Genomic DNA, 55,609 nt, shown 5'->3' on the forward strand with positions numbered 1-55,609 from the left:
TCGCTGGCCGGATTCAGTGGTGTGATCAACGTGCTGATGCTCTCTCCCGCCATTTACATGCTGCAGGTCTATGACCGGGCGCTGGTCAGCAGCAACCTGACCACACTACTGATGCTGACGATTCTGATGATCGGCCTGTACACCTTGCTGGCCATGCTGGAAGTCGTGCGTACCCGGGTGATGATCCGCGTTGGCAACCGTCTCGACATGGCCCTCAACCGCCGTGTGTTTACCGCTGCTTTCGAGCGTAACTTGCAGCGCGCCGGCGGCAATCCTGCCCAGGCACTGCAGGACCTCGCACAGGTACGTCAGTTTCTGACCGGCAATGGCTTGTTCGCGTTTTTCGATGCGCCCTGGACGCCGATTTACCTGTTTGTCGCCTATCTGATTCATCCCTTGCTGGGCATCGTCACCCTCTGTGGCTCGCTGGTATTGGTGGCGCTGACATGGCTCACCGAGATAGCCACGAAAAAGCCGTTGGGCGAAGCCAATATCGCTGCACAGATCTCGGGAACTTTCGCCAATAACAATCTGCGCAACGCTGAAGTCATTGAAGCGATGGGCATGTTGCCGGCGATCACCGGTCGCTGGTTCGGCAACCATCTGCAGATTCTGCAAATGCAGACCCTGGCCTCGGATCGAGCCGCCTATATCAGTGGTCTTGGGCGGTTCGTGCGGATTACCCTGCAATCACTGATCCTCGGCACCGGCGCCTTGCTGGCGATCGAAGGCTCGATCACGCCGGGCATGATGATCGCCTGTTCGATCCTCAGCGGCCGTGCACTGGCGCCGGTGGAGCAACTGATTGGCGCCTGGAAACAATTGCTGACCAGTCGTCGTGCGTGGGGACGGCTAAAGAACCTGCTGAAGGATTTTCCACAGCGCGCCGATGCGATGAAGCTGCAAAGACCGCTGGGCATGATCTCGGTCGAGCATTTGCATGCCGGGGCTCCAGGAATGACCCAGGCGATCATTCACGGGCCCAACTTCAATCTTTCACCCGGTGAATCACTGGGCGTCATCGGCCCCTCCGCCTCGGGCAAATCAACACTGGCGCGTTTGCTGGTCGGCATCTGGCCGGCGCTCAGCGGCAAGGTGCGTCTGGACGGCGCCGACGTCTACCTGTGGAACAAGCAGGAACTCGGCCCATGGATCGGCTATCTGCCCCAGGATGTGGAACTGTTCGAAGGCAGCATCGCCGACAACATCGCGCGTTTTGGTGACATCGACAGTGATGCGGTCATCATCGCTGCCAAGCGAGCAGGCGTCCACGACATGATCCTGCGCTTTGCTCACGGTTATGACACGACGCTGGATGTCGACGGCAATCCGTTGTCCGGCGGCCAGCGCCAGCGCATTGGCCTGGCCCGCGCGCTGTATGGCGAGCCCTCGGTGATCGTGCTTGACGAACCCAACGCCAACCTTGACGACGCCGGGGAAAAGGCCCTGATCGAAGTACTTGAGGATCTCAAACAACGGCGCTGCACCACTGTGCTGATCAGCCACCGACCAAGCATTCTCGGTACCGTCGATAAAGTTCTGATGTTGCGTGAAGGCAGCACTCAATTGTTCGGCCCTCGTGAAGAAGTGTTCGCCGCGCTGCGCCAGACCAGCGTGCTGCCAACCGTGGGTTCGCCAACCCTGTCTGCCGTGCGCGGGAGAGAATAAATGGGCACGTTGAGTGTGGATGCGCATGGCCGGGAGCTGATGCGCGCCATGGCCGACATCGATGTCGATGATCGGCGCCCGGCGCGCTGGGGTGTACTGCTGGTGATCGTCGGTTTTGGCAGTTTCCTGCTCTGGTCGTGGCTGGCGCCGCTGGACGCCGGGATCGTTGCCAGCGCAACGGTCAAGGTCACCAGTAACCGCAAGGCCATTCAGCACCAGACTGGCGGCACCATTGAAGCCATTCTGGTGCGCGAAGGCGATAACGTCAGCAAGGATCAGGAACTGGTACGGCTGGACGCCACTCAGGCGCTCTCGGAACAAGGCGTGGTGAATGCCCAGTTCATCGCTACCAAAACCATGGAGAACCGTCTGCAAGCTGAACGCGACGGTTTGCCGGACGTCGTATTCGATCCGCTCATGCTCAAGCGCTACGCCGCCAACGAACACCTGGCGGAGGCCATCCGCTTGCAGCGTCATCTGTTCGAAACGCGGCGCGCCAGTCTGGCCGGCGAACTCGACATCCTGCGTGAATCGCTTAACTCCGCCGATGCGCAGATCAAGGGACTGCAACGCGTCTACAACGCACGCGCCTCACAGATCGGTTTTCTCAATCAGGAACTGGTTGGGGTGCGCCAACTCGCCGCCGAAGGCTACGTGCCGCGCAATCGGATGCTGGAGCTGGAGCGTAGCGGGTCCGATCTGAACGCGTCCCAGGCCGACAATCTGAACAACATCGCCCGCGCCCGGGGCCAGGCCGCCGACATCAAGTTACGGATCATTCAGCGCGAGTACGACTACCGCAAGGAAGTGCAGTCGCTGTTGGCTGATGTGCAGAAAGAAAACAGTACCCTCACCGATCGCTTGCAAGCCTTGGACTATCAGGTTCGACACACCGTAATCCGTTCGCCCATCGACGGCATGGTGCAAGGGCTGGGTGTGTCGACTGTCGGCGGCGTGATTGCACCCGGTTTCAAAATCATGGAAATCGTCCCCGCCCATGAGCCGCTGCAAATCGACGCAATGATTCCGGTGCAAGCGATCGACCGCATGAACCCGGGGCTGCCGGTGACCATTTCATTTCCCGCATTCAACCATGTGCAAACGCCGAACATCCCGGGGAAGGTGCTGACCATCTCGGCTGACCGGCTGATGAGTGAGGACAACAAACAACCCTATTACCTGGCGCAGATTGAAGTTACCCAGGACGGGATGACGATGCTTGGCAGCAATCACATACGCGCGGGCATGCCTGCCTCAGTGACGATCAAGACCGGTGAGCGCAACATGCTGAGCTATCTGTTGAAACCATTGCTCGACCGCGTCAACAGCGCGTTCAAGGAGCAATGAGGTGCACCGGATCATCGGCATGACAGTGCTGTTGGTCCTGGCGCAGCCAGTGCCGGCACTGGATCTTCGCGAGTCCTGGAATCTGATGCAGTTTCAGGGCCCGACCTTCCTTTCCGCCGGTCACGAAAGAGAGGCAGCCCTGGAAAACCGCGCGATCGGCAAGGCGGGACTACTGCCGAAAATCGGTATCACCGCGTTCGACAATCACATCAATGGCACGCAGAAGCAGCCTGATTTCTACGGCAACAACCACACCAACGATCTGAACTACGCCTCTCGCGGTGCCACGCTGCAACTGCGCCAGCCATTATTCAACAAACAGAAAATGGCCGAGTACCGCCAGGGCCAGTACCAGGCCGAATACGGTAACGCAGTGTTCGATGGCAAGGCTCAGGACTCGGCAGTGCGCCTGGCCGGGCGCTACTTCGACGTGCTGCTGGCTCATGAAACCGCCAAGCTGGCGGCGGCCAAGCTCAACGCGCTGAATGAGCAGGTGGCGTCCACTCAACGCCGCCGCGAGCTGGGTGACGGTACCGTGACCGATGTCGATGAGGCCGTGGCCAGGCGCGACCTGGCTCAGGCTGAGCTGATCGAAGCTCAGGACAGCCTCGTCGTCGCCAGACGTCAACTGCAGGAATACATTGGCGAAGCACCCGAGCAGGTCGCCACACTGCAGGAAACCTTTCCCACCCCACCCCTGCAGCCCAACACTCTGCAGGAGTGGATCATCCGCGCGGGAACGGACAACCCTTCGATCCGTGCCCGACGCTTGAACGTTAATACTGCTGATGAAGAAGTCGCCAAGGCCAAGGCCGGTCACTGGCCGACCCTCGATCTGGTACTGGGTTACACCGCCGCCGACAGTGAAACCCTGTCCACCCAGAATCAACGCAACCGCTACACCTCGGCTGGAGTGGAATTGAACATTCCGTTGTACAGCGGCGGTTATGTCAGCGCCCGGGCCCGGCAGAGCGTCGCCACACGGGATCAGGCAGAAGAGGATCTGAATGCAACCCGCGAGGAAATCATCTCCGGCACCACCCGGGAATTTCGCAGTGTGCAAAGTGGAGAAGCGCGAATCCACGCGCTGGAAAAAGCCGTCATGTCCAGCGAACGCTCGCTGATGTCGTCGAAGAAAGGCTTTCTCGCCGGCAGTAGCACCAACATCGATATCCTCAATGCTCAGGAGCAGATCTTCACTGCTCGCCGAGACCTGTTTGAAGCCAAGCTGCGCTACTTGCTGGCCAGGCTGCGACTCGCTGCCGACGTTGGCGCACTGGGCGACGATGATATCGAAAACGCCAACGCCTACCTGGGCCCAAGACTGACCTTCTGAATACCTCAGATGATCCGAAGCCCTTTAACCACGGGGCTCTCAGAGCGTTGCATCAGAATTTTATCTTCACATCCCAGCTTAATAATATTTTACCGATACCCCCCTCCTGCCTAGTCTGACCGCAAGCAAAACGGACAAGCCTGAAGCGATCCGAATCCACTTGCCTTGCCAGGAAGGATGTACAAATGAGCACTGAAACAATAAAAACAGACACGCTTGTCGTGGGCGCCGGACAGGCGGGGGTGGCGATGAGCGAGCACCTGAGCAAACTCGGTGTACCGCACCTGGTGCTGGAGCGCAGCCGCATTGCCGAACGCTGGCGCAGCGGGCGCTGGGACTCGTTGGTGGCCAACGGTCCGGCGTGGCACGACCGCTTTCCGGGGCTGGAATTTGATGATGTCGACCCCGATGGTTTCGCCCCCAAGGAGCGTGTGGCGGACTACTTCGAAGCCTACGCGAAGAAATTCAACGCGCCGATCCGCACCGGCGTCGAGGTCAAAAGCGTGGTGCGCAATGTCGGGCGTCCGGGCTTCACCGTCGAGACCTCCGAGGGCGTGATCGAGGCCAGCCGGGTGGTCGCGGCGACCGGTCCTTTCCAGCGCCCGGTGATCCCGCCGATTGCACCGCACGACCCACGTCTGTTGCAGATCCACTCCGCCGACTATCGCAATCCGCAGCAACTGCCCGACGGCGCGGTGCTGGTGGTCGGTGCCGGTTCGTCCGGCGTACAGATCGCTGATGAGCTGCAGCGTTCCGGCAAACAGGTTTACCTTTCGGTCGGCGCTCACGACCGTCCGCCGCGTGCCTATCGCAACCGTGATTTCTGCTGGTGGCTGGGGGTACTCGGCGAGTGGGATCAGGCGGCGATGAAACCCGGCCGTGAGCACGTGACCATTGCGGTCAGCGGCGCGCATGGCGGACGCACCATCGACTTCCGGGGTCTGGCCCATCGCGGCATGACCCTGGTCGGCGTGACCGAGTCGTTCAATAACGGCGTGGTGACCTTCAAGCAGGACCTGGTCGACAACCTCAAACGTGGCGATGACAACTACCTCGCCTTGCTGGATGCCGCCGATGCCTACATCGAGCGCAACGGCCTCGACCTGCCGCAAGAACCTGAAGCGCGAGAGACCTATCCAGATCCGGAGTGCGTGAAAAATCCGCTGCTCGATCTGAATCTGGCCGAAGCCGGGATCACCTCGATCATCTGGGCCACCGGCTTCGCCGTGGATTATTCCTGGCTGCAAGTCGCGGCATTTGATGACAAGGGCAAACCGCAGCACCAGCGCGGCGTGTCCAGCGAGCCGGGGGTGTATTTCCTCGGCTTGCCATGGCAGTCGCGACGCGGTTCGTCGTTTATCTGGGGCGTCTGGCATGACGCCAAACACGTGGCCGACCACATCGCCACCCAGCGCAAATACCTTGATTACAAAGATGCCGAGCAGCGTGAAGCCGCCCTGCATTCGACCGCCAACACGAAAGCCGCCGACACCGTCGACGCTTGATTGCCTACTTTCGCGGCGGTGCGTCTGCGCCGCTGAATACCTAGTCTGGAGCTGTACATGAGCAAGCCAACTCACACCCGCATCCGTATGTTCAACACCAAGGACACTTACCCAAACCAGACCCTGGACAACGACCTTTGCCAGGCCGTGCGTGCCGGCAACACCGTGTATGTCCGGGGTCAGGTCGGCACTGATTTCGACGGCAATCTGGTGGGCCTCGGTGATCCGCGCGCGCAGGCCGAACAGGCAATGCGCAACGTCAAGCAACTGCTGGAAGAAGCCGGCAGCGACATGAGCCACATCGTCAAGACCACGACTTACCTGATCGACCCGCGCTACCGCGAGCCGGTGTACCAGGAAGTCGGCAAGTGGCTCAAAGGCGTGTTCCCGATTTCCACCGGGCTGGTAGTGTCGGCACTGGGGCAGCCGCAGTGGCTGATGGAGATTGATGTGGTGGCGGTGATTCCCGAGTAATCAGACGCACCGCGTCGCGGCCATCGCTGGCAAGCCAGCTCCCACAGGTTTGAGGTGCTTACAGATTTTGTGACCAACCCAATAACTGTGGGAGCTGGCTTGCCAGCGATGAGGCCCGCAAGGACAACAAATTCCTCGAAAGGAGTTAGACCATGACCTTTTCAATCGCAGCCCGTTGCCCCGAAACCGGCCAGTTCGGTGTCGCCATCAGTTCCTCCAGCATCGCCGTCGGTGCGCGTTGCCCGTGGCTGCTGCCGGGGGTTGGCGCGGTGTCGAGCCAGAACATCACCCTGCCGTCCCTTGGCCCGGAAGTCCTCGCGCTGATGGAACAAGGTCACGCGCCCGATGCGGCGCTGGACCAGGTGCTGACCCGCAACGGCTATAGCCAGTACCGGCAGATCACCGCAATCAACCACCTCGGCCAGACCGCGCATTTCAGCGGTGCGCAGACCCTCGGCGTGCACAACGCCGTCTGCGGCGAACAATGCGTGGCCGCCGGCAACATGCTCGCCGGGCGCGCGGTGATCGAAGCAATGGTCAGCGCCTTTGAAGACGGCGAAGGCCAATTGACCGACCGTTTGCTCAAGGCCCTGCACGCCGCCCAGGCCCTCGGTGGCGAAGCCGGGCCGGTGCATTCAGCAGCGGTGGTGGTGGTCGGCGAACAGACCTGGCCGATCGTCAATCTACGGGTCGACTGGGCCGACGAGAATCCGATCGGCGAGTTGCAAACACTCTGGGACGCCTATCAGCCGCAGCTGCAGGACTACATCGATCGCGCGCTCGACCCGGCCAAGGCACCGGGCTATGGCGTTGCCGGAGATGATCGATGAGCAACAGCGCCGCGTTGCTCAAGACGCTGGTGGGGTTCGACACCACCAGCCGAGAATCCAACCTGCAGTTGATCGAGTTCGTGCGTGATTACCTCGCAGGCTTCGACGTACCGTGCGAGCTGATCTACAACGCCGAGCGCAGCAAGGCCAATCTGTTCGCGACGATTGGCCCGGCCGGGCAACCGGGCATCGTGCTCTCCGGGCACACTGATGTGGTGCCGGTCGACGGCCAGCCGTGGACCGTAGCGCCTTTCGAACTCAGCGAACGTGACGGCAAGCTGTTCGGCCGTGGCACCGCCGACATGAAGGGCTACATCGCCTGCGTGCTGGCCTTGGTGCCGGCGCTGGTTCAAGCAACATTGCGCATGCCGGTGCACATTGCCCTATCTTACGACGAAGAAGTCGGTTGCCTCGGCGTGCGCTCGTTGCTCGGCGAGCTGGAACAACGTCCAGTCAAACCTTTGCTATGCATCATCGGTGAACCCACCGAACTGAAACCAGTGCTCGGCCACAAAGGCAAACTGGCGATGCGCTGCGACGTACACGGGCATCCGTGCCATTCGGCCTACGCGCCGCTGGGGGTCAACGCCATCGAGTACGCCGCCGAGCTGATCGGCGAACTGGGGCGCATCGGCCAACAACTGAAGGCGCCCGAGCAGCACGACAGCCGTTTCGATCCGCCCTACAGCACGGTGCAGACCGGCGTGATCAGCGGCGGCAAGGCCTTGAACATCGTCCCCGCCGATTGCCGTTTCGACTTCGAAATCCGCGCCCTGCCCTCACAGGATCCGGCCCAGGTCGCGCAGCAGTTGCAGGCCTACGCCGAGCAGCAAGTGCTGCCACGCATGCGGGCGGTCAGCGAACACAGCGCGATTCGTTTCAGCGAACTGTCGGCTTATCCCGGCCTGGCCACCGATGCGCAGAGTCAGGCGGCGGAGCTGATCGCCGCGTTCTGCGGTTCACGGGAATTCGGCACCGTGGCGTTCGGCACCGAGGGCGGGCTGTTCGATGCGGCGGGCATTCCCACCGTGGTCTGTGGTCCCGGCAGCATGGATCAGGGGCACAAACCGGACGAGTTTGTCAGTCGCGCGCAACTCGATGCCTGTGATGCGATGCTGCAACGGATGCTGGCTTTTATCCGCGCTTGAAACACGGCTCGACGTACGTTCAGGCGTACAGTCGAGCCAATTCCTCCCGACAGTGATCGACGAACAACTGCACCGGTTTGGTCAGTTGCACCCGGCGCAGCCAGGCCGCCGACAGGCCCGAGCCGGTTACAGTTTCCGCCAGCGGCACACACACCACTTTCTGTCCGTCGTAGGTGTATTCGCCGAACGGCCGGGTCACCAGAATCGAAAAGCCGAAACCGCGCCCGACCATGCCGCGCACCATCTCGATCGACGGTGAGCTGAAAACGATGTGCGGGGTCAGTCCGCGCTCTTCGAAGATGCTCACGAAATAGGTACGGCTCGGCACCACGTCGAGCAGGATCATCGGTTCCAGCACCAGATCGTGCAGCGAGACTTTCACCTGTTGCGCAAAGCGGTGGTCGGCCGGCAGCAAGGCGTAAGGCTGCTGCGGGGGCATCAGCGAGGTGGTTTCGATGGTGCTGTCGAGGTCGTGCTCAAAGAGCATCGCCATATCGATGCTGCCGGCGGTCAGCGCCTGTACCAGTTCCTGCTGTTCGCCATCGCGAATACGGATTTCCACCCCCGGCCAGCGCTGCTTGAACCCGGCGATCAGGCGCGGCAGGTACAACGGCGCGACGGTTTCGAAACAGCCGATATCGATCTGCCCGGAGACCACATCGTTGTCCGCCAGCGCGTTCTGCTCGAACTCATGCGCCACTCGCAGCAATTCCAGCGCCTTGCGATAGAAACGCGAACCACTGGGCGTCAGCGACACGCCTTGGGCGTGATGGCGGATGAACAGCTGCACGCCGAAGCTTTCTTCCAGATGCTTGATCGCCGTGGAAACCGACGGCTGGGCGATATAGAGCTTGCGCGAGGCTTCGGCGACGCTGCCGCAGTCGGCGGTAGTGACGAAGTATTTGAGCTGGCGCAGGTTGTAGGCGGCCATGGAAAACCTCTGCAAGTAAGGCGACGCTTTTGTGGCGAGGGAGCTTGCTCCCGCTTGAGTGCGCAGCACTCACAATATCAGGGGTATGGCGCCGTTTTTGGGGCCGCTTCGCAGCCCGGCGGGAGCAAGCTCCCTCGCCACAGGAAAGGGTTCGCCTCTGAAAGTTTTTGTTGTTGATCACGGTTGAACATACCGGACAGCCCCCAAACCCGCGGCATATATTTTTTAAGGTCTGAAGCAACAAACTTACTAATTTATCTATCCCGGGCCTTTGCACATGATCGCTTCAACAAGAAATGCGCCGTCCGTGTCGGCGCTTATCGAAGTACGTCCACGTACTCATCCTTGCCTTGGAGTTCGTCATGTCCACCTCTGCAACAACGTCCGCCCCGCTCATTGAAAAACACACGATAGGATACGTGCCCCCCGAAGATCGCCACGGAAAGGTCAGGGATCTGTTCACGCTGTGGTTCGGCGGCAACATCGCGCCGTTGCCCATCGTCACCGGCGCGCTGGGCGTGCAGTTGTTCCACTTGAATCTGGTCTGGGGCATCGTCGCGATTCTGGTCGGTCACCTGGTCGGCGGCGTGCTGATGGCACTGCACTCGGCGCAAGGCCCGCAGATGGGCATTCCGCAGATGATCCAGAGCCGCGCACAGTTCGGCTCGCTCGGCGCGCTGCTGGTGGTGCTGATTGCCGGCGTCATGTACATCGGCTTCTTCGCCTCCAACATCGTACTGGCCGGCAAGTCGTTGCACGGCGTGGTCGACAGCGTGCCGGTGCCGGTCGGCATCGTCATCGGCGCCCTCGGTTCGGGGATCATCGGCATCATCGGCTACCGCTTCATCCACGTGCTCAACCGCATCGGTACCTGGGTGCTGGGGATCGGCATCGTCGTCGGTTTCGGCTACATCTTCACCCATATCCAGACCGATGACTTCCTCACCCGCGGCAGCTTCAACCTCTCCGGCTGGCTCGCCACCGTATCGCTCGCCGCGCTGTGGCAGATCGCGTTTGCCCCGTACGTGTCCGACTACTCGCGTTACTTGCCGGCGGACGTGAAAGTCTCGTCGACATTCTGGACCACCTATCTGGGTTCGGCGCTGGGCTCAAGCCTGGCGTTCATCTTCGGTGCCGTTGCCGTGCTGGCAACGCCCGTGGGCATGGACACCATGGATGCGGTCAAACTTGCCACCGGCTCGATCGGGCCGCTGATGCTGGTGCTGTTCCTGCTCAGCGTGATCAGCCACAACGCCCTCAATCTGTACGGCGCGGTGCTGTCGCTGATTACCCTGGTGCAGACTTTCGCCTACCGCTGGATTCCGACTGCCAAGAGCCGTGCGGTGATCTCGATCATCGTGCTGCTGGCCTGCTGCTTCGCCGCCGTCGGCGCCTCGAAGGACTTCATCGGGCACTTCGTCGACATGGTGCTGGTGCTGCTGGTGGTCCTGGTGCCGTGGACCGCGATCAACCTGATCGACTTCTACGCCATCCACAAGGGCCAGTACGACATCCAGTCGATCTTTCAGGTCGACGGCGGCATCTACGGACGCTACAACCCGCAGGCGCTGCTGGCCTACGCAATCGGCATTGCGGTGCAGATCCCGTTCATGAACACCCCGCTGTACGTCGGCCCGGTGTCGGCGCATATCAACGGCGCGGATCTGTCGTGGCTGGTGGGGCTACTGGTGACCTCGCCGCTGTACTTCTGGCTGGCCAATCGTGACAGCGCCTATCGTCGGCGGATGATGGGCGGGAAACTGGTGGGCAGTCACTGAGATTGATTCGATGTAAAAAGAAGGCCCGCCATGCGCGGGCCTTCTGCGTTGTGGTGTGGTATTTCTTGATGCCCCGACAGGCACCCACGAGACAGGGAAAACTCATGCTGCGAATTCTGGGCAAGGCGTCATCGATCAACGTGCGCAAAGTGCTGTGGACCTGCGCTGAACTGCAGATCCCGTTCGAGCGTGAGGATTGGGGCTCGGGCTTCAAACCCACCGACACCCCGGAGTTTCTCGCCCTCAACCCCTGCGCCATGGTGCCGGTGATTCAGGACGGCGATTTCACCTTGTGGGAATCGAATACGATCATTCGTTATCTGGCAGGCGCCTATGGCGGCGCCGACCTCTACCCCATCGAGCCGCGAGCCCTTGCACGGGTCGATCAGTGGATCGACTGGCAAGCGTCGGAGCTGAACCGCTCGTGGTCGTATGCGTTCATGTCACTGGTGCGCCAGTCAGCGAATTATCAGGACAGCGCCGCTCTGGCCAAGGGCATCGAGCAGTGGTCGCAGACCATGGGCATCCTCGATCAACAGTTGCAGAAGACTGGCGCCTACGTCAGTGGCGACCGGTTTTCCCTCGCCGATATCCCCATCGGGCTGTCAGTCAACCGCTGGTTCGAAACACCACTGGCGCATCCGGACTATCCCGCCGTCAGCGCGTATTACGAGCGTTTGAGCCAACGCGAAGGCTTTCGCCTGTATGGCAGGAACGGTACGCCGTGACGATCAAATCAGCAGATCTTCATAAAACGCGCCGAACGGGCGCTGCGGGTGGGCAATCTGGATTTCCAGAATCCACACCCCGGCATTCGGCGCCTGCTCGAAATCACCGAGATTGCCGCCTTTGTAAATCGCGTGAGGGAAGTCGCTGACGCGGTGGCCCTTGATGTCGAGATTGAGTTTCCAGCCCATGGCTTCAGCCTGATCGCTGGCGTAGCGATACAACTCGACACCGCTCACGCCCTGGCGCCAGAGTGCCTCGACATGCTTGAACAACTCCTTGGACGCCGCCGCGCAGGCGATCATTTCCGGATCGGAGCCAGTGGTGAAGGTCTCGCCAGCATCGCCTTCGTGCCCCTGCCAGACCACGCCCATGTCGATGAAGAAAATGTCGTTTTCACCCAGCACCGGATCGCCATCGGAGCGTTGCTTGAAAGTCTTCAGGGTGTTGGCGCCAAAGCGGATCAGCAGCGGATGCCAGATGCGGTCCATGCCCAGTCCGGCGAGGATCTGCTTGCCCTGCTCCTGGGCTTCGGATTCGCGCATGCCGGGCTTGATCACCTGGGCGATGGCATCGACGGCCTGCCAGGTCAGATTCTGCGCGTGACGCATGGTTTCCAGCACAAACCGCTCACCGACTGCTTCTTTACCGCTCAGGGCTGCACTCATTTGCTTGTTCCTCATGGCTACGCTGTATAGTTTTTTATATTGCGAAACGCCGATCAAGATACAGCCATGACACAACGTGTCAATTACTCTTCTGCACGCACCACGCCGCGCTCTTCCAGCAAGCGCACAAACATGCTCAAACTGCGCGACACCGTACCCCGGCGCCACACCAGCCACGTGGTCAAGTAGCGAAAATCCGCCGCCAGCGGCCAGACACTGACCGTCGCGCTGCCGGGCATGCTCTGCAGCATTTTGCGCGGCATCAGCGCCAGCCCGGCCCCGGCGCTGACGCAGGCGAGCATGCCGTGATACGACTCCATCTCGAAAATCTTGCCCGGCACAGCGGCGTCGGTGCTGAACCATTTTTCGAAGTGGTGACGATAGGAACAGTTGGAGCGGAACGCGTAAATGTTTTCGCCATTCACGTCCGCCGCACGCTGCACCGGGGCGTGATTGAGCGGTGCGATGATGACCATTTCTTCTTCGAACGCCGGCACGCCTTCCAGCGCCGGGTGCAGCACCGGGCCATCGACGAACGCCGCCGCCAAGCGCCCGGCCAGCACGCCATCGATCATCGTTCCGGACGGGCCGGTGGACAGGTCCAGATCGACCTTGGGATGCAACTGGTTGTACGCCGCCAGCAGTTCGGGAATGCGCACTGCGGCGGTGCTTTCCAGCGAACCGAGGGGGAATGCACCCTGCGGCTCTTCACCGGCGACCGTGGCCCGCGCCTCCTGCACCAGATCGAGAATGCGCCGGGCGTATTCGAGGAAACTCCAGCCAGCCGGCGACAGGCGCAGACGGCTTTTCTCGCGAATGAACAGGTCGACGCCCAGGTCCTGCTCCAGCTGTTTGATCCGCGTGGTCAGGTTCGACGGCACGCGATGTATCTGCGCCGCCGCCGCACTGATGCTGCCGTGCTCGGCAACGGCCTTGAAGATTTCCAGCTGCACCAGATCCACAGTCATTCTCCAATCGTGAAAGAATCGATCTTTATTATTCAGTTTCCAGAAAACAAACGCCACCCTACTCTAGGCCCATCCACTGAACTCGCAGGAGCCAGCCATGAGCCAGATTTCCAGCCAGACCCACGCCATCTCGATCAACCCCGCCACCGGCGAACAGATCGGTCACTACGCCTTTGAATCCGCTGAGGCCCTCGACGCTGCGCTGACCCGCGCCGCATTCGGTTTCTCGAAATGGAAACGCAAGCCGCTGCAGGATCGCTCCCGCGCCCTGACTGCGCTGGCCGGCGCCCTGCGCGACAGCGCCGAAGCCATGGCAACCATGATTACCCAGGAAATGGGCAAGCCCATCGCCCAGGCCCGTGGCGAAATCGAAAAGTGCGCCAAGCTCTGCGAGTGGTACGCCGAAAACGGTCCGGCCATGCTCAGCGCCGAACCGACTCAGGTCGAGGGTGGCAAAGCGCGGATCGAGTACCGTCCGCTGGGCCCGATCCTCGCGGTGATGCCGTGGAACTTCCCGATCTGGCAAGTGCTGCGCGGCGCAGTACCGGCGCTGATCGCCGGCAATACTTACGTGCTCAAACATGCGCCGAACGTGATGGGCAGCGCCTACCTGCTGCGCGATGCCTTCAAGAGCGCCGGCTTCGCGGACGGCGTGTTTGAAGTGATCAACGTCACCCCCGAAGGCGTTTCCACCGCCATCGCCGACCCGCGCATCGCCGCCGTGACCCTGACCGGCAGCGTACGCGCCGGCATGGCCATCGGTGCTCAGGCCGGCGCCGCACTGAAAAAATGCGTGCTGGAACTGGGCGGTTCCGACCCGTTCATCGTGCTCAATGATGCTGATCTGGATGAGGCCGTGCAGGCTGCCGTCATCGGGCGCTATCAGAACTCCGGCCAGGTCTGCGCCGCCGCCAAGCGCCTGATCATCGAAGAAGGCGTGGTCGAAGAGTTCACCCGCAAATTCGTCGAGGCCACGCGTCAATTGAAAGTCGGCGATCCGCTGTCCGCTGACACCTATATCGGCCCGATGGCACGTTTCGATCTGCGTGACGAACTCGACCAGCAAGTGCGCGACACCCTCGAAGAAGGCGCGACCCTGCTGCTCGGCGGTGGCAAGGCCCAAGGCCCGGGCAACTACTACGAGCCGACCGTGCTGGCCGATGTCACCGACCGCATGACCTCGTTCAAACAAGAGCTGTTCGGCCCGGTCGCGTCGATCATCACCGCCCGCGATTGCGCCCACGCCGTGGCTCTGGCCAACGACAGCGACTTTGGCCTGACCGCCACGATCTACACCGCCAACGTGCAACTGGCTCAGCAACTGACCAGCGAACTGGACACCGGCGGCGTGTTCATCAACGGTTACTCCGCCAGCGACCCGCGCGTGACCTTCGGCGGCGTGAAGAAAAGCGGTTTCGGTCGCGAGCTCTCGCACTTCGGCGTGCGTGAGTTCTGCAACGCGCAGACGGTGTGGCTGGATCGAAAATAACCCGGGACATCACCGTCCCCTGCAGGAGCTGTGGCACGCTGCGATCGTTTGATTTCGATTTTTCAGATCAGGATCAAAAGATCGCAGCCTCGTTTCACTCGACAGCTCCTACAGAGTATCAAGCAGCGCAGTGGCCTTCAGGGCTTACAGATACTTCAGCCACGCGATATCGCGGCGCCGCGATTTCAACGCGGAAAACCAATGCACCGCGGGGTACAGTGCCACCGCCAACAGCACCGACACCAGCCAGATTGCCGGCACCGAGTCGAATCCGAAATGGCTGCCCTGATTCAGCCCGAACAGCGCCAGCGCCATCAGGTAAAGCACCTTCAGCACGTACAGGTGCAGCAGATAGAAGAACATCGGCGCCGAACCGAAGACCGTCAGCCAGTGAATCCAGCGGCGCGTCTGCCGCCGTTCGAACACCCGCAATAACAGCAACCCGATGCTCACCGTCAGGGTGATGAACAGCAGCGATGGCGGGTACTTGGTGATGTTGAAAAACGCCATCAGCGTTTGCACGGTCGTGTCTTCAACCGCCCAAGGCTTTTCGCCATAAGCGTTGATCAGCCGCAGCCCGACGAAGCCCAGCAGACCGGCGATACCGCCCAGCAACAGAGCCTGCTGACGGCTCCAGGCATCAGCCCCGCGGGCGAACCACGGGCCCAGTGCATAACCCAGACCGATCACGCCGATCCACGGCAACAGCGGGTACGAAGTGCGCAAGCGCAGACTGTCACCGACCTCGATCCAGCCCCGGTCATGCAGAATCGCCCATGGCACATGCAGTGCCGACTCCGGCGCGAAATGCACACCGTCGAGCAGGTTATGCCCGGCAATGATCGCCAGGCTCAGCGTCAGCAACAGCCAGCGCGGCAACCAGACCAGCAGCGACAGCGCGATCATGCTCAGGCCAATCGCCCAGATCACCTGCAGATAGATCACGCTCGGCGGCAACTGAAACGTCCACGCGAAGTTCACCAAGGTGAATTCCAGCAGCACCAGAAACAGCCCCCGCTTGAACAGGAAGGCGCTGACATCGGCCTTGCCCGCGTACTTCTCGCCGAACAACCACGCAGACAGCCCGGTCAGCAACACGAACACCGGTGCGCACAGATGCGCCAGGGTGCGACTGAAAAACAACGCCGGCTCGGTGTTGGCGATGTCCATCGGATCGGACACCTGACGGTGCAACAGGAACGTCTCGCGCACGTGATCCAGCAACATGAACAGGATCACCAGACCTCTCAAGGCATCAATGGACAGCAAGCGACCGGTCGGCGGCGGGTTGGAACGAGCACAGGTAATCGTCATGGACATTTCGCCATCGAGTCAATGAATCAGGGGTCGCAACGGCGAACCTCAGCAAAAATTCGCGTTACTCTATAACATAAAAAGTCGATTCCCAAGCCAATCGACATTTGCCCAATCACGTCAGGCTTCTATAGTGATCAGGCGCCCCCGCCCTTTGCGCCAGCTGTCGAGCGTTGCCCATGACCTCAACCGAACACCTGATCATCTGCGAGCATTGCGATTGCGTGTATGAAAAAGTCGTGCTCGGCAAACACCAGAAAACCCTCTGCGTGCGTTGTGGCGGCGTGCTGCAGCGTTATAACGGCTTGACCGTGGAACAGCGGCTGGCCTTGACGTTCACCGCCGCCATGCTGTGGCTGTTCGCCAACTTCTACCCGGTGATGAGCATCAGCATGAAGGGCCTGAAGAACAGCGCGACGCTGTGGGATTCGGTGCTGGCGTTGAGTCAGGGGCCGATCACCTTCATGGCGATGGTCGCGGCGATTTCGATCATCATCGCCCCGGCCTTTCAACTGGTGCTGTTGATCTGGGTGTTGAGTTACGCACTGTCTTCACGGCGGGCACCGGGATTCAAGCTGTGCATGCGCTGGCTGGAAACCCTGCGCCCGTGGAGCATGCTCGAAGTGTGTCTGCTGGGGGCGATGGTGGCGGTGTTCAAACTCGCCGGGCTGCTGGACGTGTTGCCGGGCATCGGCCTGTTCGCCCTGGCGGTGCTGAGCCTGATGATGATCCGCATTGCCGGCCGCGACATTCGTGATCTGTGGGATATTTTATGAAACGACCCGCGACCGCCAGCGAATTGAATCTGTGCCTGTGCCACAGCTGCGGGCTGGCTTGCGACATGACCGATGAACCGCATGAGTGCCCGCGCTGCGATGCACCGCTGCATCGGCGCAAGACCAATTCCCTGACGCGCACCTGGGCCTATCTGTTTGCCGCGCTGGCGTTTTACGTGCCGGCCAATCTGCTGCCGGTGATGAACACGGTGATGCTCGGCAACGGCGCCGACAGCACGATCATGAGCGGCGTGCTGGAGTTCTGGGAGGGCGGCGCGTGGGACATCGCACTGATCATTTTCATCGCCAGCATCGCGGTGCCGGGGATCAAATTCGTCGCCCTGTCGCTGCTGCTGATCACCGTGCAGCGCGACAGCGACTGGGCGCGCCGCGAGCGTTCGAAGTTGTACCGGTTCGTCGAGCTGATCGGCTACTGGTCGATGCTCGACGTGCTGGTGGTCGCACTGGTCGCGGCGCTGGTGAAGTTCCAGGCGCTGGGCGATATCGAACCACGCCCGGGCATCCTGTTTTTCGGCATGGTGGTGGTGTTCACCATGCTCTCGGCGATGAGTTTCGACCCACGGCTGATCTGGGACAACGCCCCGGACGACGAACCACTCAGCGACGTACCACCTCAAGCAACACCTGCAACGGATGGCGCAGCGCCCGATCCGACTGGCGCTTGACCTGACTGCGGCAGGAATAACCGGTGGCCAGTGCTTCGCCCTGCTCCGCCGGCGCCTCGACCTGCCGCGCCCAGGATTGCTCGTAGATCACTGCCGAGGTTTCACGGTTGCGCGCTTCATGGCCATAGGTGCCGGACATGCCGCAGCAACCGGTGGCCTGCGTCGCCAGTTTCAACCCGGCCCTTTCGAACACTTGCTCCCACTGGCGAGTGGCGGCTGGCGCGTTGGTTTTCTCGGTGCAGTGCGCCAGCAGCCGGAATGACTGCGGCGCGTCGGCACCAGGCTGCTCCGGCATCACCTTGAGCAACCATTCCTGCACCAGTGCAACTTCCGGGCATTCCAGCATGCCGGGCACTTTCTGGTATTCCTGGCGATAGACCAGCGTCATGGCCGGATCCAGCCCCAACAACGGCACGCCGATGTCGGCCAGCTCACGCAGTTGTCGTGCATTGCGCAATGCTGCACGGTTGAACGCCGACAGGAAGCCCTGCACATGCAGCGGCTTGCCGTTGGCACTGAACGGCGCCAGATACACCTGATAGCCCAGCCGCGAAATCAGCTCCAGCAGATCCGCCAGCAGTGGCGCCTCGAAGTAACGAGTGAAGGCATCCTGCACCAAGACCACACTGCGCTCGCGCTGGGCCGGGGTCAGCGCCGACAGTGTCGAGACCGTCGCTGGCTGCACCTTCCAGCGACGCAGCGCAGCGTGAAAATCAAAGCGGCTGAGCAACGGCACATCGACCATGCCACCAAGACGCTCCAACTGTTGGCGCACCAACGCAGCGCCCATCAAACCGTTGTACAGCGCCGGAATCCGCGCCATGTACGGAATGCTGTACTCCAGCGAAGCAATCAGATAATCCCGCGCCGGGCGCAGATAACGGCTGTGATACAGCTCCAGAAACCGCGAACGAAACTCCGGCACATTGACCTTGACCGGGCACTGCCCCGCGCAGGATTTGCACGCCAGGCAGCCCGCCATGGCGTCATACACTTCATGGGAAAAATCAGCGCTCTGCCCTCGGCTGTTGCGCCAACGGGTCCACAGGTTGCGGAAAAACGCCGGACGACGGATCGCATCGGACAGCACATCCACCCCCGCCTCGCCCTGCAAGCGCAGCCATTCGCGGATCAGCGATGCGCGGCCCTTGGGCGATTGCGCACGCTCGCGGGTGGCTTTCCACGATGGGCACATGGCGTCGTCGGGATCGAAGTTGTAGCAGGCGCCATTGCCGTTGCAATGCAGGGCCGCGCCGTAGCTTTGCCAGACCTTTTCGTCGATCTGCCGGTCGAGTTCGCCGCGCAGGGTCACTTCGTCGATCTTCAACAGCTGCGCGTGCGTGTTGGCCGGCGTGGCGATCTTGCCCGGGTTGAACTGATTGAACGGGTCGAACGCGGCTTTGAGTGCCTGCAACGCCGGGTACAGCTCACCGAAAAATGCCGGCGCGTATTCCGAGCGCAGGCCTTTGCCGTGTTCACCCCACAACAGGCCGCCGTAGCGCTGGGTCAGCGCCGCGACACCGTCGGACACCGGACGCACCAACGCCGCTTGCTGTGGATCCTTCATGTCGAGAATCGGCCGCACATGCAGCACGCCGGCATCGACATGGCCAAACATGCCGTACTGCAAACCGTGGCTGTCGAGCAGTTCGCGCAGTTCAGCGATGTATTCGGCCAAGTGCTGCGGTGGCACTGCGGTGTCTTCGACAAACGGCTGCGGCCGCGCTTCGCCGGCAACGTTACCGAGAAGGCCGACTGCGCGTTTGCGCATGCCATAAACCTTGTTCACTGCCGCCTGGCCGACCGCCAGGGTATGGCCGAGGCGTTCGACGGTGGTGTCGCCGCTCAAGTGTTCGAGGAAGGCTTCGACCCGGCGTTGCAGATCCTCGGGGTCGTCGCCGCAGAACTCCACCAGGTTGATCCCCAGTGTCGGCCGCTCGGCGCTTTCCGGGAAATATTCGGCGACGCCGTGCCAGACGATATCCTGCATCGCCAGCAGCAATACCTTGGAATCCACGGTTTCAATCGACAGCGGCTTGAGCGCCATCAGCGCCCGGGCATCGCGCAACGCATCCATGAAGCCGGCGTAGCGAATGTTCACCAGCATCGTGTGTTTGGGGATCGGCAGAACGTTGAGCTTCGCCTCGACCACAAACCCCAGCGAGCCTTCGGCGCCGCACAGCACGCTGTTGAGGTTGAAACGATTCTCGGCCTCACGCAGGTGCGCCAGGTCGTAGCCGGTCAGGCAGCGGTTGAGATCCGGGAAGCGCTGTTTGATCAGCTCGCCCTGCTCATCAATGATCTGCCGCGCACAGCGATAGACTTCACCGACCCGGTCTTCACGGGCACACAACGCTGTCAGGTCGTCCTCCGCCAGCGCTGCACCGTGCAGGCGTTCACCGCCGCGCAGAATCATGTCGAGTTCCAGCACGTGGTCGCGGGTCTTGCCGTAGGTGCAACTGCCCTGGCCACTGGCGTCGGTGTTGATCATGCCGCCAACGGTGGCGCGGTTGGAGGTCGACAGCTCCGGGGCGAAAAACAGCCCGGCGGATTTCAGTGCGGCGTTGAGCTGATCCTTGACCACCCCGGCCTGCACCCGCACCCAGCGCTGCTCGACGTTGATGTCCAGAATGCGGTTCATGTGCCGCGACAGGTCGACGACGATGCCATCGGTCAGCGACTGACCGTTGGTGCCGGTGCCACCGCCGCGCGGGGTGATCACCACTTGCTGATAAGCCGGTTCGGCGATCAGCCGAGCGACCCGCGCCACATCCTCGGCATCCATCGGAAACACCGCCGCTTGCGGCAGGCGCTGATAGATCGAATTGTCGGTGGCGAGCACTACGCGGCTGGCGTAATCGGCACTGATCTCACCACGAAAGCCACTGGCTTTCAGGGCTTTGAGGAACTGTTGGTAATCAGTGGTCAATGCGGTGGCGGGCGACAGCTGGGCAATCATCGGTGAGGAAATCTCGGTCAAAATCGGGCCGTGTGGCGGTGAACAGTTGTGCGCAATGAATGATTGCGTCACGCTCCCGCCATCTCATGGTGCTTATGTTCATTGCTTGGTGCCGTCGGGACAAACGTAAAATCGACCCGCAATCCATGACTAAAACGAATGAATCCGCGAACCCTCACCCCTTCCATGTCGTTATTGCTGGCCTTCGAGGCCGCTGCACGCCATGAAAGCTACACCCGCGCCGCCCACGAACTGTCGCTGACGCAAAGCGCGGTCAGCCGTCAGGTGCAGATTCTGGAAAAGATGCTCGGCATGCGCCTGTTCAGCCGCGAAGGCCGGCAAGTGGTGCTCACCGATGTCGGGCGCATGTATCAGCGCGAACTCGCTGAAGCCCTCGGGCAGATCCGCAGCGCAACCCTGCAGGCCATGGCGTTCGGTTCGGGCATTCACAGTTTGCGTCTGGCGACGCTGCCGACCTTCGGCTCGAAATGGCTGCTGCCACGGCTCAAGGACTTCTACACCGCGCACCCGGGCATGACCGTGCACTTGCATTCGCGCATTGAAGCAATCGACTTCGACACCAGCGAAATCGACGCCGCGATCTGTGTCGGCGGCGGTGAATGGCCGGGCCTCAGCGCCCTGCCACTGCACACTGAGGAACTGGTGGTGATCGCCAGCGCGCAGTTGTCGACGGCCGAACGCGACGACGCCGAACAGCACATCGCCGGGCAGTTGCTGCTCAATGTCAGCAGCAATGCCCAGGCGTGGGCGGAATGGTTCACCCATCATGGTTTGCCACACCGCAGCATGCGTATCGGCCCGAGCTTTGAAATGACCTCGCACCTGATTCAGGCGGTGCGGGCGAATATCGGCGTGGGGCTGGTGCCGCGGATTCTGGTGGAGGATGAATTGCTTAACGGCGAGCTGTTGCAACTGGGGGAGCCGATCACCAGCCGGCGCAGCTATTACCTGGTGTATCCGCCGCGCAATGAGGCGTTACCGTCATTGAAAGCGTTCAGGGACTGGTTGGTGGATACGCTGTGACCGGAAATTAATGCCAAACATAACGAAACGCCGCTCAATGAGCGGCGTTTGGTCAATCCCGGTACTGGCGTTTTAGCGGTGGCGGCGCGCTCGGCCCTTTGACGAGGGGCTTGGCCAGCAGCTTGCCGTCCGGGCCATAAAAGAGGCGCCTGACGCCAGGCGGCATGGGAGTAGGCTCTTTTGCGCTCATGATGAAACCTCTTCGACAGCACTGAATTCCACCCACTGAACTTTGGAGGAATCTATCACTAATAATTCGGCGCCAAAGGGCAACGCCACGCCATCCTCACCCAGCCAGCCTGGATTCAGCATGATGAACTGCCCCTCCAATGGGCCGGAAGGCCACTCGACGGACCAGCCGAACAATCGCCTTTCATCGGTCAAATGCAGCGTTACCAGCCTATTGTGACGCGCAAAGGTGCTGTACCACTCGCTCGGGTAAGAGTTTTTATTCGTTACATTTTTACTTCGTAACCATTAACGCCTCGTGCACATCTGTCACAACGCATTTCGCAAATTCACAAAGCAGAAAAGCAGAAAAGCAGAAACCATTGCTCCGGTTTCTGCTTTTCTGGCGGCGGGTTTTGCAGCTGAGGCCGTGCTTTACAGGCAGTCACGCACCGATTTGCGCAACGACCCGGACTTGGCCCAAGGCGGCCCCTGATACAGGGAAACCCGGCTGCCGTCCTTGTACTTGATGATGTCAAGAATCTCGTCGGCGGTAACAATGCTCGGTGCCGTGATCCGGTAACCATTGGAAATCGCGGTCTGCGTGGTCTTCGGAATGTCCTGCTGCCACAACGGCAACAAGCACGCGGCATAGTCTTTAGGCGCCTTGGTGGTGGTCTTGCTGAGATTCGGCTCGCCCGGAACCAGCGATGCTGGCAATGAGCAACCCGCCAGCAATGCCAACGCCAAACTCCCGATCCATATCCGCATGGTGTTTCCCTGTTTTGAAAAAAAGCGAATGTAACGTGTAACCGGATGTACATCCAGCGCGACGCCTCTCCCACAAGGGGGATTGGACAAATATTTACATGCATCCAGCCCGGTGGCAGACGAGCTGCGCATCATCGCTGAAAAATGCGGCTACTCTGTTTTACCGAGAATGTTCCGGAGGTGATCATGCGGCTCAATGAATACGAACACGAACTTCAACGCGACCTGCAAGCCGTTGCATCGGATCTGAGATGGTCGGCGGTCGACCTCAAGCGCATTGCCGAACAGCTGCGCAAGAGTGGCAATGAAGCCGATGCCCAAGCGGTTCTGAGGTCTTGTGAGGTGCTGCAAAGTGATGAAGAACGCTTGCAGTCCTATGCCAAGGAAGTGAAGACGCGCTCCATCAGCCGGATCAAGGTTCACTGATCCCCCTGCCCTCGACAAAAGCCCCGGTCATCACCGGGGCTCTTTCGTTACATCTGCTTCAATTTGCAGTGTGACTTCGCGCTCGCGCCGAGCGTTGTCTGTAACCCGGCAACGCAGCGGCGTAGGCCAGCGCTTCCTCTCTGCTACCAAACGATGCCAGCCGGTCGCCTTGGGTACAAACCCGCCAAGGGCCGTTATTCACGCTGAGTACGTCGTAGCCGTTCATGTGCATTTTGTTCAGAACAGGAATGCTCATGGGTACCTCCTTTTTGCTGACGGTGGTTTCAGCTGAGCTTTTTTACCTTACACCCTGTTGTCGCAGATGTGCCGACCGGGTGTCGCGACAGTCATGTGCCAAAGGTCTGGCACTTTCCGCCTCGCCACCCGCTCAAACCTTGACGGAACCTTTGAATCCGGGCCCGGCTCGAATATTGCAGTTTTATTTCATTTATGTGACACGCAACAAACAGGTAACAGATGAAAGTACGCGCAACCGTCATCTGCGAGCAGGATCGACACGTTCTCCTGGTCCGCAAACCCCGCTGTCGCTGGACATTGCCCGGCGGCAAGGTCGAGCCTGGGGAAACCAGAGCCGGGGCGGCGACGCGCGAGCTGCAGGAGGAAACCGCACTGGATGCCGAGCAAATGTTGTATCTGATGGAACTGCACAGCGGCAGCACCCAGCATCATGTCTACGAGGCTTCGGTGCTCGACCTTGAGCAGTTGCGCCCGCAAAACGAGATCATCGAATGCATCTGGCATCCGCTGGACGCGGTGCAGAATCTGCCCACCAGCGACGCGACCTTGCGCATCGTGCAGGCATTTCAACGACGCTTGTGAGGTTTCAACCGGCAAACGCCCGGCGCCCGGCGCTGATTTCCGTGCGCAATTCGCCGATGAAGTTGGAAAGATCGCGGATCGTCACCAGATGCTCCGGCGAAACCCCATTGAGCAACAACTCGACTCGCCCGGAGTCAGGCTCATAAACCTTGATCCGCAGCAGTCCCTGCTCCACTTGTGTGCATTCGCATTCAAGCGACGGAAAGCCGGACTCGACAATCCGGCAGATGTCGGCAATGGCTAACATGGGTACACGCCTCGCAGGCGTTGAGTCGGTCGACCCGTTGAGCATAGATGAGCCATCAGCAACCTGCCGCCCTGGCAATTGCCAACCCGCTCACATATTTGACCCCGTCTCAGTGCGCGTCGTGATCCCAGATCCAGTTCCAGATGCCCGGCAACTGCACCGGCTGCGAACTCTGCTGAACGGTGCGCGCCAGCGCCGCTTTCTGTAGCGCCGCGTGATCATCGTAGAACGGTTTGTCCGCCAGTTTCACGCCCGTGGCGGCGGCGCTGTCGAGCAGGATTTGCAGGTATTCACGGGTATGCCGCGCGGTGTAGCGGTTGAGGTCATGAAAGGTCACCACCACCGGAATGACGCCGTCCACGGTTGGTAATTCGCCGCGGGCAATGCGCTCGCGGACTTCCGATAGCTGGCGCAGCATATTCGCCCGACGTCGGGGGCTGGCGTTGAAGCCCCAGATCTTGCCGTCATTGGCGCTCAAATCGGTCAGCAACACATGCAGACCGTGTTGCTGATAGGCGGCGAAGGTGCGCTTGTCGTAATTCCAGAAGGGCGGACGCAGCAGGATCGGTGCTGCTCCGGTGATCGCGGCGATATCCGCCGTGCCGTTGCTCAACGACTGCTCCAGTTCTTGCGGATCGAGCGAGCGATGATTGGTGTGCCAATGGGTCGCGGTATGGAATCCGAGGATGTGCCCTTCGGCGTGCTCGCGCCGCATGATGCCGCGACCAATGTCACTGTTACCGGCGCGAGGTGCGCGGGTCTGGACGAAGAACACCGCTTTGATGTCCGGTTGCACCGGGTTGACCTTGAGGCTATCGAGCACGGTCGCCGACGGGTTCCACAAGCTCGAAGCGCTGGGGCCGTCATCGAACGTTAGCAGAAACCGTACCGGCGCCTGGGCCTTGAGCCGGGTTTCGGTCTGCGCGGTCATTTCGATCGGCGCGGCAATGCAGCCGGCCAGCCCGAACGCGATGGCCGCTGCACAGAGAAGATTGAACGCGTATTTCATGTTTTGCCTTGCGCCTGACCGTTGCGGTCCTGTTGTCGTCCGGCAAAACTCCCTCGCCCTGATCCATCCCTGCGCCCGGCTATTCGAGCCAGCGTTGGATAGGGTACACAGGCTTTGGTTCCGGCGCTCGCTCAGTCCGCCAATGCCTGTTGAAACGAGGTGTCGATGATCCCGGCAGTGGCCAGCGGCGCCGGCAAGGCCTTGACCTTGAACAGGAAGTCGGCGGTGCTTTGCAGGTCGGCGGCGGCTTGTCGATCCACCGGCCCGACGCTCATGTGCGCTTGGCGCAACCAGTGCCGCGACACTTGCTGATCGAGATTGGCCTTCTTCGCCCACAGATCCGCATATTCATCGGTGTGGCTGTCGACCCAGGCCCGCGCCCGTTTCAAACGCTCGAGAAAATCGGCAATCGCCGCACGCTTGCTGTCGATCGACGGCGCCGACGCGGCAATCGCGCTGAGGCCCGGCATCAGGTTTTTCGCCGTGAGAATCGGCCGCGCACCGGAGAACACGATTTGCTGGGAGATATACGGTTCCCACACCGGGAAAGCGTCGATGCTGCCCTGTGGCAATGCCGCCGCAGCGTCAATCGGCATCAGCTTGACGAAGTCGACGTAGTTTTCCGGCAGACCGCCCTGCTCCAGGGCGCGCAAGGTCAGTTGCTGGCTCCACGCGCCAGGCCAGTAGGCGACTTTTTTACCCTTCAGATCAGCGATGGTTTTCACCGGCGAATCTTTCGGCACCAGCAAGGCGATGGTGTCCGGGTTCTGCCGCGATACCCCGATCAGCTTCACCGGCGCCTGTTTGGCGGCGAGAAACAGAAAACCCGAATCACCGAGAAAGCCCAGATCCAGCGAGCCGGTCTGCAACGCCTCGGCCAGTGGTGCGGCGGCCTGGAAATGTTTCCAGTCGACGCTGTACGGCGCGTCTTTCAACACGCCTGAGGCCTCGATCGAGGCGCGGATGTTGTAGTAGTTCTGATCACCGACGTGCAGGACCAACGGCTCGGCGGAGTAGGCAAGCGGTGCGCTGAACAGTCCAGCAATCAGTGTGATACGCAAGAATTTGGAGAGCTTCATGGCGGGTCCTGCAATGGGATTTGCATAGACGATAACGCTCTTGATTGGCGCTTTTTAAATTCGATTAATGCATAAGCTCAGCACACCGAATGCTCACTGTTCGCTGCGCAACAGTACGATACCAGCGTGTTGCCCCAACAACAGTTGAAAGCCGTCAAACCCGGCGAAAACCCCGTAAACATTGGCTGATACACACATGGCACAGAGCCTGCAATATTCCATTCATGCAGGAAGCAGCCATTTAAAAGATATTTTTGGACATAAAAAACAGTGCCTTTGCCGGAGCGCCGCCATGACATCCCTCTCACCTTTTTTCCGCCTCAAAACGCTGCTGGTTGCCAGCGCCATGGCGCTAAGCCTGCAACCGCTGGCTCACGCCACCGAAACGGCACCCGCCGAAGTTCATCTGGACTACGCCTACTACTCACCGGTCAGCCTGGTGCTCAAGCATTTCGGCTTCCTCGAAAAAGCCCTGCCGCAGACCAAAGTCAGTTGGGTGATCAGCCAGGGCAGTAACCGTTCGCTGGAATATCTGAACAGCGGCGGCGTCGATTTCGCCTCCAGCGCCAGCCTTGCTGCAGTGCTGAGCCGCGCCAACGGCAGCCCGATCAAATCGGTCTATGTTTACAGCCGCGCCGAATGGACTGCGCTGGTGGTGCGCAAGGATTCGCCGTACCAGAGCGTCGCCGACCTCAAAGGCAAGAAAATCGCCGCCACCAAAGGCACCGATCCCTACCTGTTCACCCTGCGCAGCCTGCAACAGGCCGGGCTGAAGAAAGACGACGTGGAACTGGTGCACCTGCAACACCCGGACGGCCGCACCGCGCTGGAAAAAGGTGATGTGGACGCCTGGGCCGGACTCGATCCGCACATGGCCGCCAGTCAGGTGCAGGCCGGTTCGCGTTTGCTGTACCGCAACCCGGCGTTCAACAGTTATGGCGTGGTCAGCGTCACCGAGCAGTACGCCAAAGAGCATCCGCACACCATCGACACGGTGATCAAAGCCTACGAGCAGGCGCGACAATGGGCGCTGCAAAATCCGGACGAGTTCGCCGCCCTGCTCGCCAAGGAATCCGGCCTGCCGCTGGACGTGGCCAAACTGCAGTTGTCGCGCACCGACTTGAGCAGCCCGCAACTGACCGCCAACGACGTGCAGGCGTCCAAGGCGGCGGCACCGATTCTGGTGTCCGAGGAATTGGTGCGGCGCGGGGTCAACGTCGATCAAGTCATCGATCAGTTGCTCGACAGTGGTGTGCAGCAAGCCGTCGCCCGCCAATAACCGACCAGACTCACAGCCCATCCGCGTCCGCTGCGGATTCGCTGTGAGCGGAGCCCATGTATGACCACTCGCAGTAACGAACTGCCCGCCCCTCCTCGGCGCTTGTCGAGGCCGCGAGCGTCATCCCTCAACCCGAAATGGCGACGGCGCTTCAAAGGTCTGGCCCTGCCGCTGCTGATCGTAGTCGTCCTGGAGTTCATCGTGCGTCTCGGCTGGCTGCCGTCCTACCAGATGCCGGCCCCCAGCGAGATCGCCCTGACCCTCACCGACCTTGCCGAAGGCGCGCTGTGGAAACACATCGGCGCCAGCCTGATCCGCGTGTTGCTCGGGTTTGCAATTGGCGCCAGCCTGGCACTGGTGTTCGCCGCCTGGGTCGGCCTCAGTCGTGAGGCCGAAGCCTATCTGGAACCGACATTCGCCGCGCTGCGTTCGATTCCGAGTCTGGCCTGGGTGCCGCTGTTGCTGCTGTGGCTGGGCATCGATGAAACCTCGAAGATCGTGCTGATCGCCATCGGCGCGTTCTTTCCGGTGTACGTCAACGTGGTCGCGGCGATTCGCAACATCGATCGCAAACTGGTCGAGGTCGGGCGCATCTATGGCTTCAGCCGCCTGCAACTGGTACGGCGAATTCTGTTGCCGGCCGCCCTGCCCGGCCTGTTCACCGGTCTGCGCAGCGGCATGAGTCTGGCGTGGATGTTTCTGGTGGCCGCCGAGCTGATCGCCGCGACCAAGGGCCTGGGTTATCTGCTCAGCGACGGCCGCGAAACCTCGCGACCGGACATCGTGCTGGCAGCGATCATCGTGCTCGCCGTGCTCGGCAAACTCAGCGACGGTGTGCTCGCAGTGCTGGAGCGCCGCTGGCTGATCTGGCGCGACACGTTCACCGGTCAGGCGGCGCAGGATTGATTGGCCAGAGCCAACTAAGCTGAAAGCGTCCAACCGGAGATTCGGCGCATGTGCGGAAGACTCTCGCAATACCGCGGCATTCACGACTTTGTCGCGGTGCTGAGCATTCCCGATGCGCTGATCAATCACGTCGGCGACGCTGCGCTGGAACACTACAACGCGGCGCCGACCACGTCACTCGCGGTGCTCCATCAACATGATCAACGCCTGTATGCCGACAACCTGCGCTGGGGCTGGCGTCCGCACTGGGCCAAAGACCGCGCGGCGCCGATCAACGCCCGTGTGGAAAAAGTCGCCCATGGCCCCTTCTTCCGGGCGATCTGGCGTCATCGGTTGATCGTGCCAGTGGACAACTGGTTCGAATGGGTTGACGGCCCGGATGACACCCGACAGCCGTGGCTGATCCGGCGGGCCGATCACGGGCCGGTGTTCTGTGCGGCCATCGGCCAGTTTCCGACACCCGGCAACGACGCCCGGGACGACGATGGTTTCGTGATCATCACCGCCGACAGCGTCGGCGGCCTGCTCGATATCCATGATCGCCGACCGGTGGTTTTTCGCCCGGAGCTGGCTGCCGAGTGGCTCGACCCGGCAACACCGGCGGAACGTGCCGAACAGATGCTGCTGTTCGAAGGTGAAGCCAGCGAGGCATTTGCCTGGCACAAAGTCGGCAAAGCTGTCGGCAATTCGCGCAATCAGGGCGCCAACCTCATTGAAGAAGTGGCTTGAAAATCCCCCGCCCTCCCGCGTCAACCCTGTAGGAGCTGCCGAAGGCTGCGATCTTTTGATTTTTAATTTTTTAAAAGCAAGATCAAAAGATCGCAGCCTGCGGCAGCTCCTACAGGTGATTACAGGTGATACTCGATCTTTACAGCTGGTGTTTCATCGCTGAAACAGCCTCAAAAAAACAGTCGTTTGAGCGATTTAACCGCTTGTCTGACATTTCAACCGTCATACATACATTTAGATGCACTACGGATAGCATGCGCGCCGCATTTCCAATTGGCATACCAGTTGACCAAAGAGTCAACAAACCAGGAATCCCCTACAACTTTTACCAAGCCTTGCAGAGAACTAAGTTGCGCGACGATTTTGCAATCAAACAGGCCAACGGCCTGGAGTGTATTTATCTGTCCATGACAGAACGCTTTCAACTCGACTGTTTTATCGGCCACTACATCAAGACCCGAAACCTGCGTTCAGTGCCGGACATCGAACGTGTTCTGCGCACCACGCTCGAGGGCTATCCCGGCCACCCACCGGTGATGGTCAATGAGCTCAATGCGTGGATCGACAAGACGCTGGGCTATCGGGCGTCACATCCGGACTTCCCGCACCTGGAAGACCTGTGAAACAACAAAAAGCCCCGCTGCTGCGGGGCTTTTTGCATGGGGCTGTCAGAATTTCACGTCGGGCCCGGTGAGTTCCTTGTCATCGTCGTGCTTCCACGTCTGTTCCTTGCGTTTCTCGCGCTCGATTTCCTCTTCGCTCGGTTCGTCCACTTCGTCGTCTACTGCCTGGTTTTCATCCGGACGCTTCTGCTCGGTCGTCATGTGAACTTCGCCTCGTCGACAATAATCATCCAATAAGCGTAGAACAGTTTTTCCCCGTCAACTTACAACCACCAGCGCAACAAAAAGAAAAACGCCATGCTTAAAAGCATGCTGAGTAACGTATTGCGGGTGTACAGCACCAAGCCGATCGCAACCAGCGAACTCAGCAAATACGGATTATCCCACTGCACATTCAACTGTTTGTCCGGCATGAACACGATTGGCCCGCAGATCGCCGTCAACATTCCCGGTACGGCAAACCCGAGAAACTGCCGCGCGTTGCTGCTCAAACGCAATGGCAGGCGCGGTTCGAGAAACACGTAGCGGTTGAGGAACACCAGAATCCCCATGCCGACAATCACTGCCCAGACCATCATGTGCGCCCCCGATACAGCTTGTTGCAGACAAATCCTGCGGTCATCCCGGCCAGCCCCGACAGCACCAGCGCCGAGCCCCATTGCCAATAGCTGAACAGCACCGAGCAGAACAGCGACACCGCCACGCAAACCACGGTCGGCACGTTACGCACCACCGGGGTGATCAATGCGATGAAAGTGGCGGCAATCGAGAAGTCCAGGCCCAGATGCTCAAGCCCCGGAATACTGCTGCCCAGGACGATGCCGGCCAGGGTGAACAGGTTCCACGCGATGTAGAACGTCAGACCGACGCCCAAGGCATACCAGCGATTGAACTGCTGACGGTCATGCTGGCTGGTCAGGGCAAACAGTTCATCGGTGAGCAAAAAGCCCAGACCGATGCGCCAGCGCCCGGGCAGCGGCGAGATCACCGAGCGCATGCTCATTCCGTACAACAGGTGCTGCGAGGTCAGCAGCAGCGTGGTCAACAGGATCGAGAAAATCCCGGCACCGCCCTTGAGCATGCCGATTGCCACCAGTTGCGCGGCCCCTGCAAACACGATGCTCGACAGGCCCTGCCCCTGTAACGGCGTGAGGTTGGCTTCGATCGCCATGGAGCCGGCCAGCAGCCCCCACGGCGCCGTCGCCAGTGATAACGGCATGATCGCCGCAGCGCCGCGAAGAAACGCACGGCGCGGCATAAGTGAGTCAGACATAACGCTCTTCAACCGAGGAAACGGTCGCAGACTCTGCCAGCAAATGCCCCTTCGTGGCTTGAACAATCTTGCGCACTTACGCTGAATCGTCGCGCCCCGGCGTCGCTGTCGGCGTACCATGGAGCCCTTCACAACCGTGTCAGGGAGACGACATGCTGTACCGAATCGCAGCCGACGGGCTGGTGCTGTTCCATCTGTCATTCATTCTGTTCGTGCTGTTCGGCGGGCTGCTGGTGCTCAAGTGGCCACGCCTGATGTGGCTGCATCTGCCGGCGGCTGCATGGGGCGTGGCGGTCGAGGTGTTGCACCTGACTTGTCCGCTGACCTACTGGGAAAACCTGATGCGCCACGCCGCCGGGCAGACCGAATACGCCGGCGGCTTCATCGAGCACTACATCTGGCCGATCATCTACCCCGCAGGTCTGACGCCACAGATCCAGTTGGCACTGGGCAGCGTGGTGCTGGTGATCAACCTGCTGGTCTACGGGCGTCTGGCCCGTGCGTGGAAACTGCGCCGCGCCAGCCGCATCCCGTTTTAACGCGCGGCGGGTTTCAAGGCTTGCAGCCAGTCCGGATCCAGGCGCTTCTGGTCGATCTCCAGACCCAGCGCCTGCATCCGCTCCTGGTGCGCTGCGACCTCCCGCTGCAACTGCGCGTGATCGCTGGAGTTACCGTCCAGTTCGTGCATCTGGGTCAAACCCAGATGATAGAAACGCAGCACCTTCATTGCCGTCGGATCGTTTTGTTCAACGGCCGCTGTCACCTGATGCATCACGTTGGTCACACTCATCAGGCTGCGCTTGAGCCGCCAGCTATACACCGCTGGGGCCATCCACGGCTGCTGCCAGAACTGCCCGCGCATCAGCGCCGCCGTCAGCAGAAACGCGACGAACACTCCGCCGACATTGAAACGCAGATTATCGCCGCCGGGTTCACCGAACAGTGCCACCGCCGCCGTCGAAAGCGCCATCGCCAACACCAGGAACAGCACGGCAATGATCAGCGTGCTGCGACGGGTCTGCTGGCGAAACGTTGCTGGGTCCATCGGCTGGATCTCGAACATCAGGCATGACTTCCTTGAACGATAAAAAGGGCAACGGAAAAAACTCGTTGCGCATTATCGCCTCTGTGCACGATTTAGCTATGCTGGGGGCCCTTTTCATCTTTTCAGCGTCCAACGGGGACATGGCGGTACAGCGCAGATCGTGCCATCTTCATTCATGGATACACACTATTCGGATGCCATTTGCCTGCCATTGGAATGACATCGTTTTAAGGATCATTGCATGACCCAACGACACGTAATCAACGCCTCGGTCAGCCCGAAAGGCAGCCTGGAAACCCTTTCTCAACGTGAAGTGCAGCAACTGAGCGAAGCCGGATCCGGCAGCACCTACACCCTCTTCCGCCAGTGCGCCCTGGCCATCCTCAACACCGGCGCGCATGTCGACAACGCCAAGACTATCCTCGAAGCCTACAAGGACTTCGAAATCCGCATTCACCAGCAGGATCGCGGCGTGCGCCTCGAACTGCTGAACGCCCCGGCAGACGCGTTCGTCGACGGCGAAATGATTGCCAGCACCCGCGAGATGCTGTTCAGCGCCCTGCGTGACATCGTCTACACCGAAAACGAACTCGACAGCCAACGCATCGACCTCAGCACCTCGCAAGGCATCAGCGACTACGTGTTCCATCTGCTGCGCAACGCGCGCACCTTGCGCCCGGGTGTCGAGCCGAAAATCGTCGTGTGCTGGGGCGGTCACTCGATCAACACCGAAGAATACAAATACACCAAGAAAGTCGGCCACGAACTGGGCCTGCGCAGCCTCGACATCTGCACCGGTTGCGGCCCCGGTGTAATGAAAGGCCCGATGAAGGGCGCGACCATCGCCCACGCCAAGCAGCGCATTCACGGTGGGCGCTACCTCGGCCTGACCGAACCGGGGATCATCGCCGCTGAAGCGCCGAACCCGATCGTCAATGAGCTGGTGATCCTGCCGGACATCGAAAAACGTCTGGAAGCGTTCGTGCGTGTCGGCCACGGCATCATCATCTTCCCGGGCGGCGCCGGCACCGCCGAAGAGTTCCTGTACCTGCTGGGTATCCTGATGCATCCGGACAATCAGGGCCTGCCGTTCCCGGTGATTCTGACCGGGCCGAAACATGCCGCGCCGTATCTGGAGCAACTCGATGCGTTCGTCACCGCCACCCTCGGCGATGCGGCGAAGCAGCACTACGAGATCATCATCGACGACCCGGCCGAAGTCGCGCGGCAGATGACTGCCGGCCTCAAAGCGGTGAAGCAGTTCCGCCGCGAGCGCAACGACGCGTTCCACTTCAACTGGCTGCTGAAGATCGACGAAAGCTTCCAGCGTCCGTTCGATCCGACCCACGAGAACATGGCCAACCTCAAGCTGCACCGGGACCAGCCGCCCCACGAACTGGCCGCCAACCTGCGCCGCGCGTTCTCCGGGATCGTCGCCGGCAACGTCAAGGACAAGGGCATCCGCTTGATCGAGGAACACGGGCCGTACCAGATCCGTGGTGACGCAGCGATCATGCAACCGCTCGATGCGCTGCTCAAAGCCTTCGTCGCCCAGCACCGGATGAAACTGCCGGGCGGCGCGGCGTATGTGCCGTGCTATCGCGTGGTGGCGTAACTCTTCCGGCCGCCCAATGTGTGAGCGGGCTTGCCCGCGAAAGCGGTGTGTCAGGCAACATTGATGTTGACTGGCACGGCCTCTTCGCGAGCAAGCTCGCTCCCACAAGTGACTCTGCTTGTAAATAACCTGTGCGCCACGCAACAGATCCTGTGGGAGCGAGCTTGCTCGCGAAAGACCAGCATCACCTTATCCCGCCAATCGCGCCGCCAATGCCTTGGCCTGCAACGCCACATCCGTCACTGCCGTACTTTCCCACCACATTCCGCGTAGAGGTGGGCCCATGGCGAACAAACGGCTGGCGACTTGCCCTTCAGCGTCCAGCACCGCGCCGTCCACCGCTGCGGTAATCCCCAACGCCAACGGCCCCGGACGCACCAGCCCACGCGCCAGCAACTGCTGCGGCAACGGTCGCGCCACGCGCCGCCAGTCATACTCGATGCCACTGGAATTGATCAGCGCTGCCCCGTGTACCACGCGAGTCTCAGACTCACCGCGTGGCCGAACGCGAATGCTGACACCATTCTGCGTACTCGGCTCAAGCCCCTTGAACGACGCTGCCTGAATCCGCAACCGTCCCTCGTTGTGCAAGCGCTCAACCAACGCCGCACTCAACGGTGGCGAACGGTGATGATGACTCTCCCACCATGGCCGCACATGGCGTACGAATTGTCTTCGCTGCACGTCAGTCGCCTGACTCCACAGCCGGCCGATATTCGCTCGCACGGTGTCCAGCGGCGCCTGCCAGTCGATGCCTTGGGCAATGGCGTCACGGCAATGCCTGCGCAGTTCGTGCAGCAACTGTCGCGGCGTGCGAATGCCCGGATCTTGCGCAAGGAAATCCACCCACGCCGGCGGTTGTCGACGTACATGGGGCAATAGTCCATGGCGGGAAAACACGTCGATCGGCCCGCGATGCCCGGCCTGCTCCAGCGAAACCACGGCATCGACCATGGTCAGCCCGGAGCCGATGATCAGCACGGTTGACTGCGGATCGAGCTGGCGCATGGCCGCGACGTCCCACGGATCAAGCGCAGCGGCATTCAGGCCGCTGGAATCCTTCTGCGGCGTACGCGCGGCGGGGAACATGCCCGTGGCGAGCACGGCACAGGCGCCGTTCAGGTGCTGCCCATCGTTCAAGGTCAGTTGCACCGAATCAGCATCGGTTTGCAGATCGACGACTTCGGCGCGAACGTGCTCGACGGTCGAACCGTGTCGCGCACCAACGACTCGCGCCTCGGCCAGGCGCTGCTGCACATACACGCCAAACAGCCCGCGCGGCGGGAACAGTTCACTGATCGGTACGTTCTGCTCGGCAGACTCCGGCCAGCCGCCAGCGGCAATGTGCGCAGTCAGCCATTGGGTCAAGTCATCAGGGTTGTCCGGGTCGACACTCATGCGCGCCGCATTGCCGTTGAGCGTGTGGCCCAGTTCGACGGCGCTGTAGGCTTCGCCACGGCCGAGTTCGGCGCGCGGTTCGATGATCAGGATCCGCCGCTGGCCGGGCAGTCGCAGCAATTGCACGGCCAACATCGTGCCGCTGAGGCCACCGCCGATGATCAGGATGTCTGCACGCTGATTCATTCAAATCACCACATTGCGCACAAAGCGCACCGCGACGGATCCGTCGTTGCGATAGCCGTGCGGCTGGTTGCTGGCGAACATGAAAAACTCGCCAGTCGCAATGGTATTGGTCACTTCACCCACCGTTAACGTCAGGCAACCTTCGAACACATAGATCTGTTCACTCCAGCCATCGGCGTCAGGTTGCGACGGGTAGACCTCGCCCGGTTGCAGGCACCATTCCCACTGTTCGACTTCACGGGTGGCGGTGGCCTTGGACAGCAGCACCGCTTTGCTCCCGGGAATCACCCCGGCCCACGCCACTTCGTTGATGCGACTGGTATCGCGCGCGTCGGGGGCCTGGATCAGGTCGCTGAAGGCTACATCGAGCGCTTCGGCGACGCGGTCGAGGGTGGTCAGGCTGACATTCTTTTCCCCGGCCTCGATCGCCACCAGCATGCGCCGACTGACGCCGGACTTTTCGGCCAGCGCGGTCTGGCTCATGTCAGCAGCGTGGCGCAGGCGCCGAACATTGTGGCTGACGTGTTGCAGGACGGACGCCCGTTGGCTGGAATCTTTGTGCACTATATTGCTCACTCGGTGGGGTTGGGCAGTATACTGCGCAACGTTGGGCGCATTGTGCGTCCTGCCTTTTATAGTGCGCAAGGTCATGACGTCAGTGAACAGCTCCCCCACCCCTCTTCGCTTCTCCCGCTTCAGCAAGGCCGAGTGCGTGCTGGTGCTGATCACCATGGTCTGGGGCGGTACGTTCCTGCTGGTGCAACACGCCATGACCGTCAGCGGCCCGATGTTCTTCGTCGGCCTGCGCTTTGCCGCTGCGGCCGCCATTGTCGCGCTGTTTTCCTGGCGCCACTTGCGCAACCTGACCCTGTTCGAACTCAAAGCCGGCACCTTCATCGGCGTGGCGATCATGCTCGGTTACGGCCTGCAAACCGTTGGCCTGCAAACGATCCCGAGCAGCCAGTCGGCATTCATCACCGCGTTGTACGTGCCCTTCGTGCCGTTGCTGCAATGGCTGGTGCTGGGCCGTCGGCCGGGGCTGATGCCGAGCATTGGCATCATGCTGGCGTTTACCGGGTTGATGCTGTTGTCCGGGCCGTCCGGGGCTGCGCTGAATTTCAGCCCCGGCGAAATCGCCACGCTGATCAGCGCCATCGCGATTGCCGCCGAGATCATTCTGATCAGCACCTATGCCGGCCAGGTCGATGTACGCCGGGTGACCGTGGTGCAACTTGCAGCGACCTCGGTGCTGTCATTCCTGCTGGTGGTGCCGACCGGTGAGGCACTTCCGGATTTTTCCTGGACGCTGCTGATGACCGCACTGGGACTCGGCGCGGCGAGTGCGGCGATTCAGGTGGCGATGAACTGGGCGCAGAAAAGCGTTTCGCCGACCCGGGCAACGTTGATCTATGCCGGTGAGCCGGTGTGGGCCGGGATCGTCGGGCGGATCGCCGGGGAGCGCTTGCCGGCGATTGCCTTGGTGGGTGCAGGGTTGATTGTCGCGGCGGTGATTGTCAGCGAGTTAAAGACCAAGGGTAAGGTTGACGAAGCAGTTGAAGGTGCCTTGGAGAACGACAGCGGTAATTGAAAGCGAAGATCAAAAGATCGCAGCCTGCGGCAGCTCCTACGGACATGCATTCCAATGTAGGAGCTGCCGCAGGCTGCGATCTTTTTTCGACCTTGAAACACAGCCAAAGCCCATTTTTCAGACTACTTTGTAGGATTCTGAGACATCCTGGCGTTTGGTAATCAGGGAGCTGGCACGTATGATGCTTCACAAACTTCCGCAGATTAGAAGCCTATGTCCCTGATAGTTCTACTGCTTCTGCCATTCATTGGCAGCTGTCTGGCAGCGGTGCTGCCACACAATGCGCGTAATACCGAATCCCTGTTGGCAGGTCTGGTCGCTCTGATCGGCACCGTGCAGGTCGCGCTGTTGTACCCGCAAATCGCCCACGGCGGCGTGATCCGCGAAGAATTCATGTGGCTGCCCAGCCTCGGTTTGAACTTCGTCCTGCGCATGGACGGTTTCGCCTGGCTGTTCTCTCTGCTGGTGCTGGGCATCGGCGCCCTCGTCTCTTTATATGCGCGTTATTACATGTCGCCGGATGACCCGGTGCCGCGCTTCTTCGCCTTCTTCCTGGCGTTCATGGGCGCCATGCTCGGCCTGGTGATCTCCGGCAACCTGATCCAGATCGTGTTCTTCTGGGAGCTGACCAGCCTCTTCTCGTTCCTGCTGATCGGCTACTGGCACCACCGCTCCGATGCCCGGCGTGGCGCCTATATGGCGCTGATGGTCACCGGCGCCGGGGGACTATGCCTGCTGGCGGGGGTCATGATCCTCGGCCATGTCGTCGGCAGCTATGACCTGGACAAGGTCCTGGCCGCCGGCGATCAGATTCGCGCACATGCCCTCTACCCCATCCTGCTTCCCCTCATCCTTATCGGCGCCCTCAGCAAAAGCGCTCAGTTCCCTTTCCACTTCTGGCTGCCGCACGCCATGGCGGCGCCCACCCCGGTTTCGGCTTATCTGCACTCGGCGACCATGGTCAAGGCCGGGGTGTTCCTGCTCGCACGCCTGTGGCCGTCGCTGTCCGGCAGTGAAGAATGGTTCTACATCGTCAGCGGCGCCGGCGCGTGTACGCTGTTGCTCGGCGCCTACTGCGCGATGTTCCAGAACGACCTCAAGGGTCTGCTGGCCTATTCGACCATCAGCCATCTGGGCCTGATCACCTTGCTGCTGGGCCTGAACAGCCCGCTGGCGGCAGTCGCGGCGGTGTTCCACATTCTCAACCACGCGACCTTCAAGGCCTCGCTGTTCATGGCCGCCGGGATCATCGACCACGAGAGCGGCACCCGAGACATCCGCAAGCTCAGCGGCCTGATCAAACTGATTCCGTTCACCGCGACCCTGGCGATGGTTGCCAGCGCGTCGATGGCCGGCGTACCGCTGCTCAACGGCTTCCTGTCGAAAGAGATGTTCTTCGCCGAAACCGTGTTCATCAACGCCACCGCATGGGTTGAAGCGACACTGCCGATTGTCGCAACCATCGCCGGCACCTTCAGCGTCGCCTACTCGCTGCGCTTTACCGTCGACGTGTTCTTCGGCCCGACCGCCACCGACCTGCCGCACACCCCGCACGAACCGCCGCGCTGGATGCGTGCGCCGGTCGAGTTGCTGGTGTTCACCTGCCTGATCGTCGGGATTTTCCCGGCGCAAGTGGTCGGTCCGCTGCTCGCGGCCGCCGCCCTGCCGGTAGTGGGCGGCACGCTGCCCGAGTACAGCCTGGCCATCTGGCACGGTCTGAATGCGCCGATGATCATGAGCCTGATCGCCATGTCCGGTGGCATCGTGGTTTATCTGTTGCTGCGCAATCAGCTCAAGCGTGGCCGCTTCAAATACCCGCCGCTGGTAGGTCGCTTCAACGGCAAGCGGCTGTTCGAGCGCAGTCTGGTGCTGATGATGCGCATGGCCCGCCGGGTAGAACGTCGACTCGGCACCCGCCGCCTGCAGATGCAACTGTTCCTGATGGTATTGGCGGCAGTGCTCGCCGGCCTGATCCCGATGCTGCACAGCCAGCTGAGCTGGGGCGACCGGCCGAAGATTCCGGGCTCCATCGTGTTCGTGACTCTGTGGCTGCTGGCGATTGCCTGCGCCCTCGGCGCCGCATGGCAAGCCAAGTATCACCGTCTCGCCGCCCTGACCATGGTCAGCGTCTGCGGGCTGATGACCTGTGTGACCTTCGTCTGGTTCTCGGCGCCGGATCTGGCCCTGACACAACTGGCGGTGGAAGTGGTGACCACGGTGCTGATCCTGCTCGGCCTGCGCTGGTTGCCGCGACGCATCGAAGAAGTCTCGCCACTGCCGTCGAGCCTGCGCAAGGCCCGGGTGCGGCGCCTGCGCGACTTGCTGTTGTCGATTGCGGTCGGCGCCGGCATGGCGTTGCTGTCCTACGCGATGCTGACGCGGCAGACGCCCAACGACATTTCCTCGTTCTACCTCAGCCGGGCCATGCCCGAGGGCGGTGGCAGCAACGTGGTCAACGTGATGCTGGTGGACTTCCGTGGCTTCGATACCCTGGGTGAAATCACCGTGCTGGTGGCCGTGGCGCTGACCGTGTTCGCCCTGCTCCGGCGTTTCCGCCCGCCGAAAGAAAGCCTGCAACTGCCGGCCCAGCAACGCCTGCTCGCGCCCGACGTGGTCACCGATCTGGTCAACCCGCGCAGCGCCAGCGATACCGCGCTCGGCTTCATGATGGTGCCGGCGGTGCTGGTGCGCCTGTTGCTGCCGATTGCGCTGGTGGTGTCGTGCTATCTGTTCATGCGCGGCCACAACCAACCGGGCGGCGGTTTCGTTGCAGGGCTGGTGATGTCGGTGGCGTTCATCCTGCAATACATGGTTGCCGGGACGCAGTGGGTCGAGGCGCAAATGAGCCTGCGACCGTTGCGCTGGATGGGCACCGGCCTGCTGTTCGCCACCGCCACCGGTCTCGGGGCGATGGCGGTCGGTTACCCGTTCTTGACCACCCATACCTGGCATTTCGCCTTGCCGCTGCTGGGCGACATCCATATCGCCAGCGCGCTGTTCTTTGACATCGGCGTGTACGCCGTGGTCGTGGGCTCGACGCTGCTGATCCTCACCGCTCTCGCCCACCAATCGGTGCGTGGTCACAAAACCGCGTCGCTGCCCAAGTCCGTCGCCAGCAAAGGAGCCGTCTGATGGAAGAAGTCATCGCAATCGCCATCGGCGTCCTCGCCGCGTCCGGCGTGTGGCTGGTGCTACGGCCACGGACGTTCCAGGTGGTCATGGGCCTGTGCCTGTTGTCCTACGCGGTCAACCTGTTCATCTTCAGCATGGGCAGCCTGTTCATCGGTAAAGAGCCGGTGATCAAGGACGGCGTGACCCAGGACCTGCTGCACTACACCGATCCGCTGCCGCAGGCACTGGTGCTGACCGCAATCGTCATCAGCTTTGCCATGACCGCCCTGTTCCTGGTGGTGCTGCTGGCATCGCGGGGCCTGACCGGCACTGACCACGTCGACGGCCGGGAGCCCAAGGAATGATGGCGATGACTCACCTGATCGCCGCACCGATCCTGCTGCCGCTGCTGACCGCCGCCGTGATGTTGATGCTGGGCGAGAAACACCGGCCGCTGAAGGCGAAAATCAACCTGTTCTCCAGCCTCGTCGGCCTGTTCATTTCGGTGATGCTGCTGCAATGGACGCAAACCACCGGCGTGCCCGGCTCCATCGGCGTGTACCTGCCGGGCAACTGGCAGGCGCCGTTCGGCATCGTGCTGGTGGTCGATCGCCTGTCGGCATTGATGCTGGTGCTGACCGGGATCATCGGCGTCAGCGCCCTGCTGTTCGCCATGGCGCGCTGGGATGGCGCGGGCTCGAGCTTCCACGCGTTGTTCCAGATTCAGCTGATGGGCCTGTACGGCGCGTTCCTCACCGCCGACCTGTTCAACCTGTTCGTGTTCTTCGAAGTGCTGCTCGCGGCCTCTTATGGCCTGTTGCTGCACGGCTCGGGGCGGGCGCGGGTGTCGTCGGGCCTGCATTACATCTCGATCAACCTCCTGGCCTCGTCGCTGTTTCTGATCGGCGCGGCGCTGATCTACGGCGTCACCGGCACCCTGAACATGGCCGATCTGGCGCTGAAGATCCCGCTGGTGCCGGAAGCCGACCGTGGCTTGCTGCATGCTGGCGCGGGGATTCTTGCGGTGGCGTTTCTGGCCAAGGCCGGCATGTGGCCGCTGAACTTCTGGCTGGTGCCGGCCTACTCGTCGGCCAGCGCACCGGTCGCGGCGATGTTCGCGATCATGACCAAGGTCGGCGTCTACACCCTGCTGCGCCTGTGGACGCTGCTGTTCTCCGGCCAGGCCGGGGCATCGGCGTTCTTCGGTGGTGACTGGCTGATCTACGGTGGCATGGCGACCATCGCCTGCGCCGCGCTGGCGATTCTGGCTGCGCAACGCCTGGAGCGCATGGCCAGCCTGAGCATTCTGGTGTCGGCGGGGATTCTGCTGTCGGCGGTGGGTTTCGCCCAGCCGAACCTGATCGGCGCGGCGCTGTTCTATCTGGTCAGCTCGACGCTGGCCCTGAGTGCGCTGTTCCTGCTGGCCGAGTTGATCGAGCGTTCGCGTTCGGCCAACGAAATCCCGCTGGAGGATGAAAGTGAACTGCTGCCGCGTCCGCAGGAATCCCTGCAACCGCCCAAGGGCATCAACCTCGACGACGAGCAGAAAGCCGTGGTCGGCCAGGTCATTCCGTGGACCATGGCGTTTCTCGGCCTGAGCTTCATTGCCTGCGCACTGCTGATCATCGGCATGCCGCCGCTGTCCGGGTTCATCGGCAAACTCAGTCTGATCGGTGCGCTGCTCAATCCACTGGGGCTGGGCGATGAAGCGCCGATTTCCAATGCGTCCTGGGCGTTGCTGGCGCTGCTGATCCTCTCCGGGCTGGCCTCTCTGATGGCGTTCGCGCGCATGGGTGTCCAGCGTTTCTGGACGCCGGAAGAGCGCCCTTCACCGCTGCTGCGCAAACTCGAATGTGTGCCGGTTTTCCTGTTGCTGGGGCTGAGCATCGCGCTGACCTTCAAGGCCGAACCGCTGCTGCGCTATACCCAGGCCACCGCCGACGCGCTGAACAACCCGCAGCAATACGTGATGGCCGTGCTCGGTACCCGCGCCGTGCCAAGCCCGGAAGCCAAAGCCGCGATGCTGGAGGTGCAGCCATGAAGCGCGTGTTCCCGGCTCCGCTGCTGTCACTGGCATTATGGGTTTTGTGGCTGACACTCAACCTCTCCGTCAGCCCGGGCAACCTGCTGCTCGGCGCAATACTCGGGTTCGCCGCACCGTTGATGATGCGCAAGCTGCGCCCGAAACAGGTGCGCATTCGCCACCCGCTGACAATTTTGCGCCTGTTCCTGATGGTCGGCCGTGACGTGATCCTCTCCAACCTGATCGTCGCCTGGGGCGTGCTCAACGCCGGTCGCCGACCGCCACGCTCGCGCTTCGTCAAAGTGCCGCTGGACCTGCGCGACGCCAATGGTCTGGCCGCGCTGGCGATGATCTGCACCGTGGTGCCGGGCACCGTGTGGTCGGAGCTGGCGCTGGATCGCAGCATTCTGCTGCTGCACGTCTGGGATCTGGATGACGAGGCGCACTTCATCCACCACTTCAAGACTGCCTACGAGCAGCCGTTGATGGAGATTTTCGAATGAGCCCGTTGCTGTCGAACGCGATTCTGCTGACGCTGTTCCTGTTCTCGCTGGCGATGGTCCTGACCCTGATTCGCCTGTTCAAGGGGCCGTCGGCGCAGGATCGGGTACTTGCGCTGGACTATCTGTACATCGTCGCCATGCTGATGATGCTGACGCTGGGCATTCGTTATTCCAGTGACACTTATTTCGAGGCAGCGCTGCTGATCGCGCTGTTCGGCTTCGTCGGTTCGTTTGCCCTGGCGAAATTCCTGCTGCGTGGCGAGGTGATCGAATGACTGCGCAATTGTCGTTGTGGGTCGAGATTCCGGTGGCCATTCTACTGGTGCTCAGCGGAGTGTTTGCGCTGCTTGGCGCGGCCGGCTTACTGCGTATGAAGGATTACTTCCAGCGCATGCATCCACCGGCGCTGGCCTCTACGCTGGGCGCATGGTGCGTGGCGCTGGCGTCGATCATCTGCTTTTCGGCACTCAAGTCCGGGCCGGTGATGCATGCCTGGCTGATTCCGATTCTGCTGGCGATTACTGTGCCGGTGACCACGTTGCTGCTGGCGCGGGCGGCGTTGTTCCGCAAGCGCATGGCCGGGGATGATGTGCCGGCTGAGGTGAGCAGCCGCAGCACCGAGAGTGGTAGTTAATTCGGCGGTGTCTGGGCAGGCCTCTTCGCGGGCAAGCCCGCTCCCACAGGGTTTTGGATGGAGTCCATTACTTGTGAACACCCACAATCACTGTGGGAGCGGCCTTGCCCGCGAAGAGGCCGGTACTGCCAACACATGAACCGGGTCAGACCCAAGCCACCGCCAGCAACCCCGCCCCCAACAACAGGCACAGCGGTGAATACACCCAGGTATCCAGCCGCGCAAATCGCGACCCCTTCACTTCCTTGAAAAACCCCACCAGATTCGAATCGCCGATCGCCCGGGCAAACATCAGTAACGCAATCGCACTGATCACCCACTGCAGCGCCTTGTGATGCACCGGCGGCATGCCCCAGCCGACCCGCATGCACACCAGCGCGGCGATCACCAATAACGCTGCCGCCACCAACAGCGTGATCCAGCCAGACGGTTTGAATGCCGGTCGCACCGTCGCCACCAGCCCTCGCACCGGCACTTGCGGTACCGCCGCCACCGCCGCCCACTGCCCACCCAGCGCCCAGTACACGTGTACCAGGGCTATTGCCGCAAATATCGTCACCAGCCATTGAGCCAACACAAAGGTCATGGTCGAGAATCCTTTCTGGGGATTTGAACAAAACATCCTAGTCGGCATTTTTTGAAGTGCACGACCGATCGGCGGTACGGTAAAGTGCCGCCCCATGAAATTCACCCGTTCCGATCGCTCACTGCTGGCCTGGATGCTCTATTGCTGCGTCCTGTTCAACGTGTTCGCCTGCAGCATCGGTCACGGACAAATGGTCGGGATGCAGCTCAACGGCATCGGCGGGCAGTTCTGTACGGTCGACCCGGCCTCGCAAGCGCCGCTGACCAGTAATCCCAGCGAAGAACAACTGCCGACCCTGTCGAAGGCGTTCGGCTGCCCGCTGTGCTCGGTCGGCGGCGGCATGGGCCCGGCGTTCAACTCCAGCCTGACCCTCGCGGTGCTGCCCGAGCACCACAGCCCGCCGCTGGCGCCCATCGTCAGCGCCGACCTCCCTGCCCGCTTCACCTGGCCTTCGGCCAACCCTCGCGCCCCACCGCTCGCCTGAGTGTCCTTGCCTTTTTGATTTTTCAGCTCACTGCGCCAACGCGCGGCGTTTGCCTGTGCGCTGACTCCTAGACAAGCATTCAGGATTCAACGATGAAACATATTCCTCTACTGGCCAGCCTGTGCGGCTGCCTGTCCCTTAACGCCTGGGCGCAACCCACCGTGGATCTGGCGCCGATCACCATCGACGGCGAATCCACCAGCGAACCGGGCCTGAGCCTCGATCAATCCAGCGGCATGGCTTCGCGTCTCGGCTTGAGCGTGCGCGACACACCTGCGTCAGTGGCCGTCGCCAACCGCAACGACATCGAGCGCCACGGCGCACAGAACTTCCAGGACGCCGCCAACACCCTGCCCGGAGTCAATGCCAGCGCGCCGCCTGGCTTTGGCGGATTCGTCTCCTACCGTGGTTTCACCAGCAGCCAGATCACCCAGATGTTCAATGGCATCAACGTCTCCGGCGGTCTCGCCCGACCGGTGGATTCATGGATCTATGACCGAGTCGAACTGGTGGGCGGTCCTTCATCGCTGATCAACGGCGCAGGCTCGGTCGGCGGTTCGCTGAACTACGTCACCAAACTGGCAACCCGCGAAGAACAAGCCGCTGAAGGGCGTGTCAGCTACGGCAGCTACGACACCACCGAAACCGCGTTCGGCCTCAACCATGCGCTGACCGAACCGAACGCCGACGTGCAGCACTACGCGCGCCTCGATGTCAGCCACAACACCAGCAACGGCTACATTGACCGCCAGGAACGCGATGCCTGGAGCGTGGCGTTTTCGTTGCTCAGCGACCTTACGCCGGACCTGTCGCACACGCTGGCCCTGGAATATCAAGACGAACACGAAGACAGCCCGTACTGGGGCACGCCGGTGCTCAACCCCAAGGCTGGCGAATTGAAGATCGACAAACACAACCGCTTCAACAACTACAACGTCGAGGACGGGCGCTACGAACAGCGCACGATCTGGGTGCGCTCGATCATCGATTACCGGATCAACGACAGCACCACCCTGCGCAACACGCTGTATCACCTCGACAGCCAGCGCGACTACCGCAACCTCGAGACCTATCAGTACAACGCTGACAACACGGCGGTGAACCGCTCCACCGCGTATCAAGTGCGGCATCAGGGTGAGCAGAACGGCAACCAGTTCGAACTGCGCCACGACAACAGGTTTTTCGGTCTCGACACGACGTGGTCCGGTGGTTTCGAGTACAAGGTCAACCAGACCACCAACTCGCCGCTGAATATCAAAGGCGCGAGCACCGTCGATCCGAACAACTACCGCCCGGGGCATTTCTACGATATTCCCGGCACCAACCCGGCGCTGATCAGCGACAAGACCAACGAAGTCACGACCAAAGCGCTATTCGCGGAAAACCGTCTGGCCCTGACCGACAAACTGGCGCTGCTCACCGGCCTGCGCTACGACGACATCGACCTCGACGTGACCAACCATCGCACGGTGACGGCCACCAACCCCAAGCACCTCAAACGCAGCTGGGAGCCGGTCACCGGGCGCGTCGGCCTGACCTACCAGTTCATCCCGTCGGCCAACGTCTACGTGCAATACAGCACCGCCGCCGAACAACCGAACGGCACGCAGGACTTCGATGTTTCAACCGGTAAACAGTGGGAAATCGGCAGCAAGTTCGACTACCTCAATGGCCGTGGCTCGGCGACAGTTGCCGCCTACACCATCGAGCGCAAGGACTTCGCCGTGACTGACCCGCTGGACCCGACCAGCAGCATCCCGGTCGGTCAGCAAACCTCGAAGGGCATCGAGATCGCCAGCTCCCTGCGGATCACCGACAAGCTGTTGGCCGAAGGCAACTTCGCCTGGGTCGATGCGCAGTACGACGACTTCACGGAAAAGAATGCCGCCGGCGTGGTGGTGTCGCGCAAGGGCAACACACCGACCAACGTCCCGGACCGGGTCGGCAATCTGTGGCTGACTTATGATTTTTCGCCGCAATGGCAAGGAGGGGTCGATGCGCGGTATGTGGCGTCAGTGTATGCGGACACGGCGAACACCATGACCGTGCCGTCGTACACACTGTTCGGCGGCTTCCTCAGCTACAAGGTCGACTCGCACACCACCGTTACCGGTCGGGTGCGCAACCTGACCAACGAGGTGTACGCCGAGTTTGCGCATGTATCACCGGCTTACTATCTGGGTACGCCGCGCACCTTTGAATTGGCGGTGCAGACTCGATTCTGAGTCGACACATAACCTGTGGCGAGGGAGCTTGCTCCCGCTGGGCTGCGAAGCAGCACTGAAATCGGCTGACGCGGTTAATCATTAAAACCGCATTTCACGAGATAGCGACTGCTCCGCAGCCGAGCGGGAGCAAGCTCCCTCGCCACAGATGCCCGGCTTATTTCAGTTCGGCCGCGACCTTGTCCGCCACATCCTTCGGCAGCCACGCCTGCCACACCTCTGGATGCGCCTTCATGAATGCCTCAGCGGCCTCCCGTGGCGCGGTGTGTTTTTCGCTCATTTCGGCCAGCGCCTTGTTCAGCGGCGCGATCGGGAAATCCACTTTGCTGAAGAACTCGGTAATCTGCGGATACTGCTTCTGGAACGGCGTAGACACGCCAATCGACAGTTTCGAAGCCAGCGAACGAGTCGGTTTCGGATTGGGGTTATCGGCATCGGTCAGGGTCTTCCACGCTTCGGCATCAAACGGTGGCTCTTCCAGTTGCACCAGTTTGAATTTGCCCAGCAACGGTGTCGGCGACCAGTAATAGAACAGCACCGGTTTGCCCCGGCGGATCGAAGAACTGATCTCGGCATCCAGCGCCGCACCCGACCCGCTGCGGAAGTTGGTGTAGTCATCCTGCAGGCCATAAGCGGTCAGCTTCTGCTTGTTCACCACTTCCGAGGTCCAGCCAATCGGGCTGTTGAGAAAACGGCCCTTGCTCGGGTTTTCCGGGTCCTTGAACACGTCCTTGTATTGCTTCAGGTCACTGACGCTGCGCAGATTTGGCGCCAGCGGCTTGATACCCTTGGCCGGGTCACCCTTAATCACGTACTCCGGCACCCACCAGCCTTCCGTAGCGCCCTTGACCGTATCACCGAGACTGGCGACCTTGCCCTCCGCCTCGGCCTTGACCCACACCGGACTGCGCCCGGCCCACTCCTCGCCAATGACCTGAATGTCATTGTTGGCCAGCGCCGTTTCCAGGGTGATGGTGGTGCCCGGCAGCGTATCCGTCGGCAAGCCGTAACCTTTCTCGACGATGATCCGCAGGACATCGGTGATCAGGCTGCCGCTTTCCCAGTTCAGGTCGGCAAAATGGATGGGCGTTTGCGCCGCCGTCACCGGTTGTGCCGATGTCAGCACACCAAACGTGACCATGCTGGCGGCCAGTAGCCGTCGAAATCCTTTCATGCTTTTGCACCTCGTGCTGTTCACAGCAATAGCAGGATGGCCTGGCAGAAGACCGCAAGCCTCTGAATACTCAGTCAACTGACTGTAGCCGAGGTTCCTGCTTTTTCCGGGACCCTATCCCGACGAGGTTACGTTTCAGACTTTTCCTGCAAGCTTTGCAGCTCGCGTCTGACCATGCTGGCGTATTCCGCAGGCCGCAACGTGTAGATCTGCGCAGCCACCCAGTTCAGCCACGCGCCTTGCATTCCGGCTTTGGCGTTGAACAGCCGCAAAGCCTCTTCACGTGCTCGGTCGAGGTGCCGGGAATGGAAGTCAGCGCGACTCAAATCGCCAGTCACTCACTGGCCTTGAACGTGACCAGCTCGCCCTTGCGCCACTTCGCGGCTTTGCCGGTGACCGCTTTCAGGGTTTTGGTCAGGCCTTCCTGCAATTGCTGATGCGCGGCAAACACCGTCACCACGCTGTGGCCTTCCTTGAACAGGATCGCGTGGCCGTCTGCTGTATCGACAAAGGCGTAATCGCCCAGGCCGTACACCGTCAGTTTGATTTCGCGAAAGCGGATGTCCATCTTGCCGCCTTCACGGCTGGGCAGCACCGCCGCGCTGAAATGATCGCCGACCTTGAGCTTGAGCCCCGGTTTGTCATCGACCACCAATGCACTTTCGGTGTCGATCTCGGCCACGTAAATACCTTCGGCGTTCTGTTCGGTGATGTAAACAAAACGCGATTGAAACAGCTTGACCAGCTTTGCACGCAAATCACCCAACACGAACAAAGCATGCATATCGAGATTACTGACTGCCAAAGAAACATCCCCACATCTGAAAAGTACCCTGCGCCAAAACGCGCACGGCAAAAAAATGGCCAGGCCGATGCTGTTACCGAACGACTTCAACCAACCTGAAACAAGCAGAACGCCCATTCATCAAGGGTTCGCAAGACTACTGGAAAGTCAGGCGAGAAACTTGCCTCGACGTTCGCCAGGCTTTGAAGGAAAAATCTTCATTGAAGCGCAACGAAGACGGACTACAAACTTTAGGGAAAAAACTGACGAAAAAAAGCCCTTTTCCGACATATCGCCGGTAAAAAATTGCTTTAGATAGGCACCTGTCGCCAACAGACACTGGCGATTCTAGAGCAGCGATGCTCCTTCCGACTACCCGAACCGACCTGTAACCGTCGGCTATCTCATGAAAAGGACTTCATATGTGCACTCTGACTCACTTTGCCCAGCCTTCCAACCTTGGCATTGACTCGCCATTCGTACTGCAAGGCACCGATTTGGCTGAACTGGCGGAGCACGGACCAGGCAATCACAGACCTCGATTTCAGGTAGTTCCGGCGGGCAACGCGTTCTTTCATATCAAAGAATCATCCACCGGTCGTGTAAGAGGTTTCCGCGAAGATCATAACGAAGCATGCGCCCTTGCCCGCTCGCTTGAATCACGAATCGAACTCTTGTCCAACGGCCGCCTCAGATAAAGGGCGAGCGACAGCGCCATTCCGGCCAACGCAAAAGGAGTAAACGATGGAACTGCCAGCCTATGATCTGAAAACCCTGTTCGACCAACTGGGCCTGCCTTCGGAAAACGAGGCAATCGACGATTTCATCGAAGCGCATCCGCTGGACGCCAACACCAAGTTGATTGATGCCGAGTTCTGGACGCCGCAACAGGCGCAACTTCTGAAAGAGTGGTTGCGCGCCGACGGCGAAGAAGCGGTGATGGTCGATGAATTAAACGTACGCCTGCACGACGGACGTTAATAAATGTCAGTGCAGGCTGTCGCCAGGCTCGGCCATCAGTTGCGCGAGCCAGGCAGCCTTGCACTCCTCCGCCTCGTCGCGACTGGCGAACGCAATGCCGCGCCGCTCACCGTTGAGCAGCACCACCCAGCAGACACTCTGGCCCATCGCGCGCAATCCGGCGGGCACACCACTGCCAATCATCACCGCGACATCGACTCTGCACATATTGACCTCTCGACTTCATTAGCTACCTAACTAATAGCCATGTTAATGACTTCGTCGCGGAGGAAACAGCAACGCCCGTGCACAGATTCATTGCGCGAGCGGTAACAATCGATCAGCGCGGACTCTCCGGTTTATAGCCCAGGCGCAGACCGCCCCAATGCCGGCCCTTGACCATGATCGGCACCGACAGGTCATGCATCAGCTCGCCGGTATCGCGGGTGTACGTCTGCAGTAGCACCGGTTGCTGATGACTGCCGCAGCGAATCCCGGTGCGGTCAGCGAACTTGCGCTTGGTGCGGTTGCCCACCGCGTCGACCTGCGCGTCACCGGTCAACGGCTGACTGAACGCCAGGTTGTGCGTCGGCACATAGCCCTGTTGCGTGCAGGCGATGGCGAACACCAACCCCTCGTGGCGCGGTAGCAACGGCTCCTGAATCGCCGGCAATACCTGATCGGTGTAGCGGTCGAAACGGGTCTGAAACTTCGGCGGTTGCGTTCCGGGAATCGGCTGATATTGACGGTCGAACAAATCCTCAAGGCTGATCCGCCCCTGCTCGACATCCGCCTCGAACCGCGCCGCAATCTGACTCGCGCCCTCACGCGCCAGGTCATAGACGCGCTGGTGATAGTCATCCAGACCGACTTCGGCCAGGCGCTCGCTGATGGTTTCCGCCTGGCCTTCCATCTGCACGGCGGCCTCGGCCAGGCGCCGGGTCTGTTGATCGCTGATCGCCAGATCGCTGCGCATCTGTTCGATGGCCTTGAACAGGCTGTCGAGCTGCTCGCGATTGGTTTCCGCACCCCGGGCGATTTCGCCGACCTGACCTTCCACCCCGGCGGCCAACCGGGCGATGTTTTCCAGATGCTGACCGGTGTTCTCGACCTGCTCGACGCCGGTCTGCAGATCACTGGACAGCTCGCGGATCTGCTCCACCACTTGCGCCGTGCGCTGCTGAATATCGGCGACCATCTCGCCGACTTCGCCCGTCGCCGACGCCGTGCGCGCCGCCAGACCGCGCACCTCATCCGCCACCACCGCAAAACCCCGGCCATGCTCGCCGGCCCGTGCCGCTTCAATCGCCGCGTTCAAGGCCAGCAGATTGGTCTGGCTGGCGATGGACTGAATCACCAGCGTCACCCGTTGAATGTCGTCGCTGCGCAGGCTCAAGGCTTCGATCAACTCACGGCTGGCGTTGGCGCGTTGACTGAGTTGATGCATGCGCGCAATCGAATCCACCAGTTCGGTGCGCCCCGCCGCGCTGCTGTGATGCGCTTCGCTGGCGGCGTCCAGCGCTTCACGGCTGAGCTGCGAAGTGGCGTGTTCGGTGGCGATCATCACTTCGGCGTTGCTGACAATCTGCGCCGCCGCGTCGAGTTGCGATTCCAGTTTGCTCGCCAGTTGCTTGACGGAAAACGCCACACCGGCGGCTGACAGCGCGTTATGACTGGTGGTGTAGGAAAGGTCGCGAGTGAGTTCGGAAATCGCGCTGCCGGCATCGACAGGGGCAAGATCGGGGATGGCACGCGAGCGCAGGCGCGGCAGCCAGACAATCAGCACCGCCAGCGGCAGGCCGATGTACAGCGACCATTCACCCAGCGTCATGCCGGCGAGCAACAGCATCAGGGCGATGCTTTGCAGGGTCGGAGCGATCCAGCGGTTTTTCGGCAACAGCACTGGTGCGGGCAAAGCCCCAACCAGAGATCCATCTCTCGTCATTTCAACACCCCACGCTTGTTCTCATTGTTGTGACTGCATTAAACGCCACTAGAACGCCATTATCCATGGTCCGTTAGTCGTGGAGTCTGCAGCAGGTCAATGGAACGGTGCGCAAGATATCGCAGACGAGCAAAAGCAAAGATCGCAGCCCCGTCAGCTCGTCTAGGAGCTGCCGAAGGCTGCGATCTTTTGCAGGCGCCCCCGATTCAGGGGGCAGCCATGGAATCAGGCCTGACGCTGGTGCTTGTCGATCTGCTCGTGACGCTCTTGAGCTTCGATGCAGTATTTGGTGGTCGGGCTGATCAGCAGGCGTTTCAGGCCGATGGCCTCGCCGCTGTCGTCGCACCAGCCAAAACTGTCTTCCTTGATGCGCTCAAGGGCTTGTTCCAGTTGCGGCAGCATGCGCTGGTCGCGATCGATCGCGTTCACCAGCCAGGTGCGCTCTTCTTCAACCGAAGCCGCGTCCGCCGGGTCGGCCGGAGTGTCCAGGCTTTCGATGGCGATACGGTTTTGCTCAATGCGCTCATGGGTTTCGACTTTCATGTTCTGCAACAGCTCAGTGAAGAAAGCGTGTTGCTCGGCATTCATGTAGTCATCTGCCGGCATGGCCAGCAACTTGTCCTTTGTCATTGATATCTCTATAAAAAAACGTGCATTAAGGCGAAATAGGGAGCGTTCCGGCGAACCGTGTCCGGTCGACGAAAAGGCATCGTTTATTGCAAACGCCACCCGGCACTCAATTTACGAAGGGGCGGCAGTCTAAGGCCCGTTTGAGGCCTCAGCAACTGTAAATACCGGGAATTTGTCCGACAAGCCCCGTAAACAGCTCTGACACAGGCGTCATGGCGGTCATCGGAGTGCGTTTATAGCAAGAAATTCAGTCCAACGGCTGTATATAGAAGACAAACGGCTAACCGAGCGGCAGTTGGTCGCATTTTTTTCAGCCATGCCGCCCGCGCAGTGCATCGTTTCAGCTGCGCAGACGCCGGAAATCTCCCCTGCCAACTCCCCGCACCCCGCCTATCATCAGGCACACCGTAAACAACTGTGGCGAGGGAGCTTGCTCCCGCTGGGTCGCGAAGCGGCCCCCAACTTTGGGCCTGCTGCGCAGTCCAGCGGGAGCGAGCTCCCTCGCCACAGTGTGATTTGATCAGCCTGAAGGAAGACTTATGCCCCGCCCCGATCTGCCGGCCAACGACGAGCGCCCCCTCGCCAGCCCCCCGATCAATGCCGAGCGTCTGCTGCAACTGATCACCGACGAATACGACACCCTGCCACGCCAACTCAAACGCATCGCCAGCTACATGAGCCAGCAAAGCGAGCGGATCATGGTCGATCGCATCAGCGACATCGCCCGCGAATGCGAGGTGCATCCGTCCGCCATCGTGCGCTTCTCGCAGCGCTTCGGTTTCAGCGGCTTCAGCGAAATGCAGGCACTGTTCCGCACCGCCTACACCCACAAAGCCTCGCCAGTGCACAACTACCAGCAACGCATCCGCAGCATGATCGCCAACCAGTCGCAGCAGGCCAGCGACGGCGACCTCGCCCGCGAATGCATCGACGCCACCCGCTCCGGCATCGAACGCCTGGGCCGCGAACTCGACGACGTCGCGTTTGAAAAAGCCGTCGACCTGATCGTCAACGCCGACAACATCTATGTCGTCGGCGTGCGCCGCTCCTTCGCCGTCGCCGACTACCTCGTTTACAACTTGCAACACACTCACAAGCGCATTCACCTGGTTTCGGGGCTGGGCGGCAGCTATCGCGAGCAGATGCGCAGCGTGCGTAGCGGCGATCTGGTGATCGCCATCAGCTTCACCCCCTACGCCAAGGAAACCCAGCACTGCCTGCGCTACGCCCGCCAACAACAGGCCAACACCCTGATCCTCACCGACAGCCACCTCTCGCCATTGGCTAAAAACGCCAACAGCCTGCTGCTGGTGAATGAAGGCAGCGCATTGGCCTTTCGTTCGCTGAGCGCGACGTTGTGTTTGTGTCAGGCGTTGTTCGTGGCGGTGGCGTATCGGCTGGAATTGAATGTGGACGAGATTCACGAACAAGCCGGGTTTGACGACTGACATTTGCCTCAGGCTCGGCTAGGTTATGCCTTCCCACCGGTTCGACTTGAAGGAACGCGTCATGAAACTGATCGGCATGCTGGACTCCCCTTACGTGCGCCGCGTGGCGATCTCCGCCAAACGCCTGGGCATCGACCTCGAACATGAATCGGTCTCGGTGTTCCGCCACTTCGAGCAATTCCAGCAGATCAACCCGGTGGTCAAGGCGCCCACACTGATCCTCGACGACGGCGTGGTCCTGATGGACTCCACCCTCATCCTCGACTACCTCGAAGCCGCCAGCGGCAAAAGCCTGCTGCCGAGCGACCTCAAACAACGCGCCCACGCCCTGCGCCTGATCGGCCTCAGCCTCGCCGCCTGCGAAAAAGCCGTGCAGCTCTACTACGAACGCAACCTGCGCCCGGCCGACATTCAATACCAACCGTGGGTCGAACGCGTCGAAGGCCAACTCGCCGCCGCGTTCACCGCCCTCGAACAGGAACTGGAAAAAACCGGCCTGCCCACCGACGGCACCCTCACCCAGGCCGGCATCAGCCTCGCCGTCGCCTGGAGCTTCACCGACCTCGTCGTCCCCGACCAGATCGACACCCGCCGCTACCCGCACATCGCCCAATACACCGCGTACGCCGAAACCCTCGAAGCGTTCATCAGCACCCCGATGACCTGACCATGAGCACCACCGACACCGCCGCCCCGGCGTTAAAGGAAATCTTCAACGCCGAACGCCTGCAACACATCGCCAGCGAAATGAGCGCCGTGTACCCGGCGTTCAAGGCCAAGGCGTTTCTCAAGCACGCCAACCAAGGGCTGGCGGAATTGTCGGTGATGCAACGCATGGCCCGCGTCAGCGAAAGCCTGCACGCCGTGCTGCCACTGGACTACGAAGATTCCCTCGACGTCCTGCGCGAACTCGCCCCCCGCCTCAACAGCGGATTCGTCAGCATGTGCCTGCCGCACTACGTCGCCAGCTACGGCGGCCACGCCTTCGACACCTCGATGCAAGCGCTGAAATACTTCACCACCTTCGGCTCCTCCGAATTCGCCATCCGCCACTTCCTGCGCAGCGACCTCGAACGCTCACTGGAACTCATGCACGACTGGACCCAAGACGAAAACCACCACGTCCGCCGCCTCGCCAGCGAAGGCACCCGCCCTCGCCTGCCCTGGTCATTTCGCCTGGAAGCCGTGCAAGCCAACCCGCAACTGGCCGCCGGAATCCTCGATCGGTTGAAAGCCGACGAGAGTTTGTACGTGCGCAAGTCCGTGGCGAACCATCTGAATGACGTAACCAAGGAACATCCGGAATGGGTACTGGACACGATTGAAGGCTGGCCACTGGAGAACAAACACACGGCGTGGATTGCCAAGCATGCGTTGCGCAGTTTGATCAAACAGGGAGATCTGCGTGCGCTGACGGTGATTGGTGCGGGGGCCAAGGCTGAGGTGGAGTTGCTGGATGTGCGGGTTGAGCCGGCGGTGGTGAGGTTGGGTGAGGCGATTACGTTGTCGTTTACGGTGAAGTCGACGGTGGCGCATGAACAGCGCTTGGTGATTGATTATGCGATTGACTATGTGAAGGCGAATGGCGGGGTTTCGGGGAAGGTTTTCAAGTTGAAGACGGTGGTGTTGGCGGGGTTTGGGGAAGTGGTTGTGGGGAGGCGGCAGGTGATTCGGGATTTTACGACGCGGAAGCATTTTTTGGGGCGGCATGGGGTGAGGGTTTTGGTGAATGGGGAGGTTTTGGGCAACACAGCATTTGACATTGTTGATGGCTGATGTCGTGTGAAGCTTCGTTGATCTGGCAATATCTTGAGGAGAGGGAATTACGGATGAGGCTGCGGCCAAGAGCGGACGTTCATCCAGGTACTTGCTACTAGCACATGAGTGCATGTTCTACCAGATAGCAGCTACCGGCTAAGAGCCGGTAGTGGGATGCGTCAACGGAAACTGGTCGAGCGATGATAGATTTGGATGATAGGGCACAAAGGATGTAGCGCATACAGTGCCATCATGCCACTATATCTCTGTACGCAACTCGTCAGAAGTTCTTTTCATCTGTATTTATATAAATAACAGGGTCGGGATATGATAATCGAAAGTTTGTATGCGAAGGACTTGCATGGCTACATAACTGGGCTGACAACCCTGAATTCCGGGCTTAATATAATCTTTGGAAAGAACGGCTCAGGTAAGACAACCGCGCTAAACATAATCAGGGCTATTTTAAATTTTGATATTGACTATATTCAATCACTCCAATTTTCCGAAATTGA

General features: G+C 60.8%; 59 protein-coding genes (2 of these 59 cut by a window edge). 36 read left to right on the plus strand and 23 right to left on the minus strand.

Annotated features, from left to right (window positions below; genetic code table 11):
• The 7 genes from OC71_RS00725 to argE all read left to right on the plus strand — a co-directional run.
• Positions 1-1,668 carry the 3' portion of a type I secretion system permease/ATPase gene (locus tag OC71_RS00725; RefSeq protein ID WP_041062770.1) on the plus strand. The gene continues 69 nt to the left of window position 1, outside the view, so only the last 1,668 of its 1,737 coding nucleotides appear in the window; its start codon lies off the left edge, out of view; its stop codon occupies positions 1,666-1,668.
• Positions 1,669-3,015, plus strand: a complete 1,347-nt coding sequence (locus OC71_RS00730; protein ID WP_052510567.1) for an HlyD family type I secretion periplasmic adaptor subunit — start codon at positions 1,669-1,671, stop codon at positions 3,013-3,015.
• 1 nt (position 3,016) lies between these two features.
• Positions 3,017-4,351 carry a TolC family outer membrane protein gene (locus tag OC71_RS00735; RefSeq protein WP_371260323.1) on the plus strand — a complete coding sequence of 445 codons (1,335 nt, stop codon included), beginning with the start codon at positions 3,017-3,019 and terminating at the stop codon, positions 4,349-4,351.
• A 185-nt stretch (positions 4,352-4,536) separates the two neighbouring features.
• A complete protein-coding gene (locus OC71_RS00740) occupies positions 4,537-5,856 on the plus strand; it encodes an NAD(P)/FAD-dependent oxidoreductase (protein WP_041062773.1) in 1,320 nt (439 codons plus the stop codon).
• Between the two features lie 57 nt (positions 5,857-5,913).
• Positions 5,914-6,330 carry a RidA family protein gene (locus OC71_RS00745; protein ID WP_003225869.1) on the plus strand — a complete coding sequence of 139 codons (417 nt, stop codon included), beginning with the start codon at positions 5,914-5,916 and terminating at the stop codon, positions 6,328-6,330.
• 152 nt (positions 6,331-6,482) lie between these two features.
• Positions 6,483-7,160 carry a DUF1028 domain-containing protein gene (locus OC71_RS00750; protein WP_041062777.1) on the plus strand — a complete coding sequence of 226 codons (678 nt, stop codon included), beginning with the start codon at positions 6,483-6,485 and terminating at the stop codon, positions 7,158-7,160.
• Positions 7,157-8,308, plus strand: coding sequence for an acetylornithine deacetylase (gene argE, locus OC71_RS00755; protein WP_041062781.1), 1,152 nt, complete (start codon positions 7,157-7,159; stop codon positions 8,306-8,308). The genes OC71_RS00750 and argE overlap by 4 nt, the downstream gene beginning before the upstream one ends.
• 19 nt (positions 8,309-8,327) lie before the next feature.
• On the opposite strand, the gene OC71_RS00760 is transcribed toward argE, so the two are convergent.
• On the minus strand, positions 8,328-9,239 hold the full coding sequence (locus OC71_RS00760) for a LysR substrate-binding domain-containing protein (protein WP_041062784.1): 912 nt from the start codon (positions 9,237-9,239) through the stop codon (positions 8,328-8,330).
• A gap of 362 nt (positions 9,240-9,601) precedes the next feature.
• Between OC71_RS00760 and OC71_RS00765 the strand changes: the two genes are divergently transcribed.
• Positions 9,602-11,017 carry a cytosine permease gene (locus tag OC71_RS00765; RefSeq protein ID WP_027613000.1) on the plus strand — a complete coding sequence of 472 codons (1,416 nt, stop codon included), beginning with the start codon at positions 9,602-9,604 and terminating at the stop codon, positions 11,015-11,017.
• A gap of 104 nt (positions 11,018-11,121) precedes the next feature.
• Positions 11,122-11,745 (plus strand): glutathione S-transferase family protein, encoded by a 624-nt coding sequence (locus OC71_RS00770; protein WP_041062788.1) that lies wholly within the window; start codon positions 11,122-11,124, stop codon positions 11,743-11,745.
• A 3-nt stretch (positions 11,746-11,748) separates the two neighbouring features.
• Here the strand turns inward: OC71_RS00770 and OC71_RS00775 are convergent, their stop codons facing one another.
• On the minus strand, positions 11,749-12,411 hold the full coding sequence (locus OC71_RS00775) for a M24 family metallopeptidase (protein ID WP_041062791.1): 663 nt from the start codon (positions 12,409-12,411) through the stop codon (positions 11,749-11,751).
• 83 nt (positions 12,412-12,494) lie between these two features.
• Complete coding sequence (locus OC71_RS00780; RefSeq protein WP_041063049.1) at positions 12,495-13,373, minus strand: LysR family transcriptional regulator; 879 nt, start codon at positions 13,371-13,373, stop codon at positions 12,495-12,497.
• Between the two features lie 103 nt (positions 13,374-13,476).
• Between OC71_RS00780 and OC71_RS00785 the strand changes: the two genes are divergently transcribed.
• Positions 13,477-14,868 carry an aldehyde dehydrogenase family protein gene (locus tag OC71_RS00785; RefSeq protein ID WP_041062794.1) on the plus strand — a complete coding sequence of 464 codons (1,392 nt, stop codon included), beginning with the start codon at positions 13,477-13,479 and terminating at the stop codon, positions 14,866-14,868.
• Positions 14,869-15,012: 144 nt separating this feature from the next.
• Here the strand turns inward: OC71_RS00785 and OC71_RS00790 are convergent, their stop codons facing one another.
• Entirely contained in the window at positions 15,013-16,182 is a 1,170-nt protein-coding gene (locus tag OC71_RS00790; protein ID WP_041062797.1) for a DUF1624 domain-containing protein, read from the minus strand.
• A 179-nt stretch (positions 16,183-16,361) separates the two neighbouring features.
• Between OC71_RS00790 and OC71_RS00795 the strand changes: the two genes are divergently transcribed.
• Positions 16,362-16,958, plus strand: a complete 597-nt coding sequence (locus tag OC71_RS00795; protein WP_041062800.1) for a paraquat-inducible protein A — start codon at positions 16,362-16,364, stop codon at positions 16,956-16,958.
• Positions 16,955-17,644 carry a paraquat-inducible protein A gene (locus tag OC71_RS00800; protein ID WP_041062803.1) on the plus strand — a complete coding sequence of 230 codons (690 nt, stop codon included), beginning with the start codon at positions 16,955-16,957 and terminating at the stop codon, positions 17,642-17,644. Before OC71_RS00795 ends, OC71_RS00800 begins: the two co-directional genes overlap by 4 nt.
• On the opposite strand, the gene OC71_RS00805 is transcribed toward OC71_RS00800, so the two are convergent.
• On the minus strand, positions 17,577-20,603 hold the full coding sequence (locus OC71_RS00805; RefSeq protein ID WP_041063052.1) for an FAD-binding and (Fe-S)-binding domain-containing protein: 3,027 nt from the start codon (positions 20,601-20,603) through the stop codon (positions 17,577-17,579). The two genes, OC71_RS00800 and OC71_RS00805, sit on opposite strands and share 68 nt — an antisense overlap.
• Positions 20,604-20,762: 159 nt before the next feature.
• Here OC71_RS00805 and OC71_RS00810 point away from each other — a divergent pair, with 159 nt between their 5' ends.
• Complete coding sequence (locus OC71_RS00810; RefSeq protein WP_041062806.1) at positions 20,763-21,647, plus strand: LysR substrate-binding domain-containing protein; 885 nt, start codon at positions 20,763-20,765, stop codon at positions 21,645-21,647.
• A 603-nt stretch (positions 21,648-22,250) separates the two neighbouring features.
• Here the strand turns inward: OC71_RS00810 and OC71_RS00820 are convergent.
• A complete protein-coding gene (locus OC71_RS00820) occupies positions 22,251-22,586 on the minus strand; it encodes a hypothetical protein (RefSeq protein WP_041062809.1) in 336 nt (111 codons plus the stop codon).
• Positions 22,587-22,772: 186 nt separating this feature from the next.
• On the opposite strand from OC71_RS00820, the gene OC71_RS00825 reads away from it, so the two are divergent.
• Positions 22,773-23,012 (plus strand): hypothetical protein, encoded by a 240-nt coding sequence (locus OC71_RS00825; protein WP_041062819.1) that lies wholly within the window; start codon positions 22,773-22,775, stop codon positions 23,010-23,012.
• Positions 23,013-23,070: 58 nt separating this feature from the next.
• On the opposite strand, the gene OC71_RS00830 is transcribed toward OC71_RS00825, so the two are convergent.
• Positions 23,071-23,268, minus strand: coding sequence for a hypothetical protein (locus OC71_RS00830; protein WP_041062822.1), 198 nt, complete (start codon positions 23,266-23,268; stop codon positions 23,071-23,073).
• A gap of 221 nt (positions 23,269-23,489) precedes the next feature.
• On the opposite strand from OC71_RS00830, the gene OC71_RS00835 reads away from it, so the two are divergent.
• Positions 23,490-23,852: an NUDIX hydrolase gene (locus OC71_RS00835; RefSeq protein ID WP_041062825.1), complete on the plus strand. Its 363-nt coding sequence runs from the start codon at positions 23,490-23,492 to the stop codon at positions 23,850-23,852.
• A 4-nt stretch (positions 23,853-23,856) separates the two neighbouring features.
• On the opposite strand, the gene OC71_RS00840 is transcribed toward OC71_RS00835, so the two are convergent.
• The 3 genes from OC71_RS00840 to OC71_RS00850 all read right to left on the minus strand — a co-directional run bounded on the left by OC71_RS00840 (position 23,857) and on the right by OC71_RS00850 (position 26,187).
• Entirely contained in the window at positions 23,857-24,099 is a 243-nt protein-coding gene (locus OC71_RS00840; RefSeq protein ID WP_041062828.1) for a DUF1652 domain-containing protein, read from the minus strand.
• A 109-nt stretch (positions 24,100-24,208) separates the two neighbouring features.
• Entirely contained in the window at positions 24,209-25,108 is a 900-nt protein-coding gene (locus OC71_RS00845; protein ID WP_041062831.1) for a polysaccharide deacetylase family protein, read from the minus strand.
• Positions 25,109-25,239: 131 nt separating this feature from the next.
• Entirely contained in the window at positions 25,240-26,187 is a 948-nt protein-coding gene (locus tag OC71_RS00850) for an ABC transporter substrate-binding protein (RefSeq protein ID WP_041062834.1), read from the minus strand.
• A gap of 292 nt (positions 26,188-26,479) precedes the next feature.
• Between OC71_RS00850 and OC71_RS00855 the strand changes: the two genes are divergently transcribed.
• The 4 genes from OC71_RS00855 to OC71_RS00870 all read left to right on the plus strand — a co-directional run bounded on the left by OC71_RS00855 (position 26,480) and on the right by OC71_RS00870 (position 29,724).
• On the plus strand, positions 26,480-27,466 hold the full coding sequence (locus tag OC71_RS00855; protein WP_041062837.1) for an aliphatic sulfonate ABC transporter substrate-binding protein: 987 nt from the start codon (positions 26,480-26,482) through the stop codon (positions 27,464-27,466).
• A gap of 60 nt (positions 27,467-27,526) precedes the next feature.
• Complete coding sequence (locus OC71_RS00860) at positions 27,527-28,372, plus strand: ABC transporter permease (RefSeq protein ID WP_041062839.1); 846 nt, start codon at positions 27,527-27,529, stop codon at positions 28,370-28,372.
• Between the two features lie 48 nt (positions 28,373-28,420).
• Positions 28,421-29,101, plus strand: a complete 681-nt coding sequence (locus OC71_RS00865) for an SOS response-associated peptidase (protein WP_041062842.1) — start codon at positions 28,421-28,423, stop codon at positions 29,099-29,101.
• 350 nt (positions 29,102-29,451) lie between these two features.
• Positions 29,452-29,724, plus strand: coding sequence for a hypothetical protein (locus OC71_RS00870; protein WP_041062844.1), 273 nt, complete (start codon positions 29,452-29,454; stop codon positions 29,722-29,724).
• Between the two features lie 45 nt (positions 29,725-29,769).
• Here OC71_RS00870 and OC71_RS28330 read toward each other — a convergent pair whose 3' ends face one another.
• From OC71_RS28330 to OC71_RS00880, 3 genes are all read right to left on the minus strand, one after another.
• Positions 29,770-29,925, minus strand: a complete 156-nt coding sequence (locus OC71_RS28330; RefSeq protein WP_174376867.1) for a hypothetical protein — start codon at positions 29,923-29,925, stop codon at positions 29,770-29,772.
• Between the two features lie 62 nt (positions 29,926-29,987).
• Complete coding sequence (locus OC71_RS00875) at positions 29,988-30,299, minus strand: AzlD domain-containing protein (RefSeq protein WP_177327894.1); 312 nt, start codon at positions 30,297-30,299, stop codon at positions 29,988-29,990.
• On the minus strand, positions 30,299-30,997 hold the full coding sequence (locus tag OC71_RS00880) for an AzlC family ABC transporter permease (protein ID WP_027612977.1): 699 nt from the start codon (positions 30,995-30,997) through the stop codon (positions 30,299-30,301). Before OC71_RS00880 ends, OC71_RS00875 begins: the two co-directional genes overlap by 1 nt.
• 152 nt (positions 30,998-31,149) lie before the next feature.
• On the opposite strand from OC71_RS00880, the gene OC71_RS00885 reads away from it, so the two are divergent.
• Positions 31,150-31,536, plus strand: coding sequence for a DUF2784 domain-containing protein (locus tag OC71_RS00885; RefSeq protein ID WP_027612976.1), 387 nt, complete (start codon positions 31,150-31,152; stop codon positions 31,534-31,536).
• Here the strand turns inward: OC71_RS00885 and OC71_RS00890 are convergent.
• Positions 31,533-32,060: a DUF3087 domain-containing protein gene (locus OC71_RS00890; RefSeq protein ID WP_041062850.1), complete on the minus strand. Its 528-nt coding sequence runs from the start codon at positions 32,058-32,060 to the stop codon at positions 31,533-31,535. The genes OC71_RS00885 and OC71_RS00890 overlap by 4 nt on opposite strands.
• A gap of 223 nt (positions 32,061-32,283) precedes the next feature.
• Between OC71_RS00890 and ppnN the strand changes: the two genes are divergently transcribed.
• Complete coding sequence (gene ppnN / locus OC71_RS00900; protein ID WP_041062856.1) at positions 32,284-33,657, plus strand: nucleotide 5'-monophosphate nucleosidase PpnN; 1,374 nt, start codon at positions 32,284-32,286, stop codon at positions 33,655-33,657.
• Positions 33,658-33,846: 189 nt separating this feature from the next.
• Here ppnN and OC71_RS00905 read toward each other — a convergent pair whose 3' ends face one another.
• Together OC71_RS00905 and OC71_RS00910 are read right to left on the minus strand one after the other, a co-directional pair.
• Positions 33,847-35,241: an FAD/NAD(P)-binding protein gene (locus tag OC71_RS00905; protein WP_041062859.1), complete on the minus strand. Its 1,395-nt coding sequence runs from the start codon at positions 35,239-35,241 to the stop codon at positions 33,847-33,849.
• Positions 35,242-35,805 (minus strand): helix-turn-helix domain-containing protein, encoded by a 564-nt coding sequence (locus OC71_RS00910; protein WP_041062862.1) that lies wholly within the window; start codon positions 35,803-35,805, stop codon positions 35,242-35,244. It abuts the gene before it with no gap.
• 85 nt (positions 35,806-35,890) lie between these two features.
• Here OC71_RS00910 and OC71_RS00915 point away from each other — a divergent pair, with 85 nt between their 5' ends.
• From OC71_RS00915 to OC71_RS00945, 7 genes are all read left to right on the plus strand, one after another.
• Positions 35,891-36,829, plus strand: a complete 939-nt coding sequence (locus OC71_RS00915) for a DMT family transporter (protein WP_041062865.1) — start codon at positions 35,891-35,893, stop codon at positions 36,827-36,829.
• Between the two features lie 213 nt (positions 36,830-37,042).
• Complete coding sequence (locus OC71_RS00920) at positions 37,043-39,961, plus strand: monovalent cation/H+ antiporter subunit A (protein ID WP_041062868.1); 2,919 nt, start codon at positions 37,043-37,045, stop codon at positions 39,959-39,961.
• Positions 39,961-40,305: a Na+/H+ antiporter subunit C gene (locus OC71_RS00925; protein ID WP_003225953.1), complete on the plus strand. Its 345-nt coding sequence runs from the start codon at positions 39,961-39,963 to the stop codon at positions 40,303-40,305. The genes OC71_RS00920 and OC71_RS00925 overlap by 1 nt, the downstream gene beginning before the upstream one ends.
• Positions 40,302-41,981, plus strand: a complete 1,680-nt coding sequence (locus OC71_RS00930; RefSeq protein WP_041062873.1) for a monovalent cation/H+ antiporter subunit D — start codon at positions 40,302-40,304, stop codon at positions 41,979-41,981. The genes OC71_RS00925 and OC71_RS00930 overlap by 4 nt, the downstream gene beginning before the upstream one ends.
• Positions 41,978-42,466, plus strand: a complete 489-nt coding sequence (locus OC71_RS00935) for a Na+/H+ antiporter subunit E (RefSeq protein WP_041062876.1) — start codon at positions 41,978-41,980, stop codon at positions 42,464-42,466. The genes OC71_RS00930 and OC71_RS00935 overlap by 4 nt, the downstream gene beginning before the upstream one ends.
• Positions 42,463-42,741 carry a K+/H+ antiporter subunit F gene (locus OC71_RS00940; protein WP_003225959.1) on the plus strand — a complete coding sequence of 93 codons (279 nt, stop codon included), beginning with the start codon at positions 42,463-42,465 and terminating at the stop codon, positions 42,739-42,741. The genes OC71_RS00935 and OC71_RS00940 overlap by 4 nt, the downstream gene beginning before the upstream one ends.
• The gene (locus OC71_RS00945; RefSeq protein ID WP_041062879.1) at positions 42,738-43,100 is read left to right on the plus strand and encodes a Na+/H+ antiporter subunit G; all 363 of its coding nucleotides are present in this window, start codon (positions 42,738-42,740) and stop codon (positions 43,098-43,100) included. Before OC71_RS00940 ends, OC71_RS00945 begins: the two co-directional genes overlap by 4 nt.
• A gap of 145 nt (positions 43,101-43,245) precedes the next feature.
• Here the strand turns inward: OC71_RS00945 and OC71_RS00950 are convergent, their stop codons facing one another.
• Positions 43,246-43,686, minus strand: a complete 441-nt coding sequence (locus tag OC71_RS00950; RefSeq protein ID WP_041062882.1) for a DUF3995 domain-containing protein — start codon at positions 43,684-43,686, stop codon at positions 43,246-43,248.
• Between the two features lie 94 nt (positions 43,687-43,780).
• Between OC71_RS00950 and OC71_RS00955 the strand changes: the two genes are divergently transcribed.
• Positions 43,781-44,170: a DUF2946 domain-containing protein gene (locus OC71_RS00955; protein ID WP_041062885.1), complete on the plus strand. Its 390-nt coding sequence runs from the start codon at positions 43,781-43,783 to the stop codon at positions 44,168-44,170.
• A 92-nt stretch (positions 44,171-44,262) separates the two neighbouring features.
• Positions 44,263-46,395 carry a TonB-dependent siderophore receptor gene (locus tag OC71_RS00960; RefSeq protein WP_041062888.1) on the plus strand — a complete coding sequence of 711 codons (2,133 nt, stop codon included), beginning with the start codon at positions 44,263-44,265 and terminating at the stop codon, positions 46,393-46,395.
• A 157-nt stretch (positions 46,396-46,552) separates the two neighbouring features.
• Here the strand turns inward: OC71_RS00960 and OC71_RS00965 are convergent, their stop codons facing one another.
• The 3 genes from OC71_RS00965 to OC71_RS00975 all read right to left on the minus strand — a co-directional run bounded on the left by OC71_RS00965 (position 46,553) and on the right by OC71_RS00975 (position 48,374).
• Positions 46,553-47,569, minus strand: coding sequence for an ABC transporter substrate-binding protein (locus OC71_RS00965; protein ID WP_041062891.1), 1,017 nt, complete (start codon positions 47,567-47,569; stop codon positions 46,553-46,555).
• A gap of 128 nt (positions 47,570-47,697) precedes the next feature.
• Positions 47,698-47,895, minus strand: coding sequence for a hypothetical protein (locus OC71_RS00970; protein WP_041063058.1), 198 nt, complete (start codon positions 47,893-47,895; stop codon positions 47,698-47,700).
• Positions 47,896-47,903: 8 nt separating this feature from the next.
• A complete protein-coding gene (locus OC71_RS00975) occupies positions 47,904-48,374 on the minus strand; it encodes a hypothetical protein (protein ID WP_041062894.1) in 471 nt (156 codons plus the stop codon).
• 401 nt (positions 48,375-48,775) lie between these two features.
• On the opposite strand from OC71_RS00975, the gene OC71_RS28445 reads away from it, so the two are divergent.
• Positions 48,776-49,051, plus strand: a complete 276-nt coding sequence (locus tag OC71_RS28445) for a hypothetical protein (RefSeq protein ID WP_084234098.1) — start codon at positions 48,776-48,778, stop codon at positions 49,049-49,051.
• 46 nt (positions 49,052-49,097) lie between these two features.
• Entirely contained in the window at positions 49,098-49,334 is a 237-nt protein-coding gene (locus OC71_RS00980; protein ID WP_041062897.1) for a DUF2789 family protein, read from the plus strand.
• A gap of 6 nt (positions 49,335-49,340) precedes the next feature.
• Here OC71_RS00980 and OC71_RS00985 read toward each other — a convergent pair whose 3' ends face one another.
• The 3 genes from OC71_RS00985 to OC71_RS00995 all read right to left on the minus strand — a co-directional run bounded on the left by OC71_RS00985 (position 49,341) and on the right by OC71_RS00995 (position 51,888).
• A complete protein-coding gene (locus OC71_RS00985) occupies positions 49,341-49,541 on the minus strand; it encodes a hypothetical protein (protein ID WP_041062900.1) in 201 nt (66 codons plus the stop codon).
• Between the two features lie 112 nt (positions 49,542-49,653).
• Positions 49,654-51,258 (minus strand): methyl-accepting chemotaxis protein, encoded by a 1,605-nt coding sequence (locus tag OC71_RS00990; protein ID WP_041062903.1) that lies wholly within the window; start codon positions 51,256-51,258, stop codon positions 49,654-49,656.
• Positions 51,259-51,483: 225 nt separating this feature from the next.
• On the minus strand, positions 51,484-51,888 hold the full coding sequence (locus OC71_RS00995; protein ID WP_003225981.1) for a TraR/DksA family transcriptional regulator: 405 nt from the start codon (positions 51,886-51,888) through the stop codon (positions 51,484-51,486).
• Positions 51,889-52,427: 539 nt separating this feature from the next.
• Here OC71_RS00995 and OC71_RS01000 point away from each other — a divergent pair.
• From OC71_RS01000 to OC71_RS01015, 4 genes are all read left to right on the plus strand, one after another.
• Positions 52,428-53,336, plus strand: a complete 909-nt coding sequence (locus OC71_RS01000) for a MurR/RpiR family transcriptional regulator (RefSeq protein WP_041062907.1) — start codon at positions 52,428-52,430, stop codon at positions 53,334-53,336.
• Positions 53,337-53,397: 61 nt separating this feature from the next.
• Positions 53,398-54,003: a glutathione S-transferase gene (locus OC71_RS01005; RefSeq protein WP_041062910.1), complete on the plus strand. Its 606-nt coding sequence runs from the start codon at positions 53,398-53,400 to the stop codon at positions 54,001-54,003.
• A gap of 2 nt (positions 54,004-54,005) precedes the next feature.
• Entirely contained in the window at positions 54,006-55,112 is a 1,107-nt protein-coding gene (locus OC71_RS01010) for a DNA alkylation repair protein (protein WP_041062913.1), read from the plus strand.
• A 309-nt stretch (positions 55,113-55,421) separates the two neighbouring features.
• Positions 55,422-55,609 carry the 5' end (the start) of an ATP-binding protein gene (locus OC71_RS01015; protein WP_041062915.1) on the plus strand. The gene runs 1,192 nt beyond the window's last position, so only the first 188 of its 1,380 coding nucleotides appear in the window; its start codon is at positions 55,422-55,424; the stop codon falls past the right edge of the window.

The sequence above is a fragment of the Pseudomonas sp. W15Feb9B genome, assembly GCF_000828175.1.
GTDB lineage: Bacteria > Pseudomonadota > Gammaproteobacteria > Pseudomonadales > Pseudomonadaceae > Aquipseudomonas > Aquipseudomonas parakoreensis.

What these genes read in the sequence shown, in the direction of transcription:
- OC71_RS00730 (WP_052510567.1), top strand. Translation starts at nt 1,669, where the DNA reads ATGGGCACGTTGAGTGTGGATGCGCATGGCCGGGAGCTGATGCGCGCC.
- OC71_RS00740 (WP_041062773.1), top strand. Translation starts at nt 4,537, where the DNA reads ATGAGCACTGAAACAATAAAAACAGACACGCTTGTCGTGGGCGCCGGA.
- OC71_RS00745 (WP_003225869.1), top strand. Translation starts at nt 5,914, where the DNA reads ATGAGCAAGCCAACTCACACCCGCATCCGTATGTTCAACACCAAGGAC.
- OC71_RS00750 (WP_041062777.1), top strand. Translation starts at nt 6,483, where the DNA reads ATGACCTTTTCAATCGCAGCCCGTTGCCCCGAAACCGGCCAGTTCGGT.
- argE (WP_041062781.1), top strand. Translation starts at nt 7,157, where the DNA reads ATGAGCAACAGCGCCGCGTTGCTCAAGACGCTGGTGGGGTTCGACACC.
- OC71_RS00760 (WP_041062784.1), bottom strand. Translation starts at nt 9,239, where the DNA reads ATGGCCGCCTACAACCTGCGCCAGCTCAAATACTTCGTCACTACCGCC.
- OC71_RS00765 (WP_027613000.1), top strand. Translation starts at nt 9,602, where the DNA reads ATGTCCACCTCTGCAACAACGTCCGCCCCGCTCATTGAAAAACACACG.
- OC71_RS00770 (WP_041062788.1), top strand. Translation starts at nt 11,122, where the DNA reads ATGCTGCGAATTCTGGGCAAGGCGTCATCGATCAACGTGCGCAAAGTG.
- OC71_RS00775 (WP_041062791.1), bottom strand. Translation starts at nt 12,411, where the DNA reads ATGAGTGCAGCCCTGAGCGGTAAAGAAGCAGTCGGTGAGCGGTTTGTG.
- OC71_RS00785 (WP_041062794.1), top strand. Translation starts at nt 13,477, where the DNA reads ATGAGCCAGATTTCCAGCCAGACCCACGCCATCTCGATCAACCCCGCC.
- OC71_RS00790 (WP_041062797.1), bottom strand. Translation starts at nt 16,182, where the DNA reads ATGACGATTACCTGTGCTCGTTCCAACCCGCCGCCGACCGGTCGCTTG.
- OC71_RS00795 (WP_041062800.1), top strand. Translation starts at nt 16,362, where the DNA reads ATGACCTCAACCGAACACCTGATCATCTGCGAGCATTGCGATTGCGTG.
- OC71_RS00800 (WP_041062803.1), top strand. Translation starts at nt 16,955, where the DNA reads ATGAAACGACCCGCGACCGCCAGCGAATTGAATCTGTGCCTGTGCCAC.
- OC71_RS00805 (WP_041063052.1), bottom strand. Translation starts at nt 20,603, where the DNA reads ATGATTGCCCAGCTGTCGCCCGCCACCGCATTGACCACTGATTACCAA.
- OC71_RS00810 (WP_041062806.1), top strand. Translation starts at nt 20,763, where the DNA reads ATGAATCCGCGAACCCTCACCCCTTCCATGTCGTTATTGCTGGCCTTC.
- OC71_RS00820 (WP_041062809.1), bottom strand. Translation starts at nt 22,586, where the DNA reads ATGCGGATATGGATCGGGAGTTTGGCGTTGGCATTGCTGGCGGGTTGC.
- OC71_RS00825 (WP_041062819.1), top strand. Translation starts at nt 22,773, where the DNA reads ATGCGGCTCAATGAATACGAACACGAACTTCAACGCGACCTGCAAGCC.
- OC71_RS00830 (WP_041062822.1), bottom strand. Translation starts at nt 23,268, where the DNA reads ATGAGCATTCCTGTTCTGAACAAAATGCACATGAACGGCTACGACGTA.
- OC71_RS00835 (WP_041062825.1), top strand. Translation starts at nt 23,490, where the DNA reads ATGAAAGTACGCGCAACCGTCATCTGCGAGCAGGATCGACACGTTCTC.
- OC71_RS00840 (WP_041062828.1), bottom strand. Translation starts at nt 24,099, where the DNA reads ATGTTAGCCATTGCCGACATCTGCCGGATTGTCGAGTCCGGCTTTCCG.
- OC71_RS00845 (WP_041062831.1), bottom strand. Translation starts at nt 25,108, where the DNA reads ATGAAATACGCGTTCAATCTTCTCTGTGCAGCGGCCATCGCGTTCGGG.
- OC71_RS00850 (WP_041062834.1), bottom strand. Translation starts at nt 26,187, where the DNA reads ATGAAGCTCTCCAAATTCTTGCGTATCACACTGATTGCTGGACTGTTC.
- OC71_RS00855 (WP_041062837.1), top strand. Translation starts at nt 26,480, where the DNA reads ATGACATCCCTCTCACCTTTTTTCCGCCTCAAAACGCTGCTGGTTGCC.
- OC71_RS00860 (WP_041062839.1), top strand. Translation starts at nt 27,527, where the DNA reads ATGACCACTCGCAGTAACGAACTGCCCGCCCCTCCTCGGCGCTTGTCG.
- OC71_RS00865 (WP_041062842.1), top strand. Translation starts at nt 28,421, where the DNA reads ATGTGCGGAAGACTCTCGCAATACCGCGGCATTCACGACTTTGTCGCG.
- OC71_RS28330 (WP_174376867.1), bottom strand. Translation starts at nt 29,925, where the DNA reads ATGACGACCGAGCAGAAGCGTCCGGATGAAAACCAGGCAGTAGACGAC.
- OC71_RS00875 (WP_177327894.1), bottom strand. Translation starts at nt 30,299, where the DNA reads ATGGTCTGGGCAGTGATTGTCGGCATGGGGATTCTGGTGTTCCTCAAC.
- OC71_RS00880 (WP_027612977.1), bottom strand. Translation starts at nt 30,997, where the DNA reads ATGTCTGACTCACTTATGCCGCGCCGTGCGTTTCTTCGCGGCGCTGCG.
- OC71_RS00885 (WP_027612976.1), top strand. Translation starts at nt 31,150, where the DNA reads ATGCTGTACCGAATCGCAGCCGACGGGCTGGTGCTGTTCCATCTGTCA.
- OC71_RS00890 (WP_041062850.1), bottom strand. Translation starts at nt 32,060, where the DNA reads ATGTTCGAGATCCAGCCGATGGACCCAGCAACGTTTCGCCAGCAGACC.
- ppnN (WP_041062856.1), top strand. Translation starts at nt 32,284, where the DNA reads ATGACCCAACGACACGTAATCAACGCCTCGGTCAGCCCGAAAGGCAGC.
- OC71_RS00905 (WP_041062859.1), bottom strand. Translation starts at nt 35,241, where the DNA reads ATGAATCAGCGTGCAGACATCCTGATCATCGGCGGTGGCCTCAGCGGC.
- OC71_RS00915 (WP_041062865.1), top strand. Translation starts at nt 35,891, where the DNA reads ATGACGTCAGTGAACAGCTCCCCCACCCCTCTTCGCTTCTCCCGCTTC.
- OC71_RS00920 (WP_041062868.1), top strand. Translation starts at nt 37,043, where the DNA reads ATGTCCCTGATAGTTCTACTGCTTCTGCCATTCATTGGCAGCTGTCTG.
- OC71_RS00925 (WP_003225953.1), top strand. Translation starts at nt 39,961, where the DNA reads ATGGAAGAAGTCATCGCAATCGCCATCGGCGTCCTCGCCGCGTCCGGC.
- OC71_RS00930 (WP_041062873.1), top strand. Translation starts at nt 40,302, where the DNA reads ATGATGGCGATGACTCACCTGATCGCCGCACCGATCCTGCTGCCGCTG.
- OC71_RS00935 (WP_041062876.1), top strand. Translation starts at nt 41,978, where the DNA reads ATGAAGCGCGTGTTCCCGGCTCCGCTGCTGTCACTGGCATTATGGGTT.
- OC71_RS00940 (WP_003225959.1), top strand. Translation starts at nt 42,463, where the DNA reads ATGAGCCCGTTGCTGTCGAACGCGATTCTGCTGACGCTGTTCCTGTTC.
- OC71_RS00945 (WP_041062879.1), top strand. Translation starts at nt 42,738, where the DNA reads ATGACTGCGCAATTGTCGTTGTGGGTCGAGATTCCGGTGGCCATTCTA.
- OC71_RS00950 (WP_041062882.1), bottom strand. Translation starts at nt 43,686, where the DNA reads ATGACCTTTGTGTTGGCTCAATGGCTGGTGACGATATTTGCGGCAATA.
- OC71_RS00955 (WP_041062885.1), top strand. Translation starts at nt 43,781, where the DNA reads ATGAAATTCACCCGTTCCGATCGCTCACTGCTGGCCTGGATGCTCTAT.
- OC71_RS00960 (WP_041062888.1), top strand. Translation starts at nt 44,263, where the DNA reads ATGAAACATATTCCTCTACTGGCCAGCCTGTGCGGCTGCCTGTCCCTT.
- OC71_RS00965 (WP_041062891.1), bottom strand. Translation starts at nt 47,569, where the DNA reads ATGAAAGGATTTCGACGGCTACTGGCCGCCAGCATGGTCACGTTTGGT.
- OC71_RS28445 (WP_084234098.1), top strand. Translation starts at nt 48,776, where the DNA reads ATGTGCACTCTGACTCACTTTGCCCAGCCTTCCAACCTTGGCATTGAC.
- OC71_RS00980 (WP_041062897.1), top strand. Translation starts at nt 49,098, where the DNA reads ATGGAACTGCCAGCCTATGATCTGAAAACCCTGTTCGACCAACTGGGC.
- OC71_RS00985 (WP_041062900.1), bottom strand. Translation starts at nt 49,541, where the DNA reads ATGTGCAGAGTCGATGTCGCGGTGATGATTGGCAGTGGTGTGCCCGCC.
- OC71_RS00990 (WP_041062903.1), bottom strand. Translation starts at nt 51,258, where the DNA reads ATGACGAGAGATGGATCTCTGGTTGGGGCTTTGCCCGCACCAGTGCTG.
- OC71_RS00995 (WP_003225981.1), bottom strand. Translation starts at nt 51,888, where the DNA reads ATGACAAAGGACAAGTTGCTGGCCATGCCGGCAGATGACTACATGAAT.
- OC71_RS01000 (WP_041062907.1), top strand. Translation starts at nt 52,428, where the DNA reads ATGCCCCGCCCCGATCTGCCGGCCAACGACGAGCGCCCCCTCGCCAGC.
- OC71_RS01005 (WP_041062910.1), top strand. Translation starts at nt 53,398, where the DNA reads ATGAAACTGATCGGCATGCTGGACTCCCCTTACGTGCGCCGCGTGGCG.
- OC71_RS01010 (WP_041062913.1), top strand. Translation starts at nt 54,006, where the DNA reads ATGAGCACCACCGACACCGCCGCCCCGGCGTTAAAGGAAATCTTCAAC.